General features: G+C 69.9%; 52 protein-coding genes, 1 tRNA gene, 2 pseudogenes and 2 CRISPR repeat arrays (1 of these 57 running past the window's edge). Of the genes and pseudogenes, 18 read left to right on the top strand and 37 right to left on the bottom strand.

From position 1 onward, the window contains the following. The first annotated feature begins 50 nt into the window (after positions 1-50). Genes ACIP2X_RS19505 through ACIP2X_RS19495 form a run of 3 tightly spaced genes read left to right on the top strand, consistent with a single transcriptional unit; the run spans position 51 to position 1,963 of the window. Positions 51-584 (top strand): hypothetical protein, encoded by a 534-nt coding sequence (locus ACIP2X_RS19505; protein ID WP_401674388.1) that lies wholly within the window; start codon positions 51-53, stop codon positions 582-584. Continuing rightward, entirely contained in the window at positions 581-1,045 is a 465-nt protein-coding gene (locus ACIP2X_RS19500) for a ferritin-like domain-containing protein (RefSeq protein WP_401674386.1), read from the top strand. Before ACIP2X_RS19505 ends, ACIP2X_RS19500 begins: the two co-directional genes overlap by 4 nt. Before the next feature lie 27 nt (positions 1,046-1,072). Continuing rightward, positions 1,073-1,963 (top strand): aminoglycoside phosphotransferase family protein, encoded by an 891-nt coding sequence (locus ACIP2X_RS19495; protein ID WP_401674383.1) that lies wholly within the window; start codon positions 1,073-1,075, stop codon positions 1,961-1,963. A gap of 39 nt (positions 1,964-2,002) precedes the next feature. Here ACIP2X_RS19495 and ACIP2X_RS19490 read toward each other — a convergent pair whose 3' ends face one another. From ACIP2X_RS19490 to dxr, 6 genes are all read right to left on the bottom strand, one after another. Continuing rightward, positions 2,003-3,706 (bottom strand): proline--tRNA ligase, encoded by a 1,704-nt coding sequence (locus tag ACIP2X_RS19490; protein WP_401674381.1) that lies wholly within the window; start codon positions 3,704-3,706, stop codon positions 2,003-2,005. A 73-nt stretch (positions 3,707-3,779) separates the two neighbouring features. Beyond that, complete coding sequence (locus ACIP2X_RS19485; protein WP_401674378.1) at positions 3,780-4,307, bottom strand: GNAT family N-acetyltransferase; 528 nt, start codon at positions 4,305-4,307, stop codon at positions 3,780-3,782. A gap of 89 nt (positions 4,308-4,396) precedes the next feature. Further along, a complete protein-coding gene (locus ACIP2X_RS19480) occupies positions 4,397-5,245 on the bottom strand; it encodes a GNAT family N-acetyltransferase (RefSeq protein WP_401674375.1) in 849 nt (282 codons plus the stop codon). Positions 5,246-5,398: 153 nt separating this feature from the next. Next, complete coding sequence (gene ispG / locus ACIP2X_RS19475) at positions 5,399-6,556, bottom strand: flavodoxin-dependent (E)-4-hydroxy-3-methylbut-2-enyl-diphosphate synthase (protein WP_401674372.1); 1,158 nt, start codon at positions 6,554-6,556, stop codon at positions 5,399-5,401. 170 nt (positions 6,557-6,726) lie between these two features. Beyond that, positions 6,727-8,019 carry a M50 family metallopeptidase gene (locus ACIP2X_RS19470; protein WP_401674513.1) on the bottom strand — a complete coding sequence of 431 codons (1,293 nt, stop codon included), beginning with the start codon at positions 8,017-8,019 and terminating at the stop codon, positions 6,727-6,729. An 8-nt stretch (positions 8,020-8,027) separates the two neighbouring features. Next, positions 8,028-9,326, bottom strand: coding sequence for a 1-deoxy-D-xylulose-5-phosphate reductoisomerase (gene dxr, locus ACIP2X_RS19465; protein ID WP_401674369.1), 1,299 nt, complete (start codon positions 9,324-9,326; stop codon positions 8,028-8,030). A gap of 210 nt (positions 9,327-9,536) precedes the next feature. Between dxr and ACIP2X_RS19460 the strand changes: the two are divergent. After that, positions 9,537-9,632, top strand: a pseudogene (locus tag ACIP2X_RS19460) (lamin tail domain-containing protein); the annotation flags it as partial. A 50-nt stretch (positions 9,633-9,682) separates the two neighbouring features. Here ACIP2X_RS19460 and ACIP2X_RS19455 read toward each other — a convergent pair. Both ACIP2X_RS19455 and ACIP2X_RS19450 read right to left on the bottom strand, forming a co-directional pair. Then, positions 9,683-11,617 (bottom strand): acyl-CoA dehydrogenase family protein, encoded by a 1,935-nt coding sequence (locus ACIP2X_RS19455; RefSeq protein WP_401674367.1) that lies wholly within the window; start codon positions 11,615-11,617, stop codon positions 9,683-9,685. A gap of 745 nt (positions 11,618-12,362) precedes the next feature. Continuing rightward, positions 12,363-12,827 (bottom strand): hypothetical protein, encoded by a 465-nt coding sequence (locus tag ACIP2X_RS19450; protein ID WP_401674365.1) that lies wholly within the window; start codon positions 12,825-12,827, stop codon positions 12,363-12,365. Positions 12,828-13,412: 585 nt separating this feature from the next. Between ACIP2X_RS19450 and ACIP2X_RS19445 the strand changes: the two genes are divergently transcribed. After that, on the top strand, positions 13,413-14,072 hold the full coding sequence (locus ACIP2X_RS19445; protein ID WP_401674510.1) for an HNH endonuclease family protein: 660 nt from the start codon (positions 13,413-13,415) through the stop codon (positions 14,070-14,072). A gap of 74 nt (positions 14,073-14,146) precedes the next feature. On the opposite strand, the gene ACIP2X_RS19440 is transcribed toward ACIP2X_RS19445, so the two are convergent. The 5 genes from ACIP2X_RS19440 to ACIP2X_RS19420 all read right to left on the bottom strand — a co-directional run bounded on the left by ACIP2X_RS19440 (position 14,147) and on the right by ACIP2X_RS19420 (position 17,772). Then, on the bottom strand, positions 14,147-15,019 hold the full coding sequence (locus ACIP2X_RS19440) for a GNAT family N-acetyltransferase (RefSeq protein WP_401674362.1): 873 nt from the start codon (positions 15,017-15,019) through the stop codon (positions 14,147-14,149). Between the two features lie 96 nt (positions 15,020-15,115). Next, positions 15,116-15,313, bottom strand: a complete 198-nt coding sequence (locus ACIP2X_RS19435) for a hypothetical protein (RefSeq protein WP_401674359.1) — start codon at positions 15,311-15,313, stop codon at positions 15,116-15,118. Between the two features lie 5 nt (positions 15,314-15,318). Beyond that, on the bottom strand, positions 15,319-16,437 hold the full coding sequence (locus ACIP2X_RS19430; protein WP_401674355.1) for a radical SAM protein: 1,119 nt from the start codon (positions 16,435-16,437) through the stop codon (positions 15,319-15,321). Between the two features lie 298 nt (positions 16,438-16,735). Next, on the bottom strand, positions 16,736-17,317 hold the full coding sequence (locus tag ACIP2X_RS19425) for a hypothetical protein (protein WP_401674352.1): 582 nt from the start codon (positions 17,315-17,317) through the stop codon (positions 16,736-16,738). Beyond that, positions 17,314-17,772 carry an ATP-binding protein gene (locus ACIP2X_RS19420; protein ID WP_401674350.1) on the bottom strand — a complete coding sequence of 153 codons (459 nt, stop codon included), beginning with the start codon at positions 17,770-17,772 and terminating at the stop codon, positions 17,314-17,316. Before ACIP2X_RS19420 ends, ACIP2X_RS19425 begins: the two co-directional genes overlap by 4 nt. Before the next feature lie 492 nt (positions 17,773-18,264). On the opposite strand from ACIP2X_RS19420, the gene ACIP2X_RS19415 reads away from it, so the two are divergent. From ACIP2X_RS19415 to cas2e, 11 genes are all read left to right on the top strand, one after another. Beyond that, positions 18,265-19,278: a hypothetical protein gene (locus ACIP2X_RS19415; protein ID WP_401674347.1), complete on the top strand. Its 1,014-nt coding sequence runs from the start codon at positions 18,265-18,267 to the stop codon at positions 19,276-19,278. After that, complete coding sequence (locus tag ACIP2X_RS19410) at positions 19,275-19,850, top strand: GNAT family N-acetyltransferase (protein WP_401674345.1); 576 nt, start codon at positions 19,275-19,277, stop codon at positions 19,848-19,850. Before ACIP2X_RS19415 ends, ACIP2X_RS19410 begins: the two co-directional genes overlap by 4 nt. A gap of 367 nt (positions 19,851-20,217) precedes the next feature. After that, entirely contained in the window at positions 20,218-20,355 is a 138-nt protein-coding gene (locus ACIP2X_RS19405) for a transposase family protein (protein WP_401674343.1), read from the top strand. Between the two features lie 111 nt (positions 20,356-20,466). Then, positions 20,467-21,715: direct repeats of the CRISPR family, unit length 29 nt; unit sequence CGGCTCACCTCCGCTCGCGCGGAGAGGAC. Positions 21,716-21,887: 172 nt separating this feature from the next. Next, on the top strand, positions 21,888-24,764 hold the full coding sequence (cas3, locus tag ACIP2X_RS19400) for a CRISPR-associated helicase Cas3' (RefSeq protein WP_401674341.1): 2,877 nt from the start codon (positions 21,888-21,890) through the stop codon (positions 24,762-24,764). Between the two features lie 196 nt (positions 24,765-24,960). Further along, positions 24,961-26,571, top strand: a complete 1,611-nt coding sequence (gene casA, locus ACIP2X_RS19395; RefSeq protein ID WP_401674337.1) for a type I-E CRISPR-associated protein Cse1/CasA — start codon at positions 24,961-24,963, stop codon at positions 26,569-26,571. Then, positions 26,568-27,299, top strand: a complete 732-nt coding sequence (locus tag ACIP2X_RS19390) for a type I-E CRISPR-associated protein Cse2/CasB (protein ID WP_401674335.1) — start codon at positions 26,568-26,570, stop codon at positions 27,297-27,299. Before casA ends, ACIP2X_RS19390 begins: the two co-directional genes overlap by 4 nt. 89 nt (positions 27,300-27,388) lie before the next feature. After that, positions 27,389-28,573 carry a type I-E CRISPR-associated protein Cas7/Cse4/CasC gene (gene cas7e, locus ACIP2X_RS19385; RefSeq protein ID WP_401674333.1) on the top strand — a complete coding sequence of 395 codons (1,185 nt, stop codon included), beginning with the start codon at positions 27,389-27,391 and terminating at the stop codon, positions 28,571-28,573. Continuing rightward, entirely contained in the window at positions 28,570-29,430 is an 861-nt protein-coding gene (gene cas5e / locus ACIP2X_RS19380) for a type I-E CRISPR-associated protein Cas5/CasD (protein WP_401674331.1), read from the top strand. Before cas7e ends, cas5e begins: the two co-directional genes overlap by 4 nt. Continuing rightward, a complete protein-coding gene (gene cas6e / locus ACIP2X_RS19375; protein ID WP_401674328.1) occupies positions 29,427-30,089 on the top strand; it encodes a type I-E CRISPR-associated protein Cas6/Cse3/CasE in 663 nt (220 codons plus the stop codon). Before cas5e ends, cas6e begins: the two co-directional genes overlap by 4 nt. Beyond that, positions 30,086-31,078, top strand: a complete 993-nt coding sequence (gene cas1e / locus ACIP2X_RS19370) for a type I-E CRISPR-associated endonuclease Cas1e (RefSeq protein ID WP_401674326.1) — start codon at positions 30,086-30,088, stop codon at positions 31,076-31,078. Before cas6e ends, cas1e begins: the two co-directional genes overlap by 4 nt. A 25-nt stretch (positions 31,079-31,103) precedes the next feature. Next, the gene (gene cas2e, locus ACIP2X_RS19365; protein WP_401674323.1) at positions 31,104-31,415 is read left to right on the top strand and encodes a type I-E CRISPR-associated endoribonuclease Cas2e; all 312 of its coding nucleotides are present in this window, start codon (positions 31,104-31,106) and stop codon (positions 31,413-31,415) included. A 19-nt stretch (positions 31,416-31,434) separates the two neighbouring features. Continuing rightward, a CRISPR array of direct repeats spans positions 31,435-34,574; the repeat unit is 29 nt; unit sequence GCCCTCTCCGCGCGAGCGGAGGTGAGCCG. A gap of 56 nt (positions 34,575-34,630) precedes the next feature. Here cas2e and ACIP2X_RS19360 read toward each other — a convergent pair. From ACIP2X_RS19360 to ACIP2X_RS19320, 9 genes are all read right to left on the bottom strand, one after another. Further along, positions 34,631-34,795, bottom strand: coding sequence for a hypothetical protein (locus tag ACIP2X_RS19360; RefSeq protein ID WP_401674321.1), 165 nt, complete (start codon positions 34,793-34,795; stop codon positions 34,631-34,633). Positions 34,796-34,899: 104 nt separating this feature from the next. Beyond that, positions 34,900-34,970 (bottom strand) — tRNA-Leu (locus tag ACIP2X_RS19355). A 196-nt stretch (positions 34,971-35,166) separates the two neighbouring features. Continuing rightward, positions 35,167-35,457, bottom strand: coding sequence for a hypothetical protein (locus tag ACIP2X_RS19350; RefSeq protein WP_401674319.1), 291 nt, complete (start codon positions 35,455-35,457; stop codon positions 35,167-35,169). Positions 35,458-35,461: 4 nt separating this feature from the next. Next, the gene (locus tag ACIP2X_RS19345) at positions 35,462-35,725 is read right to left on the bottom strand and encodes a hypothetical protein (RefSeq protein ID WP_401674317.1); all 264 of its coding nucleotides are present in this window, start codon (positions 35,723-35,725) and stop codon (positions 35,462-35,464) included. 4 nt (positions 35,726-35,729) lie between these two features. Next, entirely contained in the window at positions 35,730-36,839 is a 1,110-nt protein-coding gene (locus ACIP2X_RS19340) for an N-acetylmuramoyl-L-alanine amidase (RefSeq protein ID WP_401674315.1), read from the bottom strand. 137 nt (positions 36,840-36,976) lie between these two features. Continuing rightward, positions 36,977-37,339: a hypothetical protein gene (locus ACIP2X_RS19335; protein WP_401674313.1), complete on the bottom strand. Its 363-nt coding sequence runs from the start codon at positions 37,337-37,339 to the stop codon at positions 36,977-36,979. Between the two features lie 11 nt (positions 37,340-37,350). Further along, entirely contained in the window at positions 37,351-38,145 is a 795-nt protein-coding gene (locus ACIP2X_RS19330; RefSeq protein WP_401674311.1) for a hypothetical protein, read from the bottom strand. Positions 38,146-38,404: 259 nt separating this feature from the next. Further along, positions 38,405-39,112 (bottom strand): hypothetical protein, encoded by a 708-nt coding sequence (locus ACIP2X_RS19325; protein WP_401674309.1) that lies wholly within the window; start codon positions 39,110-39,112, stop codon positions 38,405-38,407. A gap of 65 nt (positions 39,113-39,177) precedes the next feature. Next, on the bottom strand, positions 39,178-39,315 hold the full coding sequence (locus ACIP2X_RS19320) for a hypothetical protein (RefSeq protein ID WP_401674307.1): 138 nt from the start codon (positions 39,313-39,315) through the stop codon (positions 39,178-39,180). Positions 39,316-39,517: 202 nt separating this feature from the next. Between ACIP2X_RS19320 and ACIP2X_RS19315 the strand changes: the two genes are divergently transcribed. Then, a complete protein-coding gene (locus tag ACIP2X_RS19315) occupies positions 39,518-40,012 on the top strand; it encodes a hypothetical protein (protein WP_401674304.1) in 495 nt (164 codons plus the stop codon). A 155-nt stretch (positions 40,013-40,167) separates the two neighbouring features. Here the strand turns inward: ACIP2X_RS19315 and ACIP2X_RS19310 are convergent, their stop codons facing one another. The 8 genes and pseudogenes from ACIP2X_RS19310 to ACIP2X_RS19275 all read right to left on the bottom strand — a co-directional run. Beyond that, the gene (locus ACIP2X_RS19310; protein WP_401674302.1) at positions 40,168-40,629 is read right to left on the bottom strand and encodes a hypothetical protein; all 462 of its coding nucleotides are present in this window, start codon (positions 40,627-40,629) and stop codon (positions 40,168-40,170) included. Continuing rightward, the gene (locus ACIP2X_RS19305; RefSeq protein WP_401674299.1) at positions 40,629-41,609 is read right to left on the bottom strand and encodes a hypothetical protein; all 981 of its coding nucleotides are present in this window, start codon (positions 41,607-41,609) and stop codon (positions 40,629-40,631) included. Before ACIP2X_RS19305 ends, ACIP2X_RS19310 begins: the two co-directional genes overlap by 1 nt. Positions 41,610-41,730: 121 nt before the next feature. Then, positions 41,731-42,450, bottom strand: coding sequence for a hypothetical protein (locus ACIP2X_RS19300; RefSeq protein ID WP_401674297.1), 720 nt, complete (start codon positions 42,448-42,450; stop codon positions 41,731-41,733). Between the two features lie 120 nt (positions 42,451-42,570). Then, positions 42,571-43,887 carry a hypothetical protein gene (locus tag ACIP2X_RS19295; protein WP_401674294.1) on the bottom strand — a complete coding sequence of 439 codons (1,317 nt, stop codon included), beginning with the start codon at positions 43,885-43,887 and terminating at the stop codon, positions 42,571-42,573. Beyond that, on the bottom strand, positions 43,888-45,363 hold the full coding sequence (locus ACIP2X_RS19290; protein ID WP_401674291.1) for a hypothetical protein: 1,476 nt from the start codon (positions 45,361-45,363) through the stop codon (positions 43,888-43,890). Then, entirely contained in the window at positions 45,339-48,332 is a 2,994-nt protein-coding gene (locus tag ACIP2X_RS19285) for a hypothetical protein (RefSeq protein ID WP_401674289.1), read from the bottom strand. Before ACIP2X_RS19285 ends, ACIP2X_RS19290 begins: the two co-directional genes overlap by 25 nt. Positions 48,333-48,670: 338 nt before the next feature. Beyond that, positions 48,671-49,198: a hypothetical protein gene (locus ACIP2X_RS19280; protein ID WP_401674288.1), complete on the bottom strand. Its 528-nt coding sequence runs from the start codon at positions 49,196-49,198 to the stop codon at positions 48,671-48,673. Between the two features lie 103 nt (positions 49,199-49,301). Then, positions 49,302-49,526: pseudogene (locus ACIP2X_RS19275) on the bottom strand (IS5/IS1182 family transposase); the annotation flags it as partial. A gap of 458 nt (positions 49,527-49,984) precedes the next feature. Here ACIP2X_RS19275 and ACIP2X_RS19270 point away from each other — a divergent pair. Continuing rightward, positions 49,985-50,872, top strand: a complete 888-nt coding sequence (locus ACIP2X_RS19270) for a ribosome-inactivating family protein (protein ID WP_401674285.1) — start codon at positions 49,985-49,987, stop codon at positions 50,870-50,872. Positions 50,873-51,413: 541 nt separating this feature from the next. Here ACIP2X_RS19270 and ACIP2X_RS19265 read toward each other — a convergent pair. The 7 genes from ACIP2X_RS19265 to ACIP2X_RS19235 form a co-directional block, all read right to left on the bottom strand. After that, complete coding sequence (locus ACIP2X_RS19265; protein WP_401674282.1) at positions 51,414-51,791, bottom strand: hypothetical protein; 378 nt, start codon at positions 51,789-51,791, stop codon at positions 51,414-51,416. Further along, positions 51,788-52,399: a hypothetical protein gene (locus ACIP2X_RS19260; protein ID WP_401674280.1), complete on the bottom strand. Its 612-nt coding sequence runs from the start codon at positions 52,397-52,399 to the stop codon at positions 51,788-51,790. The genes ACIP2X_RS19265 and ACIP2X_RS19260 overlap by 4 nt, the downstream gene beginning before the upstream one ends. Continuing rightward, positions 52,390-53,199 (bottom strand): hypothetical protein, encoded by an 810-nt coding sequence (locus ACIP2X_RS19255; protein ID WP_401674278.1) that lies wholly within the window; start codon positions 53,197-53,199, stop codon positions 52,390-52,392. The genes ACIP2X_RS19260 and ACIP2X_RS19255 overlap by 10 nt, the downstream gene beginning before the upstream one ends. Before the next feature lie 68 nt (positions 53,200-53,267). Next, positions 53,268-53,945, bottom strand: a complete 678-nt coding sequence (locus ACIP2X_RS19250) for a hypothetical protein (protein WP_401674276.1) — start codon at positions 53,943-53,945, stop codon at positions 53,268-53,270. A 133-nt stretch (positions 53,946-54,078) separates the two neighbouring features. Continuing rightward, positions 54,079-54,636, bottom strand: a complete 558-nt coding sequence (locus tag ACIP2X_RS19245; RefSeq protein WP_401674274.1) for a hypothetical protein — start codon at positions 54,634-54,636, stop codon at positions 54,079-54,081. Then, positions 54,633-55,475, bottom strand: coding sequence for a cupin (locus ACIP2X_RS19240; RefSeq protein WP_401674272.1), 843 nt, complete (start codon positions 55,473-55,475; stop codon positions 54,633-54,635). Before ACIP2X_RS19240 ends, ACIP2X_RS19245 begins: the two co-directional genes overlap by 4 nt. Before the next feature lie 90 nt (positions 55,476-55,565). Next, a protein-coding gene (locus ACIP2X_RS19235; protein WP_401674270.1) for a major capsid protein crosses the window boundary here: on the bottom strand, positions 55,566-56,292 show its end. The gene runs 956 nt beyond the window's last position; the window shows 727 of its 1,683 coding nt (coding positions 957-1,683); the start codon falls outside the window, past its right edge; the stop codon is at positions 55,566-55,568.

Below are 56,292 nucleotides of genomic sequence, written 5' to 3'. Positions count from 1 at the left end.
CACGGGCATGCCGCCCAGTCCTTTCGTACGAGCCTTCGAGGACGTCAGCCGTGCCGTTTCCCCTGCCGCCGCGCATGCCCTCGGGGCCGCGCAGAAGGACCCTGCTCGCCTCCGCCGCGGGCGTCGCCCTGCTCACCGGCTGCTCCGGTGATCCCGACGGCGCCGACACCACGGGCGGCAGCCCGTCGGCCGCGACCCGGGCACGCGCGCGTGCGGCCCGGGACAGCGACGGCCTGGTCACGCGGTACGACGCCGTGATCGCCGCCCACCCCGAGCTGGCGAAGCGGCTGCGGCCGCTGCGGGACGCGGCGGTGCGGCACGCGGAGGCGTTCGGCGGCGTGCCGGCCCCGGCCACGCCCAGCCCGACGGCCTCCGCCACCGGCACCCGGAACGTCTCGCTGACGGTGCCCAAGACCGAGCGGGCCGCCCTCGCCGAGCTGGCCGCGGCCGAGCGCGCGCTCGCGGACCGGCGGGCCAAGGCGCTCCTCGGCCTGCCCGGCGAGCTGGCGCGGCTGCTGGCGTCGGTGGCGGCGGCCGGTGCGGCACACGCGTATCTGCTCACGGAGGGTGAGGGCAAGGCATGAGCGAGGCCGAGGACGGGGAGCTGCGGGCCCTTCAGGCGGCACTGGCCGCCGAACACGCGGCGGTGTACGGCTACGGCGTGGTCGGCGGGACGATCGGCGAGGCCCGGCGCACCGAGGCACGGACGGCGTACGACGCGCATCGCGCCCGGCGGGACACCCTGGTGCGCCAGGTGCGCGCGCTGGGCGCCGAGCCGGTGGCCGCGGCCGCCGGATACGCGCTGCCGTTCCAGGTGACGGACCAGGCGACGGCGGTGCGGCTCGCCGCCGAGCTGGAGGAGCGGGTGGCCGGGGTGTACTCCGATCTGGTGCGGGCCGCCGGGGACGGGCTGCGGGGCACGGCCGCGACGGCGCTGCGGGAAGCGGCGGTGCGGGCGGTGCGCTGGCAGGGCCGGAGCGTAGCCTTCCCTGGGCTCGCCGAGCGGGCCGGTGCCGCCTCGGCGCCGGCGACACCGTCGGCGTGACGCGTACCGGAAGGGGACATCTCGCGTATGGCTTTCGAACCGCCGCAGCGGCTGGTCAGGGCGCTCGGTGAGACGGCGGCGGAGGGTGACGACTGGCTGGAGAAGCTGCCCGAGCTGGCGCAACAGGCCGTCGCTCTACGCGAGTTGACCGTGGAACGGGTGCAGGTGCCGGGCGGCCGGAGCAGCCTGGTGCTCCTGGTCCGGCGGGGCGACGGCACGCCCGCGGTCCTGAAGCTGGCCCCGCCCCGGGCCCGCCCGGAGAGCGAGCGGGCCGCGCTGGCGCACTGGGGCGGCCTGGGCGCCGTACAGTTGCTCGAACCGGGCGACGGGGGTGCGCTGCTGCTGGAGCGGCTGCATCCGGAGGTGTCCGTGCGGTCGCTGCCCGAGGCGAGGGCGCTGCTGGAGGCGGCGGGGACGCTGCGCAAGCTGTGGGTGGAGCCGCCGGGGGGCCACCCCTTCGAGACCGTGGCCGCGCGCACCGGGCGGCAGGCGGAGGCGATGCGGGCGAGTGCCGGCGCGGATGTCGTCCCGCTGGTCGACGCGGCGCTCGCGGCCCGCGAGGAATTGCTGGTGGCACCGCCCGAGCACCGGTTGCTGCACGGCACGTTCCGGCAGAGCAAGGTGCTCTCCGGGGACCGGATGCCCTGGCTGGCGGTCGGTCCCGATCCGGTGGTCGGCGAGTGCGCCTTCGATCTGGCCCGGCTCGTCCGTGACCGGGTGGAGGACCTGATCGCCACGCCCTCGGGCGCCTCGACGACCCGGCGGCGGGTGAAGCGGCTCGCGGAGTCGCTGGAGGTCGACCAGGAACGACTGCGCGGCTGGACGCTGTTCCGGGCCGTGGAGTCGGGGGTCCGGGCCCGGCGGGTGGGCCGGGTGCAGGACGCGGAGCTGCTGCTGGAGTTCGCGGGCTGGCTGTGAGCCGGGGCGAGCCGTGGCGGCTCGCCCCGGGTGCGGGGATCAGGCGGTCAGGCGGGCGATCGCCTCGTCGACCGGGAGTTCCTCGCGCTCACCCGTCCTGCGGTCCTTGAGCTCGACGACGCCTTCGCCCGCGCGCCGCCCGGCCACCAGGATCTGCGGTACGCCGATCAGTTCCGCGTCGGTGAACTTCACGCCCGGCGAGACCCCGGCGCGGTCGTCGACCAGGACCCGGACGCCGGCCGCGGCCAGCTTCCCGGAGACGTCCAGGGCGAGTTCGGTCTGGAGGGCCTTGCCGGCGGCGACGACGTGCACGTCGGCCGGGGCGACCTCCTTGGGCCAGCACAGGCCCTTGTCGTCGGCCGTCTGCTCGGCGAGGGCGGCCACCGCGCGGGAGACACCGACACCGTAGGAGCCCATGGTCACGCGGACCGGCTTGCCGTTCTGGCCGAGGACGTCGAGCTTGAGGGCGTCGGCGTACTTGCGGCCCAGCTGGAAGATGTGGCCGATCTCGATGGCGCGGTCCAGCTTGAGGCCGGTGCCGCACCGGGGGCAGGGGTCGCCCTCCTGCACCACGACCACGTCCACGTACTCGTCGACCTCGAAGTCGCGGCCGGCGACGACGTTCTTCGCGTGCGTGTCCGCCTTGTTGGCGCCGGTGATCCAGGCCGTGCCCGGCGCCACCCGCGGGTCGGCGACGTACTTCACCTTCTCGCCCAGGCCCTGCGGGCCCACGTAGCCACGCACCAGGTCCGGGCGGTTCACGAAGTCCTCGACGGTGACCATCTCGACGGCCGCCGGGGCGAAGTGCGCCTCGACCTTGCCCAGGTCGACCTCGCGGTCACCGGGCACGCCGACGGCGACGATCTCGCCGGCCACCTTCACGAGGAGGTTCTTCAGGGTGGCGGAGGCCGGGACGCCGAGCGAGGCCGCGAGGGTCTCGATGGTCGGGGTGTCGGGGGTGGGGATCTCCTCGGCGGCCGGGACGCCGGACGCGTCCACCGGCTTCAGCTCGTAGGTGATCGCCTCGGTGTTGGCCGCGAAGTCGCAGTTCGGGCAGTCCGCGAAGGTGTCCTCGCCGGCGTCGGCCGGGGCGAGGAACTCCTCCGACTTGGAGCCGCCCATCGCGCCCGCGGTCGCCGCGCAGATCCGGTAGTCGAGGCCGAGCCGCGTGAAGATCTTCTGGTACGCCTCGCGGTGCAGGGCGTACGAGTGGGCGAGGCCCTCGTCGGCGAGGTCGAAGGAGTAGGAGTCCTTCATCAGGAACTCGCGGCCGCGCAGGATGCCCGCGCGCGGACGGGCCTCGTCCCGGAACTTGCTCTGGATCTGGTAGAGGATCACGGGCAGGTCCTTGTAGGAGGACGCCTGGTCCTTCACCAGCAGCGTGAAGATCTCCTCGTGGGTGGGGCCGAGGAGGTAGTCACCGCCCCTACGGTCCTTCAGCCGGAACAGCTCCTGGCCGTACTCGTCCCAGCGGCCGGTCGCGTCGTAGGGCTCGCGCGGCAGCAGCGCGGGGAGCAGCACCTCCTGGGCGCCGATCGCGTCCATCTCCTCGCGGACGATCCGCTCCACGTTGGACAGGACCTTCTTGCCCAGGGGCAGCCAGGACCAGACCCCGGCGGCGGTGCGGCGGACGTAGCCGGCGCGGACGAGCAGCTTGTGGCTGAGGACCTCGGCGTCCGCCGGGTCGTCGCGCAGAGTCTTCGCCATCAACTGGGACATGCGCTGGACCGATGCGTTCGCCATGGTTCTCGTACTCCTGCTGCGTAAGGGTGGTGCCAAGGAGGTTAGCCGGGCGGTGCGGGACGGTGGAAATCGGTTATCGGCGCAGCGGCAGCGGCGCGCCCATCACGGCGTACGGCTTGGGGGCGCTGGGGAAGTGGACCTGGCGGGCGAGGTCCTCGTAGCCGAGGGAGCGGTAGAGGCCGCGGGCGGGGCTGTCGGTGTCGATCGCCGAGAGGATCGAGCGGGGCTCGGCCGCCGTGTCCGTGATCGCGGTGATGAGCCTCCGGCCGATACCGCGGTTCTGGTGGCGGGGGTGCACATGCAGCTCGGTGATCACGAAGGAGCCGTCGAGCCACTCGTCATGGCCCTGGGCGCGCAGGTAGGGCTCCACGACGGTGGACCACCAATGGGCGCGGTCGTTGGGCATGCCGTAGACGAAGCCCACGAGACGGTCGTCGGCGGTGGCGCCGAGGGCGCGTGCGCCGGGGTAGCTCATGTGACGCAGGACGATCTGGCGCCGGACGGCGATCTCGTCGGAGCCCAGGCCGAAGGCCTCGGCTTGCACTGCGAGGGCCTCGTCTACGTGGGCGGGGAGATCCAGGGGGCCGAAGACGAGGTCCATGGCGGGGAGCTTACAGGGGGCTTTCGGTGACCGAACGGGTGCGTGCGCGTCGGAACCGGTCGGGCGGTTCCCCCCGCCCGCGCGGGCGACTAGAACAGGACACTCATGAAGGCGCCGACCTCCTGGAAGCCCACCCTGCGGTACGTCCGTCGCGCCGCGGTGTTGTAGTCGTTGACGTACAGGCTGACGACCGGCGCGATGTCTGCGAGGGCGTAGCGCAGGACCGCCGCCATGCCGGGGGCCGCGAGGCCCTGGCCGCGGTACTCGGGGGCCACCCAGACGCCCTGGATCTGGCAGGCCCGGTCGGTCGCCGCGCCGATCTCCGCCTTGAAGACGACCTTGCCGTGTTCGTCGACGCGCGCGAAGGAGCGGCCGGAGCCGACGAGTTCGGCGACCCGGGCCTGGTAGAGCAGGCCGCCGTCGCCGGCCAGCGGGGAGACGCCGACCTCCTCGGTGAACATCGCCACGCACGCCGGCATGATCGTCTCCATCTCGTCCTTGCGGACGCGGCGGACGTAGGGGTCCGGGGCGATGTCGGTGGGCATCCGGTCGGTGACCATGAGGGGCTGGTGCGCGCGGACCTCGCGGGCGGGGCCCCAGTGGGGTTCGAGGAGCCGCCAGAGCTGGGCGGTGGAGTCGGCGGGGCCGACCACGGAGGAGCAGCGGCGGCCGGAGCGGCGGGCGCGGTCGGCGAAGGCGCGCACGGCGCGCGGGGTGGCGCAGATGGGCACGAGGTTGGCGCCCGCGTAGCAGAGGGACGTCAGCATGCCGTCCTCGTACCAGCCCCACATCTCGCCGCCGAGCCGCCAGGGGTCGAGACCGGCGACCTGCACCCGGGACGTCACGAAGGCGTTGGCCACCGGCTCGCGGTCGAGGACGGTGAGCGCGGCGTCCAGGTCGCTCGGTTCGAGGACCCGGGAGGTCGTCTGGGTCAACACGGGCGGGGCCTCACGGGTGGGGTCTGCTGATCTCCGCACTGTACCCGCGGAAGCTGAGCGGTGCCGCCCCGCGTGAGGTACCGCCCGACGCGAGGTGCCGCTCGCCGTGCACGGGCGAGCGGCGCCTCAGGGATTTCGGCCCGGGAGGGAGTTTCAGCCCGCGACGGAGACAGAGGGCTCGCCCGAGGCCGCGCCGTCCGCCTCCATCTGCTCGGCCAGCTTCATGGCCTCTTCGATGAGGGTTTCGACGATCTTGGACTCCGGGACGGTCTTGATGACCTCGCCCTTGACGAAGATCTGGCCCTTGCCGTTGCCCGAGGCGACGCCGAGGTCGGCCTCGCGGGCCTCGCCGGGGCCGTTGACGACACAGCCCATGACCGCGACGCGCAGCGGCACGTCCATGCCCTCCAGTCCCGCGGTGACCTCTTCGGCGAGCTTGTAGACGTCGACCTGGGCGCGGCCGCAGGAGGGGCAGGAGACGATCTCCAGGCCGCGCTCCTTGAGGTTGAGCGATTCCAGGATCTGGATGCCGACCTTGACCTCCTCGGCGGGCGGGGCCGACAGCGACACCCGGATCGTGTCCCCGATGCCCTCGCTGAGCAGCGCCCCGAAGGCGACCGCCGACTTGATCGTGCCCTGGAAGGCCGGACCGGCCTCCGTGACACCCAGGTGCAGCGGATAGTCGCACTGCGCAGCCAGCTGCCGGTAGGCCTCGATCATCACGACCGGGTCGTTGTGCTTGACGGAGATCTTGATGTCGCGGAAGTCGTGCTCCTCGAACAGCGACGCCTCCCACAGCGCCGACTCCACCAGCGCCTCCGGCGTCGCCTTGCCGTACTTCTGCAGCAGCCGCCGGTCCAGCGAGCCCGCGTTCACCCCGATCCGGATCGGCGTGCCGTGCTCCTTCGCCGCCTTGGCGATCTCCCTGACCTTGTCGTCGAACTGCTTGATGTTGCCCGGGTTCACCCGCACCGCCGCACAACCCGCCTCGATCGCCGCGAACACGTACTTCGGCTGGAAGTGGATGTCCGCGATCACCGGGATCTGCGACTTGCGCGCGATGGTCGCCAGCGCGTCCGCGTCGTCCTGCGTCGGACACGCCACCCGCACGATCTGGCACCCGGAAGCCGTCAGCTCGGCGATCTGCTGAAGCGTGGCACCGATGTCCGACGTACGCGTCGTCGTCATGGACTGGACGGAGACCGGGGCGTCCCCGCCGACCGGCACCGTGCCGACCTGGATCTGCCGGCTCTTGCGGCGCTCGGCGAGCTTGGTCGGAACGGACGGCATGCCGAGAGAAATCGCAGTCATCTGCTGTGCAACCCCAAGTCGTGGATCAAGATCCGGTCCCGTCAGCAGCGGGCTCCAGGCTTCGAGATTACGGCACGCCTTCGGTCGTCAGCACATCCCGCCCGCTTAAACCCACTCGATGGAAGGCGGCCCGGCACCCACGGTGCCGGGCCGCCGCCAACTCCGTATGGCTAGGAGATTCTCACCGGGTTGACCACGTCGGCGATGAGCACCAGGAGCGTGAAGCAGATGAAGATCCCGGCGACCACGTAGGCGACGGGCATCAGCTTCGCCACGTCGAACGGACCCGGGTCCGGACGGCGCAGCACCTTCGCCAGGTTCCGCCGCAGCGACTCCCACAGGGCGCCCGCGATGTGACCGCCGTCGAGCGGGAGCAGCGGGAGCATGTTGAAGAGGAACAGCGAGAGGTTGAATCCGGCGACCAGCATCAGGGCCATGGCCAGCTGCTGGGTGGGCGGGATGTCGAGGGTGAAGATCTCGCCGCCGACGCGGGCCGCGCCGACCACGCCCATCGGGGAGTCCGGCTCCCGCTCGGCGCCGTCGAACGCGGCGTTCCACAGGGCCGGGATCTTGCTGGGCAGGGCGGCGAGGGAGTCCACGGCCTCGTCGATCCGGTCGCCCATCCACACCAGGGACTCGTCGAAGTCCTGCCGGACGACGCCGGTGGCGGCGCTGAAGCCGAGGAAGCCGGCGTTGACGTACTCGCCCTGGACGATCTGGCCGTCGGAGTCCTTCTTGGCGACCTGGTTGGTCGCGATCGTCGCGCTCAGGGTGACTTCCTCGCCCCCCCGCTCGACGACGATCGGCACCTCCTTGCCGGGGTTGGCGCGGATCAGGTCGGAGAGCTCGTTCCACTCGTCGGTGCGCACCCCGTCGAAGGCGACGATCCTGTCCCCCGCCTTCAGGCCGGCCGCGGCGGCCGGGGAGGGCTTGTCCGCCGAGGTGCACTTGTCGCGGTTCTCGCTCTGCGCGATCACGCACTGGGAGACCGAGCTGACGCTGGTGGTCTGCTGCGAGATGCCGAAGCCCATCAGCACGATGAGGAAGAGCACGACCGCCATGACGAGGTTCATGAACGGGCCCGCGAACATCACGACGACCCGCTTCCACGGCGTGCGCGTGTAGAACATGCGGGACTCGTCGCCGGGGCGCAGTTCCTCGAAGGCGGCCGAGCGGGCGTCCTCGATCATGCCGCGCCACGGCGAGGTGGAGCGGGCCTCCAGGCGGCCGTCGGGGCCGGGCGGGAACATGCCGATCATGCGGATGTACCCGCCGAACGGGATGGCCTTCACGCCGTACTCGGTCTCGCCCTTGGTGCGGGAGAAGATCGTCGGGCCGAAGCCGACCATGTACTGCGGGACGCGGATCCCGAACAGCTTGGCCGTGGACAGATGCCCCAGCTCGTGCCACGCGATCGAGACCAGCAGGCCGACCGCGAACACGACTATGCCGAGGATCATCATCAAGGTCGTCATGCACGCGCCTCCGCGGTGGCTGTCTGCGCCGTGTTTCCGGTCTGTGCCGTGTTTCCGGTCCGCTCGGTCAGTTCACGGGCCCGGGCGCGGGCCCAGGTCTCCGCTTCGAGGACGTCCGGCACGGTGAGCGAGGTTCCCGTGCCCGGGCTGCCGTGCTCGTCCACGACCCGGGTGACGGTCTCCATGATCCCGTTGAACGGCAGCGCGCCCCGCAGGAAGGCGTCCACGCACTCCTCGTTGGCGGCATTGAACACCGCCGGGGCGGTGCCCGCGAGCTCTCCGACGTGCCGGGCGAGGCCGACCGAGGGGAAGGCGTCCGTGTCCAGCGGGAAGAACTCCCAGGTGGACGCCGTGCTCCAGTCGAAGGCGGGGGCCGCGTCGGGGACGCGTTCGGGCCAGCCGAGGCCGATGGCGATGGGCCCGCGCATGTCCGGGGGCGTCGCCTGGGCGATCGTGGATCCGTCCGTGAACTCAACCATCGAGTGGACATACGACTGCGGATGCACGACCACCTCAATGCGTTCGAAGGGAATGTCGTACAGCAGATGTGCCTCGATGACTTCGAGACCCTTGTTGACGAGGGTCGCGGAGTTGATCGTGATCACCGGTCCCATCGCCCAGGTGGGGTGGGCCAGGGCGTCCTCGACGGTCACGTGCGCCAGCTCGGCCCTGCTCCGGCCGCGGAAGGGGCCGCCGGAGGCGGTGACGACGAGTTTGCGCACGTCGGCGCGGGTGCCCGCGGCGAGCGACTGGAAGAGCGCCGCGTGCTCGGAGTCGACCGGGATGATCTGGCCGGGCTCGGCGAGCGCCTTGACCAGCGGGCCGCCCACGATGAGCGACTCCTTGTTGGCGAGCGCGAGGGTGCGGCCCGCCTCCAGGGCGGCGAGGGTCGGGGCGAGGCCGATGGATCCGGTGATGCCGTTCAGCACGGTGTGGCAGTCGGAGGCGGCGATCTGCGTGGCCGCGTCCGGGCCGGCGAGGATCTCCGGCAGCGGCTCCCCCGCGCCGTAGTGCGCGAAGAGCGCCTCCCCCAGCGCCGGTACGACGTCCTCGCGGGCCACGGCGACGGTCCGCACCCGGAGCCGGTGGGCCTGCTCGGCGAGGAGGGCGACGCGGCCGCCGTTGGCGGACAGGCCGGTGACCCGGAAGCGCTCCGGGTTGCGCAGGACGAGGTCGATGGCCTGGGTGCCGATCGACCCCGTGGAGCCGAGGATGACGACGTCCTTCGGGCCGTCGCCCGTCACCGGGTCGTAGACGAGGTGCGGGTCTGCGAGAGGGGCTGGGCTGTCGCTCATGCCCCCATTGTTGCCGCAACGGATGCCGGGCCGGAGCAGGGTGCCCCTCACTCGGGTGCCCGCCGGTCCGGGCGTGCCCGTTCCCGGCCGGATGGACCCGGTTTCCCCATCTGTGAAGCTGACGTGAAGATCACGTGATAACACTTCACTCCTGGCCGGCACGACGGCCGGTCACGGACGACCCTCAACGGCGAGTGGGTGGAGATCAAGAACACCAGCGACACGGCCACGCCGACCCGGGCGAACGGCGCCCGGGTCGACACCTGCTCGTGGACGACGCGGGACCCCAGCGACAAGTGGTGCTGACGTGCCGCGGCGGGTGCGGGGGCCGACCCGCACCCGCCGCGCGCGGGACCTCACCTGATGGGCCGGTGCAGGTTCTCCTTACGGCTCGGGCCGGGGGTCGCGTCCGCGATCCAGGGTCCGTCGCCCGAGGGGTCGACGATGCCCTGCTCCAGCCACTCGTAGCCGCCGGCCAGGACGTTCTTGACGACCTTGCGGTCGAGGTCGTCGGTGTTGGTCCACAGCCGGCCGAAGAGCTCGTCGACGCGGATGCGGGACTGCCGGCAGAAGGCGTCGGCGAGCTGGTAGGCCTCGCGGCCGTGCTCGCCCCGGCTGCGCAGGAGTTCGGCGCGGACGCAGGCCGCGCTCATCGCGAACAGCTCGGCGCCGATGTCCACGACCCGCCCCAGGAAGCCCTGCTTGGTCTCCATCCGGCCCTGCCAGCGGGACATCGCGTAGAAGGTGGACCGGGCCAGCTTGCGGGAGGTGCGCTCGACGTAGCGCAGATGCGGCGAGAGGTCGATGCCGTGCTTGAACTCCCCGTACGACGCCGGGAGCTGGCCCGCCCCGGCCACCAGCTTCGGCAGCCACTTGGCGTAGAAGACACCGGCCTGCGCGCCCGCCTTCGCCTTGTCCTGGAGGGACTTGTCCGGGTCGATCAGGTCACCGGCGACCGAGAGGTGGGCGTCGACCGCCTCGCGGGCGATCAGCAGGTGCATGATCTCGGTGGAGCCCTCGAAGATGCGGTTGATCCTGAGGTCGCGCAGGATCTGCTCGGCGGGGACCGCGCGCTCTCCGCGCGCCCGCAGCGACTCGGCGGTCTCGAAGCCGCGGCCGCCGCGGATCTGGACCAGTTCGTCGGCCATCAGGCAGGCCATCTCGGAGCCGTAGAGCTTGGCGAGGGCCGCCTCGATGCGGATGTCGTTGCGGTCCTCGTCGGCCATCTGGGACGACAGGTCCACGACGGCCTCCAGCGCGAAGGTGGTGGCCGCGATGAACGCGATCTTCGAGCCGACCGCCTCGTGCAGCGCCACCGGCTTGCCCCACTGCTCGCGGGCGGCCGACCACTCCCGGGCGATCTTCAGACACCACTTGCCGGCGCCGACGCACATCGCGGGCAGCGACAGCCGGCCCGTGTTGAGCGTGGTGAGCGCGATCTTCAGGCCGGCGCCCTCGGGGCCGATCCGGTTGGCGGCCGGGACGCGGACCCGGTGGAAGCGGGTGACGCCGTTCTCCAGGCCGCGCAGGCCCATGAAGGCGTTGCGGTTCTCGACGGTGACGCCCTCGGAGGAGGCCTCCACCACGAACGCCGTGATGCCGCCCTTGTGCCCCTCGGACTTCGGCACGCGGGCCATCACGACCAGCAGATCGGCGACGACCCCGTTGGTCGTCCAGAGCTTCACGCCGTCGAGGACGTAGTCGTCGCCGTCCGGCACCGCGGTGGTGGCCAGCCGGGCCGGGTCGGAGCCGACGTCCGGTTCGGTCAGCAGGAACGCGGAGATGTCGGTGCGGGCGCAGCGCGGCAGGAAGACGTCCTTCTGCTCCTGGGTGCCGAAGAGCTTCAGCGGCTGCGGTACGCCGATCGACTGGTGCGCGCTCAGCAGGGCGCCGACGGCCGGGTTGGCGGAACCGACCAGGGCGAGGGCCTTGTTGTAGTACACCTGCGTCAGGCCCAGGCCGCCGTACTTCGTGTCGATCTTCATGCCGAGGGCACCGAGCTCCTTGAGCCCGTCGATCACGTCGTCGGGGATCCGCGCGTCCCGCTCGATGGTGGCGGAGTCGATCTTCGTCTCGCAGAAGTCGCGGAGTTTGGTGAGGAACTCCTCGCCGCGCTGCGCGTCCTCGTCGGGCGGCAGCGGATGGGGGTGGATGAGGTCGAGGCGGAAGCGTCCGAGGAACAGTTCCTTGGCGAAGCTGGGCTTGCGCCAGTCCTGTTCGCGGGCCGCCTCGGCCACCTGGCGGGCCTCACGTTCGGTGACGGTGGGTCGGGGGGTGGGAGCTGCGGACATGAGGCTCACCTCGCCGTGAAGAGGGATCAGGTCCGTCATGGTTACCGACGGGTGCTACCCGTTCGTATGTACCCGATCCGGGGCAGGGCCACCACCCCGCGCGCACGCGCCGTGGCGAGAACGGGACGCCGCGCGCAGGCCCCGGCCCCGCCCTCACCGGCGCGGCGCCCGGGGCGTCGGGGCAGGACCGCGCGCGCCGGCCCGCTTGCGCCGTACGGGTGGCTCCGGCCGACCGGGAAGCGCGGCCGGCGAACCGGCCCGGCGCCGCCCGTGCACGCCACGCACGACGACGGCCGGAGCCCCCGCACAGTGGGCCCTCTTCACCCGACCTGACCTGCTATTTCTCTCCAACCTGGGGGAATGGCGGCCACTTCAGGCCGTCTCAGCCCGTCTTGGCCCGCCTCAGCCCGTCTCGGCCGACCCCCGTGTTCCCGCGGGAACACGGGGCACCGACGTACTCTGACCTCGGGGGACCGCTGTCACCGTGAATGACGAACGGCTCCGCGATGTGACCGAAAGTAATGCCCGGCCTGGACCATCGCCGTAGAGGGGGCCCGCTAGCACCAACACCGGAAGGGCTTCGTTGACCGTTCGGGGCCCATGTACTCCCCTGCATCGTCACCGCGGCAGCGATCCCCCCACGGTTCGGGCCATGATCGGCCGGACATGCCACGGACCAGGCAGTCCTGGTCGTCGATGAATCTGGTCACGAACCGGGTGGGACTTGTGATTGCCGGCCCATCGCTTACGGGCAGGACCCGGCTTTCTGCGCAAGGATGTACGCCTGCGACGGGTTTTCGATCTTGACGTAGACCGGCGTGCTGGAGTTGGACCGGTCGTAGGTCATGGTCCACCTCTTGGTCAGAAGCGGGAACTCGTTCAGGAACTCGACCTTGTAGCAGTAGCCCGCGTCGACCCGGAAGGCGTCCCAGTCCTGCCGGCTCGGAGTCCGCTCGGTTGGGTAGATCCACTTCGTGGTGGTCAGGCTCACGCAGCCTGAGCTGGCGGTAGCCGTCGTTCCGGTTGAACAGGTCCAGTTCTGGACGGCCAGCACTCCGAGGTGGCTGCCGTTGGTGAACTCGGAGCAGCCCGTGATATCGCACGAACCGCCCGCGTGGGCAGTCGACACCGAGCCGAGTAGCACGAGAGAGGCGACCGCCAACGTGGTGGCGGATCTCCGGCCCAGCTTGACAACCTTTTCCTTGATCAAGTTGACTCCCAACTGAGGCTAGCGACAAAGCCGTTGACATAATGGGCGCGATCGTTCTTGAGGCACAAGGCCCTGCGTGCCCTCTACCGGCGGGCACCCCGTTCTAGGCGCTTGGGGGCGGCCCTGAGTTCGACGCAGATGGACTTAGCAGCCCACCGGCGGCGCACGGCTCGCAGGCTTGCTTCTTGACGTTGTCGTCCAACAAGGACCCAGCGCTGAAGCTGCTTCGCCGCCGGCACCGCGTCAGATCATCGAATATCGGCAACTGCTAGCGGCCTGCAAAGCGGACAGCCGGGGAGCGCGGTCACCCAGGACACGCCCCCGCACCACGTGACGAACCGCAAGACCGTGTCCTCTGCGGGGACTCAGCCCAAACCTGGCAGTCGCGCAGAACAGCCACATGATCGCCCGGATAAATTCCTAGGCGCTTCGCGACGCAACCTATGGGCCGTGACGGCCCCTTGCCGGTGTGACTTACCGCGCCCAGGAGTGAATCCTGCTGCGATCGCCAGCCTGCCCGGATGCTGTACCGCTACGAAGATCACGTTCAGTTCGGATCTTCCTGAAGGGACTGCCGTGCGCATCCTGGTCTCTCTCGCTGCCGCAACCGCCGCTGTTGTGGCTCTTGTCACGCCCACCCACGCCGTCGGTCCGATCGGTGAGCCGGGCGGCACGCTGGCCATGCCGCTGCACGACGCCGTCCAGGTGCTGCCGGTAGCCGAGGAGGAGCGGGCCGGGTACCAGCGGACCTCGTTCAAGCACTGGGTGGACGCCGATCGGGACGGTTGTTCGACTCGCAACGAGGTGCTGAAGGCGGAGGCGTTCCTCACGCCGGAGCAGGCCGCGGGCTGCAAGCTGAGTGGCGGCGAGTGGTACTCCCCGTACGACAACGTCTACATCGGTGCCCCGGGTGGCCTGGACATCGACCACCTGGTTCCACTCGCGGAAGCCTGGGACTCCGGAGCCTTTGCCTGGGCGGCGAAGGAGCGCGAGGACTACGCCAACGATCTTGGGGACGACCGGTCGCTGATCGCGGTCAGCGCGCGCAGCAACCGCTCAAAGGCCGACCAGGACCCCGCCCAGTGGCTGCCCCCGCACGAGGCGTACCGCTGCCAGTACCTCACCGACTGGGTCGCCACCAAGATGCGTTGGCAGCTCGCTGTCGACGAAGTGGAGCGCGACATTCTCGACGAGGGCACTGCAGACTGCCCGAATGTGCCAGTGAAGATCACCTTCGCTCGGTAACACCGGTCTGTGGGAGGGGCTTCCGCCCTGTGGATGGGATCCCGTGATGTGGCGGGCACGTTCCTGGTGGGAAGTCACACGACCTTCTGATTGACGTACCCAAGCGACGCCAGACCTTCGGCCGCACACAACCGGTCTGAGGCTCCGGCAACTTGTGTCTGCAGCAACTGGTAGACCGCGCCGTGCTGGTGCCCCCAGTGCATGGCTGCGCGCCAGAGGGCCCGTCCGTAGCCGTAGCCCCGGTACTGCGGTAGGACGCCAAAGTACTGCGGTAGCAGGCGTGGTGCCCCGCTGGCGTCGATCATGATCTCCATGGGACCGATGGCGCCAGCAACGCGTCCTTCGTGCTGCACGGTCAGAACGGGGCCGATGGTCCCGCTCTGCATCTGTTCGTGGACGAAGGCGAACCCGTCGGCAGCCATCTCCCGTGCGAAGGCCTCGAATCCTGCGTCGTCGCCGAGTTTCTGAGCCTCATGGACCGCTAGGGTCGCTGCCCGACCAGGTCCGTCGGCGAACTCCTTGAGTTGGACCCGGGTCCCTACTCCTCGCGCGTGCTCCTCGGGCTGGTCCGGGGCGAGGAACCACACGACACGGGCCGTGGCTGCGCCGTGGAGCGGCGCGAGTCTCCGGGCAAGGTCCGCGCCTGCCGACAGACCGCCCGGGACTGCGCCGTACACGTGGACCTTCACGGTGCCGGCGCCGCGGTCGATGAGCGTGGGGATCAGGGTCAGCTCCCGGTCGTGCTCGATGGCGTCGACCAGGACGTGCTCGGTCTTGGTGTCCGACCAACGGCGGTCCTTGTCGTGCGGCAGGAAGCGCCCGGTTCCGGCCTCCGCCACGACGGCCTCGAACAGCTCCGGGAGGGGATCCTCCGGGCGGTGCGGGCCGAGGGTCGGGACGTATGGCACAGGCATCACAGGTTCGATCCAGCCCCAGCGAAAGTGCATGGCCCGCACGCTAGTCGTCTCCTCTCACAGCCGCAGGCCCCGGCGCGTCGAGTCGCCGGGGCCTGCGTGTCGTGACCGGCTCAGGCGCCGGCCGTCCTAGTGGGGGTTGTCGTCACCGGCAGCGCAGGAGCACTTGGCGCTGTCCATGACGGTGTCCATGTCGGCGACCGAGAGAACCTGAGTCACCGGCTGGGCCGCAGGAAGGACCGGCCGCGTGAAGTACGGCAGCTCACGGTCGGGGCCGTCGTCCGGCAGGGGACGCCTCGGCGAGATCTCGACTGCTACAGCGGTCATCTGATTCAGCCTGCTTTCTTCTGTCCGTGCTGGCAGTAAGCCGCCAGCGGGGCCTTCGCCTCCTGGTAGTGCTTGGCCAGGGGCCTGCATACGCGGCAGGAACCGGAGAGCGTGCAGCCTGAGCAGCCTCCGGTGCGAAGCATGAGGCGGTCCGCGATTTCTCCCAGCCGGGCTAGGCCCTGGATCCCCTCATGGGGGAGGCTGATCTGGTCGTCGCGGCCGATCTTGCAGATGGACACCAGGCCGTGCGGGTCCATGTGGAAGAAGGTGTGTCCGGCGTTGCAGCCGGTGAATGCCTTGCGCAGCCGCAGGTGCCCCTTTGACTGTGCGGTGAGTACCTCGCCGCCCCCGTAGATGGTGGGCGTCATGTTCGTGAAGACCTCGTACTCGACGCCCCACGTCTTGCACAGGTCGACCATGGCCTGTTCCTCGTGGCCGTTGTCATCGGTGACAACGATGCTCATCCGGAGAGGCAGGCGGGCGTGCCGGGCGGCGTTCATGCCCTGTACGAACTGGTCCCAGGCTCCGGCGCGCTGCGTCAGCTCGTCGTAACTGGCCTTGGTCGCCCCGTACATGGAGACCGTCACCCGGTACGGCGGGCATTCCTTGAAGGTGCGGAGCAGGTTCTCACGCCACAGCAGCGAGGCGTTCGTCGAAACGGTGATCATCATGCCGAGCTGCCACGCATGCCGGTAAGCGCGCAAAAAGTCCCGGTCGATGGTGGGCTCGCCGCCGGTCATCTGGAGGAACAGCACACCGGCCTCGCCCATGATGTCCAGGCAGCGCCGCTTGTCCTCCCACGGCATTCCCGACTGCACCTTGAGCCCCAGGTAGCAGTGCTTGCAGTTGTAGTTACAGCCGAGGTTGATCTCGTAGCTCGCCTTGCCGTACCCCCACTGGGAGGGTCGGCGCACCAGCAGGAAGTCCGCGAGGATCCGGCCGGTGATGTCCAGGTCGTCCCACTGCTCGCGGACTGCCTCCACGAGCCAGGGCGGGGCAGGTTCTGCTGGGTCGAAGGCGCGCAGCTCCTCGTAGCGGGCCTCCGGCAGGAGAGCGCCCCCGCGGCTTCCTGGCCGCACGAGCACGTACTGCTCCAGGAAAGGGCTGGCGATTACGTCATGCATGTGGACTCCAAGCGGAGCGGTCGTGGGTGAACTTGGTGGTTGGTCCCCGGCCGCCATGTCGGTGGCGGCCGGGGCCGGTGTCCCGGCCGCCGTCACTCCCCCACGGAGGGTCGGCCGGAACGCTGGCTCGCTCGGGGCCGGGGACCACGCGGGGAGCGGGTCCGGGCTTGGGGAGCCGGTCAGCTGCCGCTACCGGCCCCTGGCGGGTGCTCAGGTGGTCACGTGGCGGCGGCCAGCACGAGCGCCGAGAGCAGCGCTACGAGGGCGACCGCGCACACGACCACTTCCGTGCGGGGTTTCACTGGGGGCCTGCCTTCGCCACACGGAGGTGGCGGCCGGGGCCGCCGCGGGCGATCTCGCGCCAGCAGGTGTGGCAGGCGCGTACCTCCCAGCCGGGCCCAGCGATACCGACGCTGCGGGCGAGGAGGTGGCCGTCCCGGGTCGGGCTGCCGCAGGAGACGCATACCTGTATCGCCTGCGCTTCAGCGAGGGGGCCGAGCACCCATTCCAGGGCCGGGAGCAGCAGCCGAGTGTCCGTGTCCCACTTGCGGGTTGTGGGCACGCGCAGCCAGCGCATCCCGGCGCGGTACCCCTCCAGACCGCACACCAGCAGCTCGTCCCCTTCGCGGTGGACCTGCACGCCGGCCGCCCGGGCGTCGGGCCAGCGGTCCGCGGCTCCGGGCGGGATGACCCACAGCAGGTGGCCGCTGGCGTCGTCCTCCAGGACGGGCCCGGAGCGGTCGGCCAGGACGTCCAGCACCAGGTGCCCCCACGTGGCGGGCACGCTGACCGCGTTCCATGTGCTGTCGACGGCGACGAGGTCCAGGCGCACGTCCTCGCGCGGCAGGTACGGCGGCCGCAACGCGGCGGCGGTCGTCATGGTGCGGTCACCTCCGCCCACACCTGCTTGCCCCAGGGCAGCGGGATGACGCCCCAGTTGCTGGACAGCGCGTCGACCAGTTGCAGCCCCCTGCCGGTCTCGGCCAGCGGATCCCCGACCTCGAGCTGCGGCACCTCCCGGCTCTTGTCCGTGATCGCCACCCGAACCCGATGGCGAGCCGTACGGGTCACCGTCAGCCGCACCACGGTGCCCCTGGTGTGCCGGGCCGCGTTGCTCGCCAGTTCCGAAGCGATCAGCTTCAGGTCATCCCCGAGGTGCTCTAAGCGCCAGACGGCCAGCACCGTGTCCAACATCCTCCGCGCGTCCTCGGCGGCTTGGTCGTCCCTCTGCAGCACGCCGCTGTAGGCCGGATCTCCGGTACTGGAGGCGACCGGACGCCAGGACGGCCGTAGCCGTTCCACCGTCTCGGTCCCGTGGGTGGTGATGCTCGCCATGCTGACGCCCCCAAGCGGCTGTCGTGCATTTACGGAGGCGGGTCCATGGGGCCCGCCCTACAAGCCAACAGCCGTGCAACGCCGCCGCACGGACATCCGGGCGGACATTCAGGCGGACATTCTCGTGCGAGGGGACATCGCCGTTCCGCCCAACCGGCTACGGTCAGTAGACGGGCGGACGAGTGGAGTTACGACGTGGTCGAAGAACCGACGCTGTTCGAGCAGGCGTGCATCGCCCAGGGCTGGGACACAACAGGCCGCTTCGTTCAGGCCTTTGACGCGACCGCCAGCCTCGTGGGCGACCCGGTAACCGTGACTCCTCGTCACGTCCGCCGCTGGAAGAACGAGGTGCCGCCCCCGAGCCCGAGGGCCCAAACATGGCGAGTCCTCCATGCAATGTTCGGCGTAGACCCGAAAGAGCTTGGTTTCCTCAACCCCCCTGCCGGTGTCACCGTGAGAGGAGCAACGCCCCTCGCACAGGAAGGCACCAGTGTGCACCGACGGGCTTTTCTCTCCGACTCCATCGGCGCCGCCGCCGGCGTCACCCTGCCTCACCGAGAGACCACCATCACGCCTCCGAGCAGTTCAGGCGCCGTCGGCACCGCCCACGTGCTGGAGCTACGCGAGGGCCTCAGGTCCCTGTACCACCTGGACGACGCTTACGGCGGCGGCGACGTCCTCTCGCTCGCCGTCAAACACCTGCGCCGCGTCCGCCGCGTCATCAACTCCCGGGACTACCCGGAAACCATCGGCCGGCAACTGCGCCTCCTCGCCGGCGAGACCGCCGAGCACTGCGCCTGGCTGCACTACGACGCCGACCAACAGGACGCGGCCACCGCCTACTGGGGAGACGCCCTGACCACCGCCACGGTGGTCCGGGAGACCTCACTGGAAATCCTCGTGCTCGCCTCCCTGAGCATGCAGGCCAGCTACACCGGACGCCCCCGCGACGGCTACGACTTGGCCCGCGCCGCCCAGGAACGGGCCTCCCGCTACGGCTCGCCCGTCCTCCAGTCCCTCATCGCCTCCCGTGAGGCCCGGGCCCTGTCTCTCATGCGAGACCACTCCGCGGCCCGCCAACGCCTCGCGGAGTCCATGCGCCTGGCGGAACGAGCAGACCATGGGCGCCCCTCCCCGGACTGGGCGGCCTTCCACGGCCCCGCCGAGCTGGACTACGCCCAGGGCCTGTTCTACACAGAGACCGGCCACCACGACCGCTCCGTCGCGTTCCTGCGCGCCGCCCTCGCTCACCAGGACCGCACCTACGGCCGCAACCGCGCCCTGTACCGTCTCACCCTGGCCCGGAGCCTGGTGAGCTGCGGCGAGGTCGACGAGGGCGCCGCCCAGGCCACCGAAAGCCTGGGCCACCTGGAAGAGGTCGAGTCCGGTCGAGTACTGCGCCGCTTGACCGAGGTCGTTGACCTCCTCGGCGACGTCGACGCCATCTCGGCCCGCCAGGCCGCGGAGGAGCTGACGGAATACGTGCAGGACAGGAGAGCAGCATGACGCCCGAGGTGACCTACACCCGACACGAGGGCCCGGACTCCGCCGACGCCCTTGACGCGTTCCTCCCGGCGTACGAGGAGATCTACGCAGAACCGCCCTACCTGGAGGGGCCCCGGGACGTCGCCGACTTCATCGAGCACTACGCCGTCCAGGCCAAACGCCCCGGCATGCGCCTGGTCCTCGCCCACGCCGGACAAGAGGTTGTCGGCTTCACGTACGGCTATTACCTCGCCCCGGACACCCGGTGGTGGAGCAATCTCCAGGACGTGCAGCTCCCGCCTGACGAGGCGCGCGAGGACGGCCGGCGCACATTCGCGATCATCGAACTGGCCGTCCGCCGGGCGTGGCGCCGCCGCCGAGTCGCCGCCACGCTGCACCGCCTCCTCCTAGATGGCGTCCACGCGGAGCGGGTCACCCTGACCGTACGGCCTGAGCCCGAAGCGGCACCGGCACGCCTGGCCTATGAGGCGTGGGGATACCGCCGCCTCGGCATCTCCCACCCATGGGAGGACGCACCCATGTACGACTGCATGGTCCGCGACCTGCAACGGGATCCGCTCGCTACCCCCTGATCATCGTGCAGTCGGTGTCAGTGCCTGCCCGTACCGTGGGGGTATGCCCAACCCTCCCCGATCTGCGGGCATTGTGTGCTGCCCTGCGCGGGACCACCTCAACGACGCCATCCGCAACCTGATGGACCAGCCAGCCAGCCCCGAGCGTTCCGAGCAGTGGGCGACGCTGCTGGAGCAGTGGGTGGACTCCTGCCCCTGCGAATGCTGGACGACCGCCGCCTGACCCAGACATGGGTGCGCCCCGCCGTCCGCCGTCGATCTGTCCAGCCGCACCCTGCGCCACCGCTCCGGTCTTCTCGCAGGTCACCGCCGCCGCATCGGTTCCCGCTGGCGTCGCCTGACCTGCGGCCAGCAGGCCCAACTCGTCATGGCTCACCTGCGCTGCGGCGACACCTACGCGCGCCTCGCAGCAGGCTTCCGCATCGGGATCGCCACGGCTTACCGCTACATACGCGAGGCAGTCGACCTTCTGGCCGCCCTTGCGCCACGCTGGAACAGGTCATAGAGACCGTGCGGCAAAAGGCGTACGTGATCCTCGACGGCACCGTGCTGCCTATCGACCGCATCGCCGCCGACCGCCCGTACTACTCGGGGAAGACGCGAACGGACAGTTTGGCGGTTCAACTCCGCTCGCGCGGAGAGGACTCCCCCTCGCCTGATCGGGGGCCAAGGAGGCTCGGCTCACCTCCGCTCGCGCGGAGAGGACCGGGGCGACAGGAAGACGCCGGGCGGGAACAACGGCTCACCTCCGCTCGCGCGGAGAGGACAGCAGGAACCGCACCCTGACCCCCTGCTCCAGCGGCTCACCTCCGCTCGCGCGGAGAGGACCCCGGCCAGTACAGCGCCTGCTTGTTCACCGGCGGCTCACCTCCGCTCGCGCGGAGAGGACGATCTATCTCGCTTACACCTTCGAACCGACCGCGGCTCACCTCCGCTCGCGCGGAGAGGACATCACGCCGGGCAAGACGACCGACAACTACGGCGGCTCACCTCCACTCGCGCGGAGAGAACCAGGTGATCGCGCAGCGGAGTCGTCGTAGCGCCGGCTCACCTCCGCTCGCGCGGAGATGACGTCACCGCGGCGTCCGCGCAGTACTACGCCGACGGCTCACCTCCGCTCGCGCGGAGAGGACGGCGACCTGCGGGACCTGCCAGTCGTGGACGGCGGCTCACCTCCGCTCGCGCGGAGAGGACCCAACCGCGCACGCCCGAGCCCACCCCGAAGACGGCTCACCTCCGCTCGCGCGGAGAGGACCAGTACAGCCAGGCCCAGCGCTGGAGCAAGGGCGGCTCACCTCCGCTCGCGCGGAGAGGACGCCTTCAGGTCGGCACGCAGGCCCCGGAGGGTCGGCTCACCTCCGCTCGCGCGGAGAGGACACTCACTTCGTCTGAGTCGGAGGGCGTTCGTGCGGCTCACCTCCGCTCGCGCGGAGAGGACTGAGCAGCCGCCCACGCTCCTCGGTGCTGAGCCGGCTCACCTCCGCTCGCGCGGAGAGGACCGTCTTTGCCGCGGCCGCGGTGAGATCCCGGACGGCTCACCTCCGCTCGCGCGGAGAGGACACCCCGAAGGTGATCGAGGCGTTCACCAAGCTCGGCTCACCTCCGCTCGCGCGGAGAGGACTCTTCATGGGGCGCGCGGTCAGGATGCACGTCCGGCTCACCTCCGCTCGCGCGGAGAGGACGCGCTGGCCTCGCTGCCCGCGCAGATCATGCACGGCTCACCTCCGCTCGCGCGGAGAGGACGACGCCCCGCCTCATGTGGGCCTGATGGGGAGCGGCTCACCTCCGCTCGCGCGGAGAGGACTCCGTGGCGAGCCAGGCCTACACCGCCGCGGGCGGCTCACCTCCGCTCGCGCGGAGAGGACCTTTGCGACCTGCCCTTATCCGACGCCTTTGCAATTCCTTTGCCAGGTCTCGTCGTACATGCATCTCGATTCGTCGTCGCTGCGCGCAGAGAGTGTATGCCCCAGCCCTCATGGCGCAGGCAGATCAGGCTTTGCGGGACCGTTGTCAGTGGGGGGTGCTATCTCTGAGCGCATGGTGAAGCACAACGGGCCGACCACGTCCGGGGATTACGCACTGGACGTTCGTATGTGGGGGAAGGAGCACGGGCTGCCGCGGCCGTATCCGGCGATCTGTCATCTTCTCGACACCGGCGCTGTGTTCGGGTCTCTGTGGGATGTCGTTCTGAGCGACAGGGTTCGGGAGGACATCGCCGAAGCGCTCGGCCTGAGCGTCACGGAGGCGCGCACGCTGGTCTCCTTCTGGGCAGGGTTGCATGACATCGGAAAGATCACTCCCACGTTCCAGGCTCAGGTACCGGCCTGCTTCGAGCCGATTCGAGACGACCCCGCGTACGTCAGCGCGCCTGGCGCAGAGGCGGAGAGAAGCTTCCGCCACGAGATCGCATCCCATTGGTCTCTGTTTGAACTGCTGGAGCGTGCCGGCTATCCCGGCGACGTACGTCTGCTCCGCAAGTCCGTGGGTCATCAGGTTGCACAGTTGCTGGGTGGGCATCACGGGCTTTTCGGAGCGGTATTGCAGGCGAAGCAGGTGGCGCAGGCGAGCGATTACAACCCTGGTCTGGGTAAGAAGGGTTGGGCAGAACAGCGGCAGGTGCACTTCGAGGAGCTTCGGCGGGCTATGGGCGCGTTCGTGGTGCCTTCGCGTGGCCTGCCGGCGGGTCTGGCAGTGGTGGTGGCTGGTCTGGTCGTGGTGGCGGACTGGTTGGCGAGCCAAACATCCGCCATCGTGTCGCGTCTCCCCCGCCCTGGCTGGGCGGGGACGGCGGCAGAAGTGGATGCTCACTGGCGACTGGCGGTGGACTCCGCGCCGGCATTGGTGCGGGAGGCTCGTCTGGGCCGGGCGCGCTTCTCTGCCGAGGAGTTCGGTGCGATGTTCCCCTTCGCTCCCAACAGCCTGCAGCGAGATCTTGCGGAGCATCTCCCTCGGATGGTCAGCGAGCATGGGCCGGGGTTGATTCTGGTGACGGCTCCGACGGGTGATGGGAAGACGGAAGCGGCGCTGTACGCGGCCTCGCTGCTCGGACGAGCGGTGGGTTCCCGGGGGGTGTATTTCGCGCTGCCGACCATGGGGACGGCGGACGCGATGCTGCCGCGCGTCGCGGCGTTCGCTGCTCAGGCCATGTCCGGGGAGCGCGCGTTGATGCTGTTGCACTCGATGGCGTGGCTGAGTACGGCGAGCAGCGCAGACGCGGACGGGTCTGCGTCGTTCGATCTGCCGTTCAGTGCGAGTTCTGTGAGTGCGGAGAGAGGTACCGCAGTTGAGGCGGATGGTTGGCTTCGCGGGCCCAAGCGCGGGTTGCTCGCACCGTTGGGTGTGGGCACGATCGATCAAGCTTTGGGTGCTGTGCTGCCTCTGCGGTACAACGTGTTGCGGCTGCTCGGGTTGTCGGACAAGGTGTTCGTCGTTGATGAGGCGCACGCCTACGGTCCGTGGATGCATCAGCTCCTTGTACGGCTGCTGGAGTGGCTGGGTGTGATGGGGGCCCCGGTCGTGCTGTTGTCGGCCACGTTGACGGGCCGCTCGGCCGGCTCGCTGGTCGATGCGTACCGGCGTGGTGCCGGGTTCACCGAGTCGTCCCGTGTGGTCCCGCGTTATCCGGGCTGGCTGTTCGCCAGTGGGGCTTCGGGCGAGGTCGCCGCTACACGAAGTACGGCGAGCAACCGAGCCCGGACGTTGAAGGTGTCACGCCGACCGGTGGTGTGGGACGCGGCGGAATCCGCGGACGCGCCGGTTCGGGCAGGCGGCAGGCGCGCAGCGCTGCGGGAGGTTCTGGCGCGCGTAGCGGCGGAGGGCGGTACGGCGTTGGTGTGCTGCACGACGGTCGCCGAGGCGCAGCAGACATTCAGGGATGTGCGGGCGGCGTTTCCCGAGCTCGCGGTGCGCCCCGGTGGGGTGCGGTTGCTGCATTCTCGGTTCCCCGCGGACGTGCGGGCATCCATTACGAACGCTTGCGAGACCGCTTACGGCAAGCCCGGGCCCGGAGAGGACGAGGTTCAGGTTCGTCCGGCATCGATCCTGGTGGCGACTCAGGTGGTAGAGCAGTCACTTGACCTCGATTTCGACCTCGTGGTGAGCGATCTGGCGCCGTTGGCGCAGCTGTTGCAGCGCGCTGGACGCGGGCGCCGACATAAACGGGGTCCGCTCGGCCGCCCGGGGTGGGCGGTGCGGGAGGACGAGCCGGAGTTGGTGGTGCTTGATCCGCTGACCGCGGCCGATGGGGGTGTTCCTCGCTCATGGGGGGCGGTCTACGACGCGGGTCTGCTCCGGCGGACCTCGGTGATTCTGGCGGAGTGCGCCCGGGAAGGCGTCGCGGTCCCCGGTGGCGTGCAGCGGCTGGTGGACGAGGTGTATGAGGAGGGATTCGTCGACCGGCTGGAGGGTGCGGCTCGTGAGGAGTTGACCCGACTGGACGAGGAGCGGATGGCGGGAGAGGCGGCCGAGCGGCATCTGGCGGCGTGGGCCGGTATCTGCGCACCTGCGGAAGTGAAGGGCGATCTCAGCAAGCTGTCGGTGCGGGATGCGGGGGTGACCGAGGAATTGTTGACGACTCGGCTTGGTGCCGATACCGGGCGGGTGCTCTGCCTGTATGAACAAGCGGATGGGGCGGTGTCGCTCGATCTCGAGGGCAAGGTTCCGGTCCCGGTCGGGGGCCGTGGCGGACTCGGGGTGTCGGAGCTTGCCGATGTCGCGCGGCGGGTGGCACCCGTGCCGGGGCGGTGGCTGCGCGGAGACGAGAAAGGGGGAGGCGTTCCGGCGAAGTGGGGGACGCATCCTTCGCTTCGTGATCTCGTTCTGTTGCGCATGAGTCACGCCGGGGGCGAGGCGTGGAGGAGCCGCTATGGGCGCTTCACGTTTTCGGTGTCCGAGGTCGGCCTCGAAGTCGTTTGATCTCTTCACGTTTCAATCACCTTGCCCACACATTTCCGCTACGTTCGAATAGGGGCTTCCCTAGCCGAGTTGTCACCGTCCCGTCGTGACCCGAAGGACCTTTCCGGCGGCATGGCGCGGACAGCGACGGCGTACGCGGGCGGGTCCACAGCCTCCCGTCTTACCCAGCCTTGTCTGAATGACGACAGGACACAGCATGCCGACAGGCACGTTCAATCTGATCGACCAGCCGTGCGTCCCAGTGCGTTGGAAACCGGGCATTTCAGCCTCTTCTCCCAGCGAGTTCCCGGACCGGGTGGGGCTGCGAGAGCTCCTGCTGCGCAGCCACGAGATCGAGTGCCTCGCGGTGGCCGACGCACCGGCGCACGCAGCGTTGCTCCGTATCCTGTACGCGCTCACTGCCCGGGTGGCCGGACTCACGGAGCAGGGTCCCGAAGGCGACTGGGACGAGCGCCGGCTGGACGTGCTCGACTCCGGTCGGCTTCCGGCCGAAGAGGTCGAGGCGTACTTCAGCACGTACGCGGATCGGTTCTTCCTATTCGACCTGCGCGGTCGCCCGTGGATGCAGGATCCCCGGCTGGCAGACCAGTGCGACCCCGCTAACACTGCCGGCGTCAACAAGCTCGTCGTCACCCGGCCGTCGGGCAACAACCATTCCTGGTTCCGGCATGACTCGGACACAGCGGCTGAGCCGCCCACCGCTGCCGAAGCCTTCCTCGGTCTCCTGGTGTGGCACTACTACGGCCCCTCCGGCCGCTGTTCGTCACGCGAGGTGAACGGGGTGAAGAGCGCGAGCGCCACCGCTGGCCCGCTGCGGACCGCCCTTTCCTACCATCCCGAAGGCAATTGCCTGTTCGAGACCCTGCTCGCCGGCCTCGTACCGCCCGAGAACAGTGTGCGCGGCAAGGAGGACCTGTGCCCGTGGGAGCAGGACGCTCTGCCGGATCCGGACTGTGCGCCCAGGGAGTCCCGCGGGCCGCGCTCACGGCACACCGGCCGTTCCCAGCATGCGCTGCTCCTGATTCCGGATGAGGACAGCACACATGCACGGGACGCGTTCATCACCTGGGCCTACCGGGGCGAACGGATGCCGCGGGAGGACGACTACCTGATCTGGCAGGTCAGTCAGCAGGGCAACCGGTACCCTCGCCCCGCCGACGCCGGCCGCGCACTCTGGCGCGACCTGGACGCCTTGCTGCTCCAGCACCCGCCTGCGGGCAGTGCCCATCCGCAACAGCCTCGGGTGTTCCGCAGCGCGGTCGAGGTTTCTGAGGACCTTCGGGTCCGGGCGCTCGGATTCGACCAGGAGGGGCAGGCCAAGGACACCCAGTTCGTCGACGCGAGCACCCCGGCCGTCCTCGGCTTCGCCGAGGCCAACGACGCCCGAACCGTCCCCGCCGTGGGCAGGTTGCGGCAGTGCGGCGAGCTGTTCGGGCGCCGCCTCGACCGCGCGGTCAAACGTGCGTGGTCCGCGTACGTCAGGGACGCCAAAGCCGACGGCGCGGCCTGGGCCGCAGAAGCGGGCGCCCGGTACTGGCCGTGTGCCGAAGCGGAGTTCTGGGCACGCTTCCGGCTTCTGGACCGCACCGGTGACGTCTCCGACGGTGGCTTCGACCCGACCGCCACCCGTCGGGCGTTCCTGCGCCTGGCCGAGGAGGCGTACGACACGGTGACCGAACCCGTCACCCGTACCCTGCGCGGCGCGAAGGCCGTCTCCCAGGCCCGCATCGAGCTCTACGGCGGAACCCCCAAGAAACGGGCGGCATCACCCGACCCCGGCGCGCAGACCAAGGAGCCCACCGTATGACGACCACAACCCGACCGGCTGCACCGGATGCCCCCCGTGACCCGGAGGCTGTGGACGGGCAGATCCCTCAGCAGGGCGGCACACCGCGGGCCGGCCGCTCGCGCGCGTACACCAACTGGGTCCTGCAGGTCTGCCGCGAAGACGCCGGTGCCCGCAGTGCGTTGCGCAGCGGGCTGGGCAAGGATCTCGACTCGGTACGGCGGATGCACCGACTGGTGGCGCCGTGGCTGCCCGAGCAGCGCTCCGCAGACGTGGAGCGGGCCTACTACACGGTCGCGGCGATGATCGCGGCCCAGCCCCGCAGTGCACTGGCTGTTCCGGACCTGACTCCGCCCATCGGGCAGGATGATGCGGCCCCCACCCGGTGGCGGCGGCGCGCCAGTCTCGGCACAGCGTTCGCCGTCGCCGTCACCGAAGGCCCGGGCCGTGAGAAGGAGATGCGCGCGGGAACAGCGGAGAGCCGTCTCAATCTCCTCACCCGCCAGAGCGTCAACGGTCTGCACCGGCACCTTCCCGCCTCCGTCGGGTACCTGCGCACGCTGGGTGTGGACGTCGACTGGTCACAGCTCCTGGACGACCTCGGCAACTGGCGCAAGCACTCCGGACGGATCTCGCGCACCTGGCTCCAGGACTTCTACCGGCTGCGGGACCAGGAAGCCGCCCGCCGGGCTTACGACGCCGATGAAGGGGAACTGGCGGCGGGCCCGACGGGCCCCGCCTCACCCTGACCCCGCCCCGACCACCGCACCCGCACCCGCACCCGCACCCGCACCCGCACCCGCACAATCACGCATCCGTGCAAAGGAGTCACTTCATCATGCCCATGGCCGCCCGTTTCATCGACATCCACATCATCCAGAGCGTTCCCCTCTCCAACCTCAACCGGGACGACACCAACTCGGTCAAGACGGTCCAGTACGGCAACACGCTGCGTACCCGGGTCAGCAGCCAGTCCTGGAAGCGAGCTGTCCGCGGGGTGTTCGAGGACCGCATCGGCCAGGCTGCCCTGCGTACTCGCCGCATCGGCGAGCGCGTCACGCGCTTGCTGACCGAGGACCGGGAGTGGCCGCTGGACCTCGCCGAGCGGGCAGGTGCGCACGTGGCTGCGGCCAGCAGCATCAAGTTCGAACTCGCGAAGAATCCGGCAGACCCCAAGCAGACCGTTCCCAACAAGGTCCTCACCAATGCGATGGTCTACGTCCCCGAGAGCGCTGTGGCCGAACTCGCTGACCTGGCCGAGGTGCACCGCGTCGCGCTGCAGGCCGCCAAGGACATCAAGAAGCCGGCCGACAAGAGCGTCCTGCCCGCCGACGAGGTCGAGGCGGTCCTGCGCTCACGCAACGGCGTGATCAACCTCTTCGGCCGCATGCTCGCCGAGGTCGACAACGCCGGCGTCGACGGCGCCGTCCAAGTGGCACACGCGCTCACCACCCATGAGACCGACGTCGAACTCGACTACTTCTCCGCCGTCGACGACGTCACCGCCACCTGGGGAGACCAGACAGGCAGCGGCCACATGGGGCACACCGAGTTCAGCGCCGGCACCTTCTACCGGTACGCCACCATCGATCTCCGCGACCTCGCCGCCAACATCGGCGAGAACCCCACCGAGCTCCGCGAACTGACCGCCGCGTTCCTCAACGCGTTCATCCTGTCCCTGCCCCAGGCGAAAAAGAACTCCACCGCGCCCCACACCATCCCCGACCTCGCCCACATCTCGGTGCGCGCGGACCGGCCTCTGTCCTACGCTGCCGCATTCGAAAGCCCGGTCACCGCATCCGCGCAGGGCGGCTTCGCGAGCGCCTCCCGCACCACCCTGGCCGACTACGCAGAAGCCGCCAACCGCCTCCTCGGCAGCCACGGGATCGTCAACGCCGGCTGGGCCGGCGTCGACACAAAGGGCCTCGACGGACTCGGCACCCGCCACACCGGCTTCGACGCCCTCATCGACGCCGCCCTGGACAGCGCACTGGCCGCACAGCCCGCCGGAGACGCGGCATGAACGACCTTCACCCCGTCCCCGAGCCGGGGCTCCTGCTCCGGCTCGCCGGCCCCCTCCAGTCCTGGGGCCTGCACAGTCACTTCAACGAACGCGACACCGCCGCCTTCCCCACCCGCTCGGGCGTCATCGGCATGCTCGCGTCCGCACTCGGACGCCGCCGCGACCAGCCCATCGACGACCTCACCGCCCTGCACATGACGGTACGCACGGACCGGCCCGGCGTAATGCTGCGCGACCTTCACACCGTCGGTGGCGGGCTTGCCCCGAAAGCAACCGTGACCACAGCCGAAGGCAAAAAGCGCACCGGCGACACAGGCACCCTCCTCACCCACCGCTACTACCTCGCCGACGCCGCCTTCACCCTCGCCCTCACCACACCCCCGGACACCGAAGGCAGCGCCCTCCTCGACCGCTGTGCCGCCGCCCTCCGCAACCCCCGGTGGCCGCTCCACCTCGGCCGACGCTCCTGCCCGCCCGAGGGCCCTCTGCTGCTCGGGCAGAGTGAGAACGCCCTGCACCACCTCGTACACCTGCCACTCGCCGCCCGCCCGACGAAAAATCGTGAGCCGGGAGGCATGCCGGTGGAGTTCTTGGCAGACCGCCCGTTGAACCACCTGCCCACCCCGGCCGGCACGGTCGGGGAAACGTACGAGGACGGCTCCCGCCCCTCCGGCGAAGTCAACGACCAGCCCGTCAACTACCACCCCCGCCACCGCTCCTACCGGGCACGGCCGCTGTACCGACGCACCCTGCTCCTGCCCCACTCCCAGTTCGCCGGACTCGGAACAGACCAGCTCACCGCCTTGCATCAGTACATCGGCACCCGGCTGAACACCACCGAAGGGAGCCGACGATGACCCTCTGGCTCACCCGCATCGTCCCCGACGCCGGCTCGCGGGACGCCCGACGCGACCTCAGCGGCCCCATCGGCATGCACCGTCGCATCATGAGTCTGTTCCCACCGGACGCCGGCCCCGACCCCCGGGCCCAATTCGGCGTCCTCTTCCGCACCGAAGACACCCCCGCCGGGCCTCACCTGCTCATCCAATCCACCCACGAACCCGACACCAGCCGCCTGCCCGACAGCTACGGAACAGCCCTTTCCCGCCCCCTCGACGCACTCATCGACGCCATCCGCCCCGGACTCACCATCCGCTACCGGTGCGTCGCCAGCCCCGTCCGCAAACCCGGCGCCACCACCCGTGCCCTCTACAACCTCCCACCCGTCGTCCCGCTCACGGGCGCAGCAGCCGACGAATGGTGGACTCGCCAAGCCGACAACAGTGGCCTCAAACTTTTCACCCACCACTCCCGCCCCCTGGACGCCGCACGAGGAGAACGCCGCCCCGACAGCGCCCCACCGCAACGAATCCGCCACAACCGCACCCAGTTCGACGGCACCGCAGCCATCATCGACACCGACCTGCTCCGGACGAGCATCCGTACTGGTATCGGACGCGGCAAGGCATACGGGTGCGGCCTCCTCAGCATCGCCCCCGCGAGGCAACACCAATGAGCCCACGCGTCACGTCCAAACCACTCACCACCGGCAACGCCCGGCGCAAACTCGCCGCTCCCACCGTCGCCATGCTCCCCCGCATCGCCGACTCCCTCTCCTTCCTCTACCTCGACATCGTCCGCATTCACCAGGACGACACCGGAGTCTGCGCGGAAATCACCAGCGAACGGCGAGGAACAGAGACCGTCTACCTGCCCACCGCAGCCCTCAGCTGCGTCCTCCTGGGCCCCGGCACCTCCATCACCGCCCGCGCCCTCACCACCTTCGCCAGGAACGGCACCACCGTCATCACCACAGGGTCAGGAGGCGTCCGCTGCTACTCCGCAGCCGTCCCCGAATCCCTCACCACCCGCTGGCTCGAACGGCAGACCCGCGCCTGGGCCAACGACGCCCACCGCCTCACCATCGCCCAGGCCATGTACGAGCTCCGCTTCGGAGACGGCACCGCGGCCAGCGGAACCAACCTCGACAAGCTCCGCGGCATGGAAGGCCAACGCGTCCGAGCCCACTACCAACTCCTGGCCCGCCAATACAAAATCGGCCGCTTCCGCCGGGCCTACGACCCCGACTCCTGGGACAGCCAGGACCCCGTCAACCTCGCCCTGTCCTCGGCCAACACCTGCCTGTACGGCATCGTGCATGCCGCGATCACCGCGCTCGGCTGCTCACCCGCCCTCGGCTTCGTCCACAGCGGCAACCAACAAGCCTTCGTTTACGACATCGCAGACCTGTACAAGGCCGAACTCACCATCCCGCTCGCTTTCTCCCTCCACGCCTCACCCAACCCTGAAAGCGAAGCCCGCCGCTCCTTCCGCCACGAATTGCGCCTCTTCCAACTGCTCCCCCGCATCGTCACCGACATCCAACAGCTCCTCGACCCGAGCAACACGTACGAAACCCCGGATCCCGAGGAACGAATGGTCGATCTCTGGGACCCCGTCTCCGGCTCCGTTCCGGCCGGCATGAACCACGGCAAGCAACCGTGACCCGCGTACCGAAGGAGGACAGCCCATGTCCTCAATGATCGTCATCTCGGCCACAGCCGTACCCGACCACCTTCGCGGAGCCCTCACCCGTTGGCTCCTCGAAGTCACACCAGAGCTCTACGTCGGCACCGTCTCAGCCAAAGTCCGCGATGAACTCTGGGCCGCCGTCACCGCTTGCGCCGACGGCGGCGTTGCAGTCCTCGTACACCCCGACGACAACGAACAAGGCTTCCAGCTACGAACAGCGGGAAGCCACCGCCGCGAACCCCTCGACTTCGACGGCCTCACCTTGATCGCCTTCCATCGAGAAAGTCAAGGAATAGCAAACCCCTGCTAACGTGCCAGGTCAAAAAAGGGCCCTCTCCGCGCGAGCGGAGGTGAGCCGTCAGGTGCTGATGTCGTCCATGGAGATGAGCCGCCCTCTCCGCGCGAGCGGAGGTGAGCCGTAGTGCAGCTGGTTCGCCATCGTGATCACAGCGCCCTCTCCGCGCGAGCGGAGGTGAGCCGACAACCAGCGGCTTCACCGCTGCCACGCCCGCGCCCTCTCCGCGCGAGCGGAGGTGAGCCGTCCGCGGCGCCTGCATTTACCTGGCACGCGAGGCCCTCTCCGCGCGAGCGGAGGTGAGCCGGCGGTGCGCACAGTGGCGATCGCTTCGCCCGCGCCCTCTCCGCGCGAGCGGAGGTGAGCCGCCCACCTGACTGCCCCCGTCGTCGGTGCGCTCGCCCTCTCCGCGCGAGCGGAGGTGAGCCGTGCGACGACTACGTGCGGCAGATCCAAGCCCAGCCCTCTCCGCGCGAGCGGAGGTGAGCCGGTGCGATATGCGACGGACGCGCGGGCTGGGCAGCCCTCTCCGCGCGAGCGGAGGTGAGCCGCCACAGAAGGCCGAAGCCTGGTGGCCGTACTCGCCCTCTCCGCGCGAGCGGAGGTGAGCCGTCCCGCAGTGCCGGAGTTCCGTAGCCAACTGAGCCCTCTCCGCGCGAGCGGAGGTGAGCCGGACCAGGCGATTCGTGCGCTCGTCGACGGCGTGCCCTCTCCGCGCGAGCGGAGGTGAGCCGCGGAGGCTGCGAGCCTTCTTGGCCCATCTCTCGCCCTCTCCGCGCGAGCGGAGGTGAGCCGAACTCGGATTCGTGCGTGCTGGCGAGCACTTGGCCCTCTCCGCGCGAGCGGAGGTGAGCCGCTGTCCGCCGAGGGGTCTGCGATCCACCGGTAGCCCTCTCCGCGCGAGCGGAGGTGAGCCGGCGGGCGAGGTACTCCAGCAGGACGGCGGCGTGCCCTCTCCGCGCGAGCGGAGGTGAGCCGGTCGACCCGCGCGGCCCCGGCGTCACCATGCCGCCCTCTCCGCGCGAGCGGAGGTGAGCCGGAACTCGCCCACCGCGCCGGCCTGGACTGGGCGCCCTCTCCGCGCGAGCGGAGGTGAGCCGCCACCAACGATCGTGACGCGCTGGCCGCGCAGGCCCTCTCCGCGCGAGCGGAGGTGAGCCGAAGGGCGACACCCTCTGGTCGATCGCCCGCGCGCCCTCTCCGCGCGAGCGGAGGTGAGCCGTCCCCGCCCGTCGCCGGGATCACATGCGCGATGCCCTCTCCGCGCGAGCGGAGGTGAGCCGACCAGCCCGAACTCTGCGACCACAACCCCGGCGCCCTCTCCGGTCGAGCGGAGGTGAGCCGCCACCCTCGGCCCCGAGGCCGCAGCAGACGCCGCCCTCTCCGCGCGAGCGGAGGTGAGCCGGGTCCCTCTGCGGCATCCGCCATCCGTCGGACGCCCTCTCCGCGCGAGCGGAGGTGAGCCGCTCCGCAAGGGCGGTAAGGACGGCGTCGAAGCGCCCTCTCCGCGCGAGCGGAGGTGAGCCGACCGTTTGATTCGCCACGGTCAGGGCCCCTGTGCCCTCTCCGCGCGAGCGGAGGTGAGCCGCTGACGCGGTCCGCGCCGATCAGGATCGCGGTGCCCTCTCCGCGCGAGCGGAGGTGAGCCGTGGAACATGGGGCTGTCGTGCCCGACCAGGCGGCCCTCTCCGCGCGAGCGGAGGTGAGCCGCGCGTCACCGCGCTGGAGAAGAAGGGTTCCTGGCCCTCTCCGCGCGAGCGGAGGTGAGCCGCCGTCCAGGACGTGCGAGACGCGTCACAGAGGGCCCTCTCCGCGCGAGCGGATGTGAGCCGGCGAGGAGTCTGGTCTGAAACTCGGGTGTGGGGCCCTCTCCGCGCGAGGGGAGGTGAGCCGCCGGTGCAGGAGTACCTCAACGAGGTCCTTCCGCCCTCTCCGCGCGAGCGGAGGTGAGCCGCCGTGCGCCGCGTTGAACGAAGCGACGCCCGCGCCCTCTCCGCGCGAGCGGAGGTGAGCCGTTCGCCGACTCCCCCGCGTTCAAGGGTGCGCTGCCCTCTCCGCGCGAGCGGAGGTGAGCCGTGGACCCCACCGGCAAGGGCGTGACTCCTGCCGCCCTCTCCGCGCGAGCGGAGGTGAGCCGACCACCGAGCGCCGTCCCGCCGCCACGCAGGTGCCCTCTCCGCGCGAGCAGAGGTGAGCCGTGGGTGAGGGAGTCGATGAGGATGGTGCCGTAGCCCTCTCCGCGCGAGCGGAGGTGAGCCGTTGCAGCTCTCGATGGTCTGCGTGCCCGCCCGGCCCTCTCCGCGCGAGCGGAGGTGAGCCGTCCCAGGCATCCCGGGGCTTCATGAACGCGGGGCCCTCTCCGCGCGAGCGGAGGTGAGCCGTCGGGGCAGGTGCTGATGGCGGCGGGGGCGTAGCCCTCTCCGCGCGAGCGGAGGTGAGCCGAGGTCGGAGACCCCCGGCTCGTGGCGGGTGAGGCCCTCTCCGCGCGAGCGGAGGTGAGCCGTCCATCCTGTTCAGGTAGTCGCTCAAGGCGCTGCCCTCTCCGCGCGAGCGGAGGTGAGCCGTCGGGCCCCGGACGCCGGGAGATCGTGGGTCTGCCCTCTCCGCGCGAGCGGAGGTGAGCCGTCGGTGGACTACTGCCGGGACATCGAGGACATGCCCTCTCCGCCCGAGCGGAGGTGAGCCGCAGGTCGTCATCGACGCCTGGTCATGGCTGAAGTCCTCTCCGCGCGAGCTGAGGTGAGCCGCCGGAGCCCGGCCACACCTGCGAGGTTGGTGCGTCCTCTCCGCGCGAGCGGAGGTGAGCCGGTCCGTCCGACGGGCCGCGACTCCGGGTTCATGTCCTCTCCGCGCGAGCGGAGGTGAGCCGCGACTGGAAGCCGGCCGTGCCGTTGAACGTGGGTCCTCTCCGCGCGAGCGGAGGTGAGCCGCTCATGTGCTTCGGCTACGTGCCGGACGCGGTGTCCTCTCCGCGCGAGCGGAGGTGAGCCGATGAGGCCGCTTGGCTGCGCTCGCAGATCGAGGTCCTCTCCGCGCGAGCGGAGGTGAGCCGCGCCGGCGGACACGGGCCCGACACCGTGAGCGGTCCTCTCCGCGTGAGCGGAGGTGAGCCGTCGTAGGGCGCCCGGACGGCAGGATGGAACTGGTCCTCTTCGCGCGAGCGGAGGTCAGCCGCGGGGGCCAGGCTGGTCAGGCTTGACGAAGCCCCTGCCTTTGATCCACCCCGGGGGTCATTGCTGACCGTGACCGTTCACCAAGTCCCGAAAGCGTTCCGCCGGGTCGGGATCATCGAAGGTCTCGTTACACCACGCGCCCGCGCGACCGCCCCCGGCCCGCCAGTAGACGATGTGCGAGGCCGCCCCGGAGCTCAGTTTCTTCGTCTTGATGTAGGCCATGGGGACAAGCGTACGAGGGATCCGTGCGGTACTCGTGCGGTACCGCACCTGCCCGACGACTCATCAATCGGGCGCATCTGCAGGTCACGACGTTTCTGCTGCGGTGGGGCGGGTGGGACTCGAACCCACACTTGTGCCCGGTTTAAGCGGGCTGCGTCTACCAGTTGCGCCACCCAGTCCGACGGCCGCCGGGTGGCGTGACTGGCAGTCACACTCACCCTGTAAAGCCGGAGTTCGCAGCCCATGTTGTGAGGCCCGCTCGTCCGGGGGACCGCCTGCACAGAAAATCGGTCACTACTCGGCGCAAAGACGCCCGCCCCCACCGGACACGAGCAGGGACGGGCGTCGGTCCGTGGAGCCGCCGGGAGCGGTCAGCGCAGGAACAAGGACACCACCGCGGTGATCGCACCGACGACACCAGCGACGGCGCCGAGCACGCCCAGCGGCCAGCGTCGCGCCTTCAGCGCCTCCAGCTCGGTCCGGAGTGCGTCGATGTCCTTGCCCGTGTCCTCACGGAGCCGCGCCAAATCCTGCTCCGTCCGCGTCGACCGCTCCAGGAGAACGGCCAGCGACCCCTTGACCTCAGCCAGCCCCGTGGCCACGGTGCCCCGTAGCCTCTCCAGTTCCACGGCAACCGTGGCCGAACCCTCCGGCGTACTCATACTGCTAGACCCTCCTGGACAGGCTGGCGCTGTTGGGGTCGCCGAACGCCCGCGCCAGCAGGCCCTTGACGAGGGAGAGGGCCGCGCCGATCGCGGCTCCGCCAGCGGCGTACCACATGGACGCGTCCGCGGCCTGGGCCGGGACGAACGCCGAGGCGAACCCGGCCGCCGTCGAGGTGATGACCCGCTCGCCCAGGTCGCGTGCGCAGGTGTCGGCGGTCCGCAGGATGGCGCCGCCGTCGGGGAGGCGGAGGCTGCTGGTGCTCATGAGGTCAGGACTCCTTCCAGACCAGGGCCGTCAGAACGGCGCTGGCTACCTCGATCCCGGCGGCGCTCTGGTTGAGCAGCCGGACGCGCATGGTGCGGCCCGCGCCGAGCCGCTTCACCAGGGGCACCACGGCGTACGCGCCGCTAGGGGTGCCGATCACCTCGTGGATTGGGTGGAGCTGCTTGAGGGCGGCGCCCTCCCACTCCGACATGCGGACCTGGACGACCTCGCCCACCGGCAGGTGCTCGATCCGCAGCGACAGGGAGCCGGTGAAGCGGGCCGGGCCGACCACGAACACCTCACTGGTGGCCGGATGCTGGCCGAGCTCGTCGCTCCACTCCTCGGTGAACGCGACCTCGTCCCACGTGCCGGTGGCGAGCTGGTATCCCTGCACCAGACCGAGGTTGACGTACGCGGGACCTTCCACGGTGACCTCCTGGGGGGTGCTGGCCTGCTCCGGGCTCCAGCTCGCCGCGTGCGCCAGGCGCTCCTCGACGTCGGCCCGGAGCTGCTGCATGATGAACGCGAACTTCCCGCGCTTGCCGTAGCCCTCCACGGGTCCCCGGGGGTCCACCTTGCCCTCCACGCTGGTCTCCAGGTGACCAGCGCAGCTCCCGGACTTCCAGCCGTGGTGGCGGCAGATGGCGGCGTTGTAGCGCACCCATGTGTCGTACTGGGCGCGGGTGTACATGTCCTTGCCGTCCCCGAGGTTCTCGGTCTCGATCCCGTAGAGGGCGTCGTTGCCGTCCACAGTGCCGCTGGCCTTGGACGGCTTGGGGATCGCCGTCTCTGCCTTGATCGCGTTGAAGGAGTTCAGCGCGGCCATGCCGGCGTGGTTGGCGCGGCCGGCGGCGACGAGCACCAGGCGGCCGGACTTGGGCAGGTAGGTGTGGGCGAGCGGGGCGGGGACGGCGCTGCTCTGGCCGGTGAAGGCGATGGAGCGGAGGCTGTCCCGGCCGGCGGTGTGGTGGTTGAGGGAGCCGTGGACGGGCCCGAACGCTTTGCCGGTGGCGGCGTCACGTCCTCGGGTGGTCCAGCCCTCCAGCTCGGTGAAGGGCACGCCCTCCGCGCGGAGGGCCGCGCGCCACTCGGCCGGGGTCATCGGATCTGCCACGTCACACCCCCTTGGCCCGTGGGGGTGGCCGCCGCTGTCGGTCTCGTGCCGTGCGGGAAGCAGGCGAGGGTGGGCAAGGAGATCACTCCCGGAGTGGGGTTCCTCGCCCGGACCTAAACCAGCGGCTGGTCAGGAGTCTAACCGGCGGCCTGCTCCTCAACCTGTGGGCCGTCATACCCGGACAGGCTCCGCGCGGTGCCGTCCGACAGGCCCACCGTCCGCAGCTCCTCGTACTGGCGGAGCCGCGCCGCCGCCTCGGCGGCCTGGAGGTCGGCGAGGCGTGCCTCGTGGGCCTGGTTGATCTCGGCTCGCGTCGCCTCGTACTGCTGCTGCGTCAGTACCTCGGCGCCCTCGGGAATGACTGGGTCCATGCCGGTGACGGCGATCTGGCCAATGTGGCCGTCCGCGTAGCGCAGGAAGTGCACCACCGGCTCCGGGGGTGCAGGCGGGGCGCCTTCACCGGTCCAGGGCAACGGCCAGCCAGGCAGGGGATGTCCCATTGCAGCGCTCCTCACAGACTGACGATCAGGGACCGGATGATGAAGTGGATTTGGTAGTAGTAGGCGCCGCCGGCGCCTCGCCCGCCGGTCGCGTTGAGCGTCACCGGCATGGTCGCGCCCGGGGCGAGGAGCGTGGTCTCCGCGAGGAGCTTGGTGCCCTGGGCGTGCGTGCCCACGATGGTGCTCGTGCCGGAGTTGCGCATGTAGTACATCTCGTCACCGGCCTGCCCCGTCCCGGCTGAGGCACCGGCCGGTAGGACCACGTACACGTCGATCTCGCGCTCCGTCAGCACCAGCGCGGAGCGGCAGGGATCAGGGTTGGTCACGTTGACGGTGAAGCTGTCCAGCACGGTGTTCTGGGCGGCCGGGATGACGATGTCGGCGTAGCTCCGGTTCTCGCTGTAGGAGGCGAACGACACCGAGCCTCGCGGCTCCCCGCGCAGCCGCCCGTTGCTGTCGCAGGCGATGACGCTGCCGTAGTTGTTGATATTGCACGGGTAGGGCCAGGTGCCGGTGGCCACCACTAGGGGCGAGCTCGCGGTGCCGTCGCCGTCCAGGCCGCAGCCGCTGAGCACGGCGCCGCCAGCCGTGGGCACGTATAGGCCGCCGTCCGGTCCGATGGTGACGTTGTTCCCGGCCTGGCCGGACAGGTCCGCGGCGATCTCGCCGGTGGCCTGGTTGAAGCTGATGCCGTCTCCGGCCGACAAGCACGCGCGTACGTTCTCGCACGGGGTCTCCGCGCTGATGACGTAGGGGTTGGCCGCCGAACCCGAGCCGCTGACGACGACGTTGGTCCCGGCCTCCACCGCACAGTTGCACGCCCCGCCGGCGCATCCGCACCTCGCCACTGCTCCCACCGTCCCTTGGGGGTTGGATCGTGGCCCGGACCTAAACCAGCGGCGCACCGTCGAGTCTATCGACGCCCAGTCCGGACACCATCGCGGACAGGTCCGGAGCACTGTCCGGACAACGCGTGGCCCCTGTCCGGGCGATGAGCACCGGACACCTCCTGACCTGCACGGACACTGTCCGGACACGCGTGCCCGGCAGTGTCCGGACACGGGGTCAGCCGTACAACTCCACGATGACCATCCCGCCGCTCCCGGCGGTGCCGTTCACGCTGTCGCCGTCCCTCGCCAGGGCCCCTGCGGCGCCCGCGCCGTAGCCCCGGCCTGCGCCCCCGCCGCCGGTGGAGGCGCGCTGCCAGCCGCGGTGACCGAGGTGGGAGTCCCCGCCCTCCCCGCTCTGCCCCTCGCTACCGCTGATCCGGAAGGAGCCCCCGCCCGGGCCGCCACCCATCGCCCAGTCCCCCACACCGGCGAGGGGGCCGGACGTCCCTGAGTGACACACGGCTGTCGCTCCGGACGTCATGACCACCTGGCCACCGTTCCCGCCCAAGGCCGTGCACAGGCCACCGAAGGAGGAGCCCCCACCGGCGCCGCCGTCCACCGTGGGCGTTCCGGCGTCCCCGCCCACCCCGACGACGATGGACTCCGTCGCGCCGAGCGCGGAGGCCTCGATCATCCGCTCCGCGTACCCGCCCCCGGACGCGCCGGGGTGGGCCACCATCTGGCCGGCGTTCGCCCGGGCCCCGGCCGCCCCGCCTCCGCCCGCCTGGACCATGACGCGCACTCGCGCGAGCCAGGGGTAATCCGCCTTCTCGAACGTGTAGCCCCCCGGCTCCTTGAAGTACAGGACCTGCCGCAGGCCCTGCTGTCCGGGGATGAGCGTCAGCCGCCCGTCGTCCCCCACCTCGAAATACTGATCGTCCACGCATACAGACGCGATCGGACTCACCCTTTGTGTCCCTAGAAGTGAGTCCGGCCCTAAACCAGCGACTACGCGTTCATGGTAGTGACCCGCTTCCAGCGGTGGCCGTGCTTGAGCTTGGACACGTCGGAGCGGTCGATGCCGTGCTCGTCGGCGATGGCCTGCTGGTTCTCGCCCGCCCAGGCGCGGGGGACGATGTCCTGCACCTGAACTGTGGTGAGGGTGTTCCGCCCGTCGCTCGCCGTGGGTACTCCGGTCGGCCTCTCCCATGTCCGCCATGTTCTGCTCGCGCAGGTCCGAGGATGCCGTCTGAGATGCGTGAAAAGCTCCGCGATGAGACCCTGATGGTGGGGTCGTCTATGGGGTAGGGCATCGTTAGGCGCGTGGGAAATTCAGCGAGGTCCCATCATGAAACTCGGGCGTATTGCAGCAGCGGCAGTTATCTCGATATCCATCCCATTCGTCGGTGCAGCTCAGCCTGCCGAGGCAGCAAATAAGCACACCGCAAGGCTCCAAGGGACTATAAACGTTTACGAATGTTGCGGGTTCCTCGGCGCGGCCTCTGATACACAAGAGCGCGAGTTCGATCGCACTCTCAGGCTTGCTCATGGTGAACATAAGTGGTTCAAGGAAACGGAGTGTGCAGGCGGTGAAGCCAGAGGCGAGCTGACCGTGAACGTGCGGATGGTGAGTGACGAAACTCTTCAGGTCTGGTCGGTTCTGAATTTGTGGGAAGGCGGTAGCTGCGGGAGCCTCGATCGCGATGGCTATCAGTCTGGCGCGACTCGGCTTCTCCCATCGGGTACAGCGCAAACGTGGGTTTTGAGTGCGGCGAATGACGAATGGCACTCGGCGGATACGACCAAGGCATGGTTCAGCGTTACCCATAAGGTCGCGCCCTGATGCTCAGTTGTCGCTGAGCCGCGGGGTAGTTGGTGTGTGGGGGTGTGTGAGCCGGGATGTTGGTGGTGGGTCGATAAATAGTGGGTCACGTCGACTCCCCCATTCAGTCGGCAATGCAACCTCCGTGCCTGGTCCCCACCTTCGCATGTGGTGACCTAGCTTGCCTCGGGGTTGGGACGCGGTGCACGGACATCCTGGACGCTCACGTGCACCGCGACGCCGGGCCCGGCCGGCTCCGTCACCCCGCTACCTCGCCGCACCCTGGTGCGCCACACCCGGACGACCAGGCACCAGGCGGTGACCTCCTCCAGCGCGACCACCACGGTGCGCTCCTCGTCGCTGGGGTCCGGGTCAACGGCGACCGCCGTCACGGCCGGAGGCACCGCGTACGGGGCCGGGAACTCCCACCGGGCCCGCCCGTCCTCGCCGGTGGTCAGAACGGCGGCAGCAGGCCGTGCAGCCACGCGCACGGCGCCCTGGGCGGCCGGGTCCTGCTCGGGCGGGGGGCTGCTGGTGCGGCGCCGGGCGGCCACCCTCGTGCGCTGGTCCAGGGTGGACAGCACGGAGCCGAGTGGGTTGCCCACGATCCGGCGGGCCGGTGATCCTCGCATGGCCATCAGGGGGTCTCCGCTCCGGTCGCCGCTACCTGCACCTGCACGCTCTCCGTGCCGGGGTCTTCGCCGCTCCCGCCCGTCTCGGTCACCTTCACCCCGGTGATCTTCAGCCGCTGGCGGACGGTCCGGCAGGTGCCTGCGCTGGTGACGTCCAGGCACCAGCCGGGCACGAGGGACGGCACGTCGATGGCGGCCAGGGGGCTGATGGTGACCTGCTGGGTGTCCACCACGACGGGCACCGGCAGGCTCGCGCGGCGGCGGGCGCGGGCGGCCTCCGTCGCGCTGGCGCTGTCGGTGATCTCGCTCATCTCCACGTACCGCTCGTGCAGGCCGTAGTAGGAGTCCACGCCGCCGAACTCGCCGATGGCGCCGCTGTCCTCGCTTCCGGCGACCACCCACCGGGAGACCAGCGCGGCGCCGTCCTCGGCGACGGCCAGGCCCTCCGGGAGGTCCGCGTCCGACAACCGGCCCACGGCGGCCAGGTGGTCCTCCGAGAGCAGCAGGATCTTGGAGCCGATCGCTGTGTAGTCGATGCCGGCCTCCGCCAGTTGGGACAGGTGGTCGCCGGTCTGGCCGATGTTCTGGCTGTACTCCCGAGAGCCCGTCACGCCGGCCTTGCCCACCACCTGCACCGTGTGGCCGGGGTCGTCCGGGGCGAAGCCGTCCTCGATCAGCCACTCGGCGACCTCGGCCAGGTCCGTGTTGGTGAACACCTTGTCCGCGTGGATGACGCGCCGGTCCAGCCACGCCAGGACGTCCTGGGCGTTGAGTTCCACCTGGCCCAGCGACCAGTTGATACCGGTGATCGGGCCGTCCCACACGTACCGGTCGTCCCGGAAGACGACGAGGCGATGAGCCCAGGTGGACAGGCGCCCGAGGCGGTGGCAGCAGTCCCCGTCCGGGTTGATGACCGCACGCGCCGTGCTCACCCCGTCCAGCACCCTGGACCATTCCACTTCCACGAGGACGTTGGCCGAAGCCACCACCGCGCCGCCTCGGTCGAGAATCTGGACGGCGTGCGTTCCGCACCCTGCAACGGCCACGGCCGGGCCCCTCTCGTACGAGATAGAGCCCGGCCCTGAACCAGTCGACTGCCCGGCCAGATTACGGCAGGCGTCGCCAGGTCCGCCGTGCCACGACGTCGCTGACCGTCTGTCGGCATACGCCGTACTCGTCGGCCAGAGCCTGGTAACTCTTCCCAGCCGCCGCCCGCTCACGGATGCCGGTCACCTGCTCCGCCCGCAGTTTGCTGCTGTGGTGCGCCTCGCCGACCTGCACGCCAGCGTCGCCCCGGTCGAGGACGTTGCGCGAGTTGTCCCCCAAGGTGAGGTGGCGGATGTTGACGCAGCCGTTCGCCCCGCTTCCGCCGTTGCAGGTGTGCAGCACGTGCTGGCGGCCGGGGTCGCCGTACCGGAGGATCCATACGTACCGCGAGGCGTTCATGAAACCGTCGCTCGTGTTGACGTTCCAGTGCCCGGTGCGGTGCGGCGGGATGACGCACTCGCTGGTCTCAGCGTGTGCGGCCGCGCGCAGGAATGCCTGCATCTCGCCGTGGCCTAGCCGCTTGAAGGCGAGCGGGTCGCCGTGGCGTCGCTGCCGGTCGTAGTGCTTGCGGCACAGGAGGTTGCCGTAGTTGTCCCCGGTGCACTTCACGCCGCCCTCGACGACCGTGCACTCCCCGTCAGCGGGCAAGTTCCTGCGGCGACGGCCCGCCGGATCCGCCCAGTTGTGGCTCCGCGACCACTCGTAACAGGCGAGACACCAGCCGCGCGCCAGGCGACCGACCGTCCCGCACTCGGGCACCTTGCACGTACCCTTTGCCATGCCGAGCCTCCAAACAGGTTCGGGGCCCAGGGCCGGGAGCTCCTACCCTCCCGCCGGGGCAGTTCGGTTGTGGCCGTCAGCCTAGCGTCTACGCAGGTCAGAGGCGGTCCTGACGTTCTCTCACCGGCCCCGGCCGGACACGTTGAGCGTGACCACGGCGTCCAGCGCTGGGGGGTTCTCGATGTCCGATTCGATGCACAGGCAGAATGTCGAGCACTCCAGCGGCTTGTAGGTGGGGGGCATGCCGTCCATGCCGTACACGTCCGGGCTGGACTCGCAGGCGCCGCCGCACTCCACCGTCGCGCGGCCGGTCTGCCCGTCCAGCGTCACCGCCCCGCCCGGCGGTACGTACGCGATGTGCCAGTAGTTGACGGGGGTGCACCGGTTGAAGTCGGCGGTCTCCTCGCACGTCATGCCCACCTCGCCGCTCTCGTAGATGGCGATGGTCAGGTTGCGCAGCTCGCTGGACCCGGACCGGACGGTGACGACGGGCAGGTCGGTGGACCAGTTCGGCCGGTTGGTGAGGTCCAGCGGGTAGCAGGCGCGCTCCGTCGCCAAGGGCAGGCAGAAGCACGTGGACAGCGGGGCGCCGGGCAGGGGTGGCGCCTCGGGCATGCAGCGGGTGTCCGCGCACGCGGCCGTGGGGTCCACGCAGGCGGCGAACTTGCAGCCGCCCGGGCAGCCCTCGCCGGTGGGGTGCACGCACCAGTCGATGCAGTCCCCGTCCAGGTTCATGGGCGGGGTGACGGCCATGACCGGCATGAGGTCCGTCCACAGCCACGGCACCGCGGCCGTCATGACCCACTCCACCGTGATGATGTCCGCGCCGGACTGGCAGGTGCCGTTAGTGCAGCCGGTCCCGGCCCGGGCCGTGACCCTGGGGCCATCCACCGGGGCGACGCGGCGCAGCGTGCGCCGGTGCCGCGCGTTGAACTCCGCTGGCGTCAGCCCGTCCCCGGGGCAGCAGTCGTACACCACAAGGCAGTCCCCGTCGCACTCCCCGGCCGTGCAGCCTTGCAGCGCCTGGGCGAGGAACTGGAGCCCGTACTGGACGCCGCAGCAGGTGGACCCGAGCAGGATCGCCGTCACGGTGATGGTGCGCGGCAGTGCCCGGGCGGGGCCGATGGCGCCGCCGCCGGCGATCCCCCCGGTGACGGTGCGCTGTACGGGGTGGTCGTCCAGGCCGGTGACGTCCAGGACCATGACGCCGGCGAACTCGGTGGACTCCGGCACGTCCGGGTCGTACCAGGGCGCCGGGTTGTCCTCGTCGTCCGGCGTTGTGTAGGGCAGTTGGTCCAGCACCTCGTGGGTGAACGCCGTGCAGCCGCATCCGGCATGGGAGTCCAGCGGGGATCCCACCGTCTTTAGGTACTGCTGGAGGCGGGTGTGGTTCACGATCTCCACGCCGCCGTACTCCATGTACCACTCAGCCGCCATCTAGCTCACTCCTGCCGCGAGGACGAACCGGTTGATGACGCGCTGTGCGGTCACGTGCGCGTCCCCGACTTCCCTGATCTCCCAGTGGTGGTTGTGGACCACGGAGCCCCCGGCCTGGCCGTCCCCGCCGGTTGCGCCGGCCCTGGCATGGCGGACGCGCTGCGCGCGGGTCAGCGGGATGACGTCCGCCCCGAGGTCGCCGCCCACCCCGGCCAGCGACGAGGAGACCCGGCCCGGCAGCAGGTCGAACTGGGAGCTGACGGCGTTCACCACCGCCCGGGCCGCCGCGGTGGCGGCGCGCAGGATGCCGGCGATGCGGTCCACGATGCCGAGCTGGAGGCCCAGGCCGGTGTAGTCGCCCAGGCGCCGCATCACGCGGGACGGGCTCTTGATGCGCAGCGCCGTACGGATGGCGGACTGCATGCCCTTGGCGATGTCGAGCATCAGCCGCTCGATGTTCTTGCGCTGCGCCTGGAGGCCGCTCAGGAAGCCCTTCCCCGCCTGTGCGCCCGCGTCGAACAGCACGTCCGCGCTGGTGTTGCCCAGGGTGGTGGACGCCTTGGCCAGGTCCGTCTGGAGGGTGTTGAGCCGCTTCAAGCTGTCCTTGGTGGACCCGGCCAGCGCCGCGGCGATCTGCCCGCCCTGGACGGAGCCGAGGCTGACGATCTGCTCCAGCAGCGACTTGGACAGGCCACGCCGGGAGAGGTTGCCGAGGTTGGCCGTGAACGTGCGGACCTGCTGGACGGCGTCCTGGAGACCGAAGGCCAGGCCCCTGGCGGTCACGTTCTCGGTGCCCTGCGTCAGGCTCTGCAGGCTGAACGCCTCCAGAGCCTTGCTGGTGGTCTCGGCGGCGAACTTCTGGGCGTCCGCGATGCGCTTTGCCAGGGCGTCCCGCTGGCTGGCCAGGGTCTGAAGGCGCCTGTTCCCGGCGTCGACCATGGCCACCAGCCGGTCATCCAGCCGGCTCGCCCTACCTGAGAAAGCCTCCTGGATATCCCTGACCAGCTTCTCCGTGGTGCTCTTGATCTGCGCCGCGGTGCCGGTCAAGCCCTCCAGGAAGCCACGCCCGACGAACCGGCCGATCCGCTCGAACACCTTGCTGGGGCTGGCGATCTCCAGGACGTCCCGGGCGGCGACCGCCGCGGTGTTGGCCATCTCGCCGGCGGCTGTGGCGATCCGGCCGGCGCCCGAGCGGATGCCGTCCACCATGCCCTGCACCACGTTGGTGCCTACGTCGTCCAGGAGCTGCCCGACGCTGGCGAGTAGCGCGCGCAGGGTGGAGACGGCGCCGCCCACGGACGTGCTGCTCGTGGTGGTCGCCGCGGTGGCCGAGGCGGCCAGGGTGCGTGCCTGGCCGGCGAGGATGCCGAGCAGGCCGGACTGGTGGGCGAGCTGGGCGGCGCGGCGGGGGTTGGTCAGTGGGATGACGACCTCGGGCCCGGCCTCGCCGATCAGGGCGTGCGTCGGCCCGTACACGATGCCGCCCTTGGCGAACGGCAGGTACTGGACGGGATGCCGGCCTTTACCTTGGAAACGATCTGCGAGCCGATATTGCCGATCGCGGACAGGATCCGCCCGGGCATCTCCCGGAAGAGCGAGACCACCCCGGAGATCAGGCCCGAAACGGCGGAGCGGGCCCGGCTGCTGGCGCTGGTGAACGCGGACGCCAGCCGGCCGGGCAGCCCGGACAGGGCGCTGGCCACCCGGCCTGGGAGCTGCCGGAAGAAGTTGGCGGCCGTCGACAGGAACGAGGTGATCCGCGACCGCGCGGAGTTGAAGGCGCTGGTGAAGTTCCTCAGCAGGAACGAGCCCAGCGAGGACAGGGCAGAGGCGACCCGCCCGGGCAGCGCCCGGAAGAACCCGATGGTCTGGTTGATCCAGGCCGTAACCCGCGCGCGGGCGATGTTGAACCCAGTCACGAAGTTCCGCAGCAGGAATGCGCCGAACGTTGCCAGGGCGGAGGCGACCCGCCCGGGCAGCGCCCGGAAGAACTCGATCGTCTGGAGGATCCACGCCGTCACCTGCGCGCGGGCGGTGTTGAACCCGAGAGTGAAAGCGGACACCAGGGACTGGCCGAAGCCGACGACGGCGTTGTAGATCCGGCCGGGCAGTTCGGTGAAGACGAACACGATCCCGGCGACACCGGTCAGCAGGCCGATGATCACCAACGCCACGGCGCTGGTGAAGGCGTCCACCAGGAGCCCGGGCAGCGCGGCCAGCCCGGCGGCGATCCGGCCCGGGAGCTGGACGAAGAAGTCGAGCACCGAGGTGGCCCCGGCCTGCACGGCGGTCGTCGCGCTCTGCCAGGCGCTGGCGAAGAACTGGCCGATGGTGGAGCCCAGCGACGACAGCCCGGAAGTGATCTTGCCTGGCAGGCCGGTGAAGAACCCGACCACGGCGTCGATACCGGTCGACACGGCGGAGCGCGCCGAGTTGAAGGCGCTCACGAAGAAGTCGGCGATCCCGGAGGCCGCTTCCTGCACGAAGCGCACCGCGGCCAGGAACCCGACCTTCAGGGCGTTCCCGACCGCGTCCACCACGGCGCGGACGGCGCCGAACCGCTGGTAGAGCAGGTAGATCGCTGCCACCAGCCCGATGACGGCCACGACGATAAGACCGATCGGGGAGGCCGCGAACGCCGCGTTGAGGGCCAGCCACGCCCCCTGGACGAGCCGGAAGACGGCCACTGCGATGCGCCACGCCTTGACCACCAGGAGCATGGCCCCGGCCGCGACGATCAGCGGCGCGGCCAGGTCGATGACGGGGGCGAGGAATTGCAGGATCAGGGCGACGCCGGGAGCAAGCGCGGCCACGAGGTCGGCGGCACTGCGGGCCAAGGCAGCCACGGCGGCAGCCACGGGCGGCAACGCCGGACCGAGGGAGACCACGGCGGCCCCGAGCTGCTGGAAGACGACCGCCAGTTGCGGCATAGCCCCCTGGATCGCGGAGCCGAGCTGATTGATCGTCTGGACGATCACCGGCCCGAGCTGCTGGAAGATGGGCGCCAGGGCCGGGGCGATCTGCCCCACGTTCGACACCAGGGCCGCGATGATCGGGCCGAGCTGCGCGGCGACCGCACCGACGGTGCCGAAGATGTTCCCCAGGGCCTCCTGGCCCTGGGTTGAGTTGACGAACTCGCTGACCGCCTGGGTGATCCGCTGGAGGTTGGCGAGCACCCCCGCGCCGGCGCTCTCCCCGGCGCGGAACATGCCGGAGAAGATGTCCTGTACGTTCCCCGCGAGGTCGCCGAGCTGGGCCAGGGTGGTGAGCGCCCCGTCCACCCAGGCGACGGCCTGGCCGCCCTGGGCGATCCGCTGGAGCCACGCCCCGAATTTCGCGCCCAGGTTGTCGATGCCGCCGGCGAGTTCACCGCCGAACCGGTCCGAGACGACGGCCGCTACCTGGAGCAGCCCGGCCGTCAGCTTGTTCGTGGTCTGCGAAAAGCCCTCGGTGGCCGCCTGAGCGGCGTTGAGGATGCTCTGGACGTTGGCTACGCCTTGGGCGCCCCGCACGTACCCGAGGGCGTTCCTGGCCGCCGCACCCCAGGCAGTGGAGATGCCGGTGAGCCCGGACTTGAGCGGCCCCGCCAGGGCGGCGGCCGTCTTGGTGATCTCGCCCTCGATCTTGGCGAAGAAGCCGTCTTGGACGGACTCCTTCAGGTCCTCGAACGCAGGCTTTAGGGCCCTCACTTCGCGGGCCGCCGCCTGGGCCTTGGGCGACAGGCCCTCCAGCGTTTCCTCGAACGCCTCGGCGTCCTCCGTGAGGGCAGCCGAGAACGCGTCACCGACCCCGGACAACGCGAGCTTGAGGCCGCCCAGCACGGCCGTGAACCCGAGGACCACAGCGGGCAGGGCGGCGAGCAGTCCGGCCGCTGGGGCCAGGACCACCAGGAGCTTGCCGATCGCGGTGGCGGCACCGGCGGCGGCGATACCGAGAGCGCCGATCTGCAAGGCGCCGACGATCGCGCCGCCGATCCGCCCCGCCACAGCGCCCAGGCCAGCCAGGGCCCGGCCCAGGCGGCCGGTGTCGAAATCGACGTTGACCGTGACAGTGGGCGCGGAGTGCGCGCGGATACGGGCGTCGAAGTCGGTCAGGTCCGGGACGACCCGGATGCTCACCTCCTCACCCGCGAGGAGCGCGCGGATCCGCTCCACAAAGCCCGTCAGGTCCGGCGCGACGGGCAGGTTGAGCGATTCGATCGAGCGGAGCGCGGTCAGGAGTTGGGCGTCGAAGCGGCTCAGGTCCGGCTCGACCCTGACCGCCACCGTCGTGGCGGTCAGGCCCCGCTGGATGTTGTCCCGGATGCGCTCGCCGACGTCCCGGGTGGCTCGGTCCAGCGCCCGCCGGATCCGGAGCCCTAGGTCACGGGCATCTGCGACGGCGTCCGCGTCGTCCAGATCGATGGTGATCCGGGCATTGCCGTAGTCCTCGTCCTCGCCGGCCACCGGGCCCCCACTGGGTGAGTGGTGGTGCCCGGCCCTTAACCAGTCGGCGAGCGGCGGCCCCGCACGGGGGCCTGCCGTGATCCCAGACTATCCGTTACGACCGCCGGTGACCTGGGCGTCCTCGGCTGCCACGCTGGCCATGAGGGCCTGCGCCTGGGCCATGCTCATGCCCCGACCCTGCGCCGCCGCCCCAGGCGCTCGGCCGGTGGGGCGCTGCCCTCGGGGCGGGGCGTACAGCCTGGCCCTGGTACGGGCCCGCTCCTGGTCGTCCTTGGCGCTGGCATCAATGGCCGCCTCGGCGGCGGACAGCAGGGTACGCAGCTTCCACGCGTGGATGTCTACCCCTTCGAGCGCGAGCGCGCCGGCCCACTCTTCCCACCCCTTGGCGATGCTTTCGCAGAGCCGCCAGACCGCCCAGTAGGGCGGGCGTTGGTGCCACCGCCGTACAGCTCCGTCACCCACTCCATGAGCTGGACCAGGACGCGGTCCGGCATCTGCATGGCGTACTTCACGCGTGCGCCGGCCACAGCGTCGGCGGCCTGCTGCGCCTCGTCCCAGTCCTGGTGGGTGGACAGCGTGGTGCCGTCCTTGGTGACCTCCAGGGCCAGGAACTCGCTGGCGCTGTCGGGGAGCATGAGGCGGGCGACGAACTGGCGCAGGCCGCGGGTAGCGCCGCGCAGCTTGGACGGGTCCATTGTCGACAGGTCGTCCAGGTCAATCCCGGAGGCGGCGGCCTGGGCCTCCTTCAGCTCCGTGAAGGCGTCCATGAACTCATCACCCATGACCTCCGCTTCGAACAGCAGGTCATGTCCGTTGACGGTGGCGACGTGGGGTTCGGTGTTGAACGCAAAGCTCTTGGTTGCCACGGGGTGTGTCCTTGTCCTCCGTGCCTCGCCCGGCCCTCAACCAGTCGGCGTGCAGATCAGGGTAGCCCGCGAGCGGAACTCGCCCCTCCTGGCACCGGACGCTGCCAGACTCAGGGCATGTCCGAAGCCTCTTCGTGCGGGCGAAGACGTGGTCGACACGGGCCCGGACCTGCTTGTGGGACTTGTTGTGCGCCTGCTTCCAGGAGGGCAGTTCCTCGTCCTTCGCATGGCGGCGATGTGGGATGACCAGTCCTGTTCCCCGGTAGCCGCCGTCGGCGATGGTGGTCGCGGAGCCGACGGCAGTCTTGGCGCCGGACTCGCTCCAGGCCCAGTCGTGGCCAGGCGCTACGGGACAGCCCTTAGCCTATGCAAATCCCTCCCTGGCTGACTGATGACGACTGACGGAAACTGCACTGGCGCCACGCCACCAAGCCGAACAGCGCGCTTCGACCCGAAGATCGCCAATAGGCCCTGCAGTGCGGTGACAGTGAGTGGCGTCAAACTGAACCGAGTTCTCGATGCACTACGGGAATTGCGCGAGCACAGGAAGTGCGCTCGCATTCGCGTGTCGCGACCAGGGCATGCCCTCTAGCCAAGAGGGATTTGCGGCGCTCGCGTCAGAAATTGTGCCATTTCACCTCGCAGTCCACTCATGGTGATCATCGAGAAATCTCCCTGCAGAATTACTGCAAAACCATCAGTCAAGGAGTGGCAGTGTCAATTAGCCCACCTCAGGTACTCCCAATGCTTGGCCGCACTGGGTTGAAAAGAAGTGTGGCCCTTTTTGTGGCCCTCTTCGTAACCCTGGCCACGTTCGTTCTGGGAGCCCCCGCAGCAAAGGCCGATACTGGGACCAACCGAATTGGTCACGTGTGGATGCATCTCGATGACCAGCCCAGCACCCAGCAGGCAAGCCAGTACCTGGGATTGCTCCAGAGCTTCCAGGGTGCCTCGGCGCATTATTGGCAGCAGGGCATTGCGGCCACGCAGACGAGCGAAAGTTCGTTGATCCGAATGGATCTGAACTTCGCAGGCGAGTCATTGTGGTTGTGGTTCACGCCGGAAGATCTCTATCTTCGCGGGTTTACCAACCACTACGGCGACACCTGGACCTTCAACGACAATGACTGGAACCTCGCCGAACACATGCACCGGATAGCGACCGATCGCAGCCCAGATGTGGGTTTGCTCCCCGATCTGACGCGAATCCGCACTCTGCACTTCGGGTCGAACTACAACAGCATGGCCGCCAATGCTGGCGGCATCAACCGGGGGAACCTGCCCATCAGCTACACGGCAGTCTGGAATGCTGCGTGGCAGCTGCAGTACGGCGATAGTACCGCTATGACGGCACAATCTCTGTTGCTCATGATCCAGTTCACTTCTGAGGCCGTCCGCTTCTGGGACGTCTACGGGCTCTTCCGGGGTGTGATGGAAGACGGCACGCGGCGGATTGGCGTGCCGGCCAACCATCAGGAGCTCGAGAACCATTGGAATCAGATCGGGCGCTTTGCGCAGGACTGGTACGCCGGTCGGAATCCCCGCCCGGTGAACGTCGGTCCCCACGCTGGAGTGATTTCCAACATCAGCCAGGTGAGGGAGAACCTCTGGACGATCCTGGGCAACCCGGCTACCACCAGCTATACGGGCGACTGGTGGCACACCGAGCTCTAGCAGCGGTCCGCTGCGGGCCTGTCAGCCCTCGACGTGTTCTGGGGGTGGTTGCAATACCCTCGGGTGTTGTCTAGACCACCGAGGAAGCTCGCACAGGCGATCGGCTGCGGTGCCCCAGCCCACTGTGCGCCCACGTAGGCGGCCGCACAGTGGGCTGGGCCTTTCGGCCGGTGGCGGCGGCATGCTGGTGAGCACGGACGATGGTGGAGTCGATCTGGAAAGCCAGTCAATGTCACCGGCTGCCTCGGCGTGGGCTTGGATCTGCCGTAGAGCGTGGGTGGACACCCCGTCGAGGGCGTAGCGGCGGAAGCGGGTGACACGGTCTTCCACGGCCCGTAGCGCTCCGGCAGGTCACGTCAGGAGATCCCGGTACGGATCTTGTAGACCATCCGTCGATGACCTGCCGGTCCTCCGCACGTGGCCGCCCCATCGCCGCCCGGAGTATCAGCGGAGTGAGTAACTCCCAGCTTGAGATTTAACCCGCATTAACGCTGGGTGCGTGTCTCGCATACTGATCCAGATCATTATTACGGGACACCCCTTACCGACCCAGGCGCAGCGCGCGGGCAAGGAAGTTGTTGGGCCGCGTGCCGGGGTGGCGGACCAGCTTGGTAAACACGACGTCGCTACCGACCTCGAACCGTAGGGCCTTGGCGCGGCGGGGGCGGATCAGGTGAGGGCGGGTGCCGTCCAGGACCAGCCGGGCCTTGGGGTGGGTGCAGATGACCGCACCCTCCAGGCCGCGGGCCCCATACCGGATGTCGGTCTCGATGTAGTCGCCCATGCTCCCGGGAGCCTCAGCCTGGGCGATGCGGGCGACACGGTCCAGGCGCTGCTGGAGCTTGCGCCTGGCCAGCCCGTTGCGGGCTCGCAGCAGGCGCGCGATGGCGCCTTGGTCCACGCGTACCTCAACCGTCATGCCGTCGCCTCCTGGGGGCATCCGCAGCCCGGCAGGGCCACGGTCAACCGCTGCTCCAACCCCACGCACATGCCCTCCGGGCCGACCGTCTTGGACTCCCCGACGAACACCACCCGGCCGCGCCGTCGTTGCTCGCCGGCCGTCGGCAGGCAGCACTCCAGGGCGTTGCGGACGACCACCATGTCCGTGTGCAGGATTCGGGCCGCCTCCCCCAGCGCGTCGCAGGATGGCGGACAGCCGCCGTCATCGAATGTGGGGGCGCAGCGCAGCAGCGTGACCAGGAGCTCCACCGCCATGGCCGTGGGCGCCGCGCAGGTGAGCCGGCCACGGGCCTGCGTCGGGGGCAGGTTGCGGTCGGCGGTGGGGAACTCCGTGGACGGGTACAGGCGGGCGACGTTGACGGAGAGCTGGCCGCCGCCGGCCCCGGCCGGGGTGGTGTTGCACGGGTCGTCGCAGGAGTCCCATGCCGGAAGTCCCGGGACCAGGCAGGACCGGCAGGGGCATCCCGGCTGGCCGTCGACCTGGGCGGCGGCGTCCTGCAGCGCGGCGCACACGCAGCCCAGGACGGCCTCCGCCGCGTCCTGCACGGCGGTGAGGTTCAGGGCCATGTGGTCTTCCTCGGGCGGTTGTAGTCCGGCGAGTACACGCGGGACGGCCGGGTGAGCCGGCCGGGGTTGACGGTGGTCAGGAACAGGTCGACCAGGGGCAGGCCGGTCAGGCCCGAGCTGTAGAAGACGGTGGGGTCGGGCATCTCCATCTCGACGCCCTGGCGCTGGAGCCTGGTGATCTTGTTGTTGGCTTTGCAGCCGCAGGAGCCCGTGCCGCCGCATCCCTTCAGCAGGTGGCAGGTCAGCTCCGAGACGGCGGCCACCGCGGAGTCGTCCGGCTCGATGCCCAGCCGGTAGACCACGGTGAACGTGCCCTCGGTGAACTCCGGCTCGGCCATCTCCTGGCACTTGGGCCAGCACTCCCCGCCCAGGCGCACGAGCAGGCTCGGCGCGTCCACCCGGTACTCCACGCCGGGCACCAGGTCCTGGCCGTCCACGTTGACCCGTACGACGTCGTGCACGGGGCCCTGCAGCTTGACCTCGCACAGCTCCGAGCAGGAGCAGCCCGAGGGACGGCAGCCGCACACGCTGGCGTTGCGCCATGCCCCGTCCGTGCCGATGTACGGCACCCATGGGCCGGTGCCCACCCCGGCCTGGAACGAGATCGGGCCGTCGTCCAGGCACGCCTGGCGGCAAGGCCTTACGGTCACCTCGCATACGCCGATGCGCCGGCCGGACAGCCGCCACAGGATCTGGGTGGCCACGCGCTGCCACCGGGCGAGCGTCTCGGCCTCCACGCCCTCCACGTCGCAGCACAGGTCCACCGGCCACGGCTCACACGCGGTGGTCTGGAGCGGCACGGCTCCACCTCCCTCCTACGGCGCAGCCGCGCGACGCGGGGCCGCGCGGCTGCAAGGTGGCCACCAGGTCAGGCCGGAACCGGCATGTAGTCACAGGACGGCGCCGGCGGGGGCGTGGTCGTGACGAACGTCCGCCGGTGGCAGTTGGCCTCTAGCGGGGTGAGCAGCGGCCCCGGCGTGCCCGTCGCGTCGGTCGGCATGACGTCGTACGGACCGACACCCCAGGCGCCGCCCGTCTTGGTGGACCCGGTGATCCGGAGGGTGACCGCTTCCGACCCGATCTCCAGGTCGCCCAGCAGGCCGTTGCTGACCCAGGGCAGCAGGAAGTAGATCCACTGGCCGGTGGCGCCTTCCTCGCACGCCTCGCCGAGGACTTCCGCCCACAGCTCCAGCGCGAAACCGGTGTCGCACTTGACCGAGCAGGTGTCGAAGCCGATCGGGGTGCCGTCGTAGCCGAGCACGACCGGGTTGCCGGTCAGGATCTCGATCAGCTCCGGGGAGACGCTGAAGACGTTGAGCTCCAGGTCGAAGCCGCGGAACGTCGGGCAGCCCTTCTTGTAGCCGCAGACGCGGCCGTTGGCCGCCTTGTACTCGATGTCCTCGCCGTCTTCGCTGTTGTTGTTCATGGCCAGGGAGGCGAAGCAGTCGAAGACGTAGCCGTTGTCCTCGCCGACGATGGGGTTGCCGCACTGGTCAACCCTGGTGACGCGCATGACGTCCGCGTTTGCAATGAGCGGGCAGGACATGCCGGTCCTCCTAGGAACAGGAGTCCGGCCCTCAACCAGCGACATGTGCGTCCGGCCCTAAGCCAGCGACGAAGTCAGTCTAGCTGCGACCGGGCTGGTCAACCCGGCCGCAGCCTGCGGTTGCAGGCATTAGTCAGTCCTCCCTGTGGACCTGGCGGCGGTGGCTGTCGCGGCCGCGCTCGGTGTTGAACTCCCGGGGGCACAGGTAGCACGCGAAGGAGCTCCCGTCGCCGACCGCCTCTCTGTCCTGGTCGTTTCCCTCATCCACATCGGTGAGGGCGTCCTCCAGCGGCGCGAAGTCCGATTCCGGGCCGTGCTCGTCGCCGCGGTCCCCTCCCACGGCAGCGTCCGACACGGGCGGTTTCGTAGCGAGCCGTACGACGTCCGTGCGCGGGTCCCCACGGGTCATCAAGGCCTCAGGCGTGGCGACGCCCAGCAACTCCGTCCCGGCCAGGTCCTGGTGGCCGCCGGGCTCTGTCAGGCCGTTGGTGGCGTCCTCGCTCGGGGAGACGTACCGGTGGCCGTCGACGAGGGCGCCGATCAGCACCTCCTCCGGGGCGTGGACGAAGAGGCAGGCCGGTACACCGAACTCGCCCAGTCCCACGGTGCGCACCTTGGGCGTCTGGGCGGTCGCCCAGCGGGCAAACGCGACGAGGCGGGACCGCTCGGGCTTGACAGTGATCATGATCATGGACTCGCCCTTACCTGCACTGCGCAGATTGTGCAGGTTGTGCCGACGACGACCGTCCGCTCCGCCAGCACCCTGCGGTCGTTGTTCTTGATATTCACGGAGGCGGACGCGCGGGAGCGGTCCGGGATCACGTCGACCGGTCCACGGCGGATGGCCAGAGGACCGGTGATGTACAGCCAAGCAGCGCCAGGTTCGGCGGGAATCCCGCCCGGGCCCAGGTTGAGGTAGGAATAGCCGGCGCCGATGACGGCGCAGTTCCCGGCCATGGTCCGGAGCCCTCCGGCTACCGGGTCGTCATGGAGGACGTTGCAGCAGCCGAGCAGGGCGGCGACGCCGACGGGGATGTGGAGGGTGCCTACGCCTCCGTAGTTCTCGGCCAGGCAGCCCTCCAGTGCGGCCACGCCCTGGGCGATGTTCAGCGGGCCCTCGGCGGGGGTGGTGTCCACCGCCTCCACTGAGAGCTTGGTGCGCATGAACCCGGCCTCGATGGCGTGCTGCTCGCCGAGCGCCAGGGAGGCCAGCGCCTGCCCTCGGGCTTCGGCGTACGAGAAGCCGGGGGCGGAGCACTCCGCGCCAGCGTAGATAGTGATGGGTGCCGCGTGCTCGGTGCTTGGGCGGCAGAACTCCTTCTGCGTTGGGTCACCAGGCTGCGGGTCCTCACACGGGTCCGGCCAGTCCCGGGCCGGGCAGCAGCCGATGGACAGCCACTCCACGCCGTTGAGCTGGTGGATCTCGTCCTCGGTGACATCGGTGACGTTCGTGCATGAGGCGCCGAGGATGCCGCGCGGGAGTGGCGTGCCAGGGATACCGGGGACGACTTGGCGCAGTCCAGCAGGCATCACGCACCTCCAGTCTTGGGTGGTTCGCGTGCCGGGCCTTGTGTCAGGTACAGGGGCCCGGCAGGCGCGTCAACGGGAGACCGGGGGCGGTCAGGCGATTGGGCAGGTCAGGACGGTCTGGCCGCCGGTGGCACCGGTCGGGCAGACGGGCACGGTCACGACCCGGGTGTCCACAGACCGGTCCACGAGGGCCACGCACTCCTCGGCGAACAGCGCGGTGTAGTCGTTCGTACTGAACTTTGTCGAATCATGAATCACCCCCAGGTTGACGTCCTCGCCTCGGCCGATGACCAGGGAGCCGGCCGGGTAGATGAGGAACTTGAGCGTGGCCGGCCAGTCCACGGCCGCGGTGGGGCCGCCGATGTCGGTGGGGACGGCAGGGGCGAGGCCGCGCGCCCACTGGATGCGCACGCCCAGCGGGGAGAACAACTGCTGTACGTCCGCGACGGTGACCTCGTCTACGCCGACGCCGTTACGGCGCGCGAGGTCCGCCAGGAACAGGTTGCGGCTCCACCAGGGGAACACCACCTCAAGGGCGGTGCTGTCACACAGGCTGTGACGCTCGATCATGTCGGCGGCCTGGAGCGCCACGGCGGCGAACACGGCCGAAAGGGCACCCATGGAGGCGGGGACGGTCACGGGGGTGGCGGCGGCCAAGGCCTGGGCGAACAGGACCTGACGGAGCCGGATCTCGTGGGCCACCATGCTGTTGCGCAGGTACCAGGCGATGAGTTCCGGAAAGTGCCGCTGGGTCAGAATGCCGGCCTCAAGACAGACGCCGACCGCGTCGCAGCGGACCTCTACTGGGTCCGGGCAG

This window comes from Streptomyces sp. NPDC089424 (assembly GCF_044749345.1).
Classification (GTDB): Bacteria; Actinomycetota; Actinomycetes; order Streptomycetales; family Streptomycetaceae; genus Streptomyces.
The sequence above is the reverse complement of the archived record's forward strand: the minus strand, read 5'-3'. Positions and strand labels throughout refer to the sequence as shown.

What these genes read in the sequence shown, in the direction of transcription:
- ACIP2X_RS19500 (WP_401674386.1), top strand. Translation starts at nt 581, where the DNA reads ATGAGCGAGGCCGAGGACGGGGAGCTGCGGGCCCTTCAGGCGGCACTG.
- ACIP2X_RS19495 (WP_401674383.1), top strand. Translation starts at nt 1,073, where the DNA reads ATGGCTTTCGAACCGCCGCAGCGGCTGGTCAGGGCGCTCGGTGAGACG.
- ACIP2X_RS19490 (WP_401674381.1), bottom strand. Translation starts at nt 3,706, where the DNA reads ATGGCGAACGCATCGGTCCAGCGCATGTCCCAGTTGATGGCGAAGACT.
- ACIP2X_RS19485 (WP_401674378.1), bottom strand. Translation starts at nt 4,307, where the DNA reads ATGGACCTCGTCTTCGGCCCCCTGGATCTCCCCGCCCACGTAGACGAG.
- ispG (WP_401674372.1), bottom strand. Translation starts at nt 6,556, where the DNA reads ATGACTGCGATTTCTCTCGGCATGCCGTCCGTTCCGACCAAGCTCGCC.
- ACIP2X_RS19470 (WP_401674513.1), bottom strand. Translation starts at nt 8,019, where the DNA reads ATGATGATCCTCGGCATAGTCGTGTTCGCGGTCGGCCTGCTGGTCTCG.
- dxr (WP_401674369.1), bottom strand. Translation starts at nt 9,326, where the DNA reads ATGAGCGACAGCCCAGCCCCTCTCGCAGACCCGCACCTCGTCTACGAC.
- ACIP2X_RS19455 (WP_401674367.1), bottom strand. Translation starts at nt 11,617, where the DNA reads ATGTCCGCAGCTCCCACCCCCCGACCCACCGTCACCGAACGTGAGGCC.
- ACIP2X_RS19440 (WP_401674362.1), bottom strand. Translation starts at nt 15,019, where the DNA reads ATGCACTTTCGCTGGGGCTGGATCGAACCTGTGATGCCTGTGCCATAC.
- ACIP2X_RS19435 (WP_401674359.1), bottom strand. Translation starts at nt 15,313, where the DNA reads ATGACCGCTGTAGCAGTCGAGATCTCGCCGAGGCGTCCCCTGCCGGAC.
- ACIP2X_RS19430 (WP_401674355.1), bottom strand. Translation starts at nt 16,437, where the DNA reads ATGCATGACGTAATCGCCAGCCCTTTCCTGGAGCAGTACGTGCTCGTG.
- ACIP2X_RS19425 (WP_401674352.1), bottom strand. Translation starts at nt 17,317, where the DNA reads ATGACGACCGCCGCCGCGTTGCGGCCGCCGTACCTGCCGCGCGAGGAC.
- ACIP2X_RS19420 (WP_401674350.1), bottom strand. Translation starts at nt 17,772, where the DNA reads ATGGCGAGCATCACCACCCACGGGACCGAGACGGTGGAACGGCTACGG.
- ACIP2X_RS19410 (WP_401674345.1), top strand. Translation starts at nt 19,275, where the DNA reads ATGACGCCCGAGGTGACCTACACCCGACACGAGGGCCCGGACTCCGCC.
- ACIP2X_RS19405 (WP_401674343.1), top strand. Translation starts at nt 20,218, where the DNA reads ATGGCTCACCTGCGCTGCGGCGACACCTACGCGCGCCTCGCAGCAGGC.
- cas3 (WP_401674341.1), top strand. Translation starts at nt 21,888, where the DNA reads ATGGTGAAGCACAACGGGCCGACCACGTCCGGGGATTACGCACTGGAC.
- casA (WP_401674337.1), top strand. Translation starts at nt 24,961, where the DNA reads ATGCCGACAGGCACGTTCAATCTGATCGACCAGCCGTGCGTCCCAGTG.
- ACIP2X_RS19390 (WP_401674335.1), top strand. Translation starts at nt 26,568, where the DNA reads ATGACGACCACAACCCGACCGGCTGCACCGGATGCCCCCCGTGACCCG.
- cas7e (WP_401674333.1), top strand. Translation starts at nt 27,389, where the DNA reads ATGCCCATGGCCGCCCGTTTCATCGACATCCACATCATCCAGAGCGTT.
- cas5e (WP_401674331.1), top strand. Translation starts at nt 28,570, where the DNA reads ATGAACGACCTTCACCCCGTCCCCGAGCCGGGGCTCCTGCTCCGGCTC.
- cas6e (WP_401674328.1), top strand. Translation starts at nt 29,427, where the DNA reads ATGACCCTCTGGCTCACCCGCATCGTCCCCGACGCCGGCTCGCGGGAC.
- cas1e (WP_401674326.1), top strand. Translation starts at nt 30,086, where the DNA reads ATGAGCCCACGCGTCACGTCCAAACCACTCACCACCGGCAACGCCCGG.
- cas2e (WP_401674323.1), top strand. Translation starts at nt 31,104, where the DNA reads ATGTCCTCAATGATCGTCATCTCGGCCACAGCCGTACCCGACCACCTT.
- ACIP2X_RS19360 (WP_401674321.1), bottom strand. Translation starts at nt 34,795, where the DNA reads ATGGCCTACATCAAGACGAAGAAACTGAGCTCCGGGGCGGCCTCGCAC.
- ACIP2X_RS19350 (WP_401674319.1), bottom strand. Translation starts at nt 35,457, where the DNA reads ATGAGTACGCCGGAGGGTTCGGCCACGGTTGCCGTGGAACTGGAGAGG.
- ACIP2X_RS19345 (WP_401674317.1), bottom strand. Translation starts at nt 35,725, where the DNA reads ATGAGCACCAGCAGCCTCCGCCTCCCCGACGGCGGCGCCATCCTGCGG.
- ACIP2X_RS19335 (WP_401674313.1), bottom strand. Translation starts at nt 37,339, where the DNA reads ATGGGACATCCCCTGCCTGGCTGGCCGTTGCCCTGGACCGGTGAAGGC.
- ACIP2X_RS19315 (WP_401674304.1), top strand. Translation starts at nt 39,518, where the DNA reads ATGAAACTCGGGCGTATTGCAGCAGCGGCAGTTATCTCGATATCCATC.
- ACIP2X_RS19310 (WP_401674302.1), bottom strand. Translation starts at nt 40,629, where the DNA reads ATGGCCATGCGAGGATCACCGGCCCGCCGGATCGTGGGCAACCCACTC.
- ACIP2X_RS19300 (WP_401674297.1), bottom strand. Translation starts at nt 42,450, where the DNA reads ATGGCAAAGGGTACGTGCAAGGTGCCCGAGTGCGGGACGGTCGGTCGC.
- ACIP2X_RS19295 (WP_401674294.1), bottom strand. Translation starts at nt 43,887, where the DNA reads ATGGCGGCTGAGTGGTACATGGAGTACGGCGGCGTGGAGATCGTGAAC.
- ACIP2X_RS19265 (WP_401674282.1), bottom strand. Translation starts at nt 51,791, where the DNA reads ATGACGGTTGAGGTACGCGTGGACCAAGGCGCCATCGCGCGCCTGCTG.
- ACIP2X_RS19260 (WP_401674280.1), bottom strand. Translation starts at nt 52,399, where the DNA reads ATGGCCCTGAACCTCACCGCCGTGCAGGACGCGGCGGAGGCCGTCCTG.
- ACIP2X_RS19250 (WP_401674276.1), bottom strand. Translation starts at nt 53,945, where the DNA reads ATGTCCTGCCCGCTCATTGCAAACGCGGACGTCATGCGCGTCACCAGG.
- ACIP2X_RS19245 (WP_401674274.1), bottom strand. Translation starts at nt 54,636, where the DNA reads ATGATCATGATCACTGTCAAGCCCGAGCGGTCCCGCCTCGTCGCGTTT.
- ACIP2X_RS19240 (WP_401674272.1), bottom strand. Translation starts at nt 55,475, where the DNA reads ATGCCTGCTGGACTGCGCCAAGTCGTCCCCGGTATCCCTGGCACGCCA.